Source organism: Sphaerochaeta associata (genome assembly GCF_022869165.1).
Taxonomy (GTDB): Bacteria; Spirochaetota; Spirochaetia; order Sphaerochaetales; family Sphaerochaetaceae; genus Sphaerochaeta; species Sphaerochaeta associata.
The window spans coordinates 286,361-344,031 of the sequence record NZ_CP094929.1; the positions used below are offsets into that span (position 1 = coordinate 286,361).

The 57,671-nt window shown below is 45.7% G+C and carries 59 protein-coding genes and 1 pseudogene (1 of these 60 cut by a window edge); 48 read left to right on the forward strand and 12 right to left on the reverse strand.

From position 1 onward, the window contains the following. Positions 1-181 precede the first annotated feature (181 nt). The 4 genes from MUG09_RS01325 to MUG09_RS01340 form a co-directional block, all read right to left on the reverse strand. Positions 182-709, reverse strand: coding sequence for a hypothetical protein (locus MUG09_RS01325; RefSeq protein ID WP_244772781.1), 528 nt, complete (start codon positions 707-709; stop codon positions 182-184). Continuing rightward, positions 702-1,724, reverse strand: a complete 1,023-nt coding sequence (locus MUG09_RS01330; RefSeq protein WP_244772782.1) for a radical SAM protein — start codon at positions 1,722-1,724, stop codon at positions 702-704. The genes MUG09_RS01325 and MUG09_RS01330 overlap by 8 nt, the downstream gene beginning before the upstream one ends. A 24-nt stretch (positions 1,725-1,748) precedes the next feature. After that, positions 1,749-2,066, reverse strand: a complete 318-nt coding sequence (locus MUG09_RS01335; protein ID WP_244772783.1) for a hypothetical protein — start codon at positions 2,064-2,066, stop codon at positions 1,749-1,751. A gap of 86 nt (positions 2,067-2,152) precedes the next feature. Further along, positions 2,153-2,713 (reverse strand): TetR/AcrR family transcriptional regulator C-terminal domain-containing protein, encoded by a 561-nt coding sequence (locus tag MUG09_RS01340; RefSeq protein ID WP_244772784.1) that lies wholly within the window; start codon positions 2,711-2,713, stop codon positions 2,153-2,155. Positions 2,714-3,078: 365 nt separating this feature from the next. On the opposite strand from MUG09_RS01340, the gene MUG09_RS01345 reads away from it, so the two are divergent. Further along, positions 3,079-3,861: a transglutaminase domain-containing protein gene (locus tag MUG09_RS01345; protein ID WP_244772785.1), complete on the forward strand. Its 783-nt coding sequence runs from the start codon at positions 3,079-3,081 to the stop codon at positions 3,859-3,861. 114 nt (positions 3,862-3,975) lie between these two features. Here MUG09_RS01345 and MUG09_RS01350 read toward each other — a convergent pair whose 3' ends face one another. Next, entirely contained in the window at positions 3,976-4,170 is a 195-nt protein-coding gene (locus tag MUG09_RS01350; protein ID WP_244772786.1) for a hypothetical protein, read from the reverse strand. Between the two features lie 665 nt (positions 4,171-4,835). Between MUG09_RS01350 and MUG09_RS01355 the strand changes: the two genes are divergently transcribed. From MUG09_RS01355 to MUG09_RS01370, 4 genes are read left to right on the forward strand one after another with little or no spacing between them, the layout of a single operon-like run. Continuing rightward, positions 4,836-5,189 (forward strand): hypothetical protein, encoded by a 354-nt coding sequence (locus MUG09_RS01355; protein WP_244772787.1) that lies wholly within the window; start codon positions 4,836-4,838, stop codon positions 5,187-5,189. 1 nt (position 5,190) lies between these two features. Beyond that, positions 5,191-5,433 (forward strand): hypothetical protein, encoded by a 243-nt coding sequence (locus tag MUG09_RS01360; protein ID WP_244772788.1) that lies wholly within the window; start codon positions 5,191-5,193, stop codon positions 5,431-5,433. A 12-nt stretch (positions 5,434-5,445) separates the two neighbouring features. Further along, entirely contained in the window at positions 5,446-6,096 is a 651-nt protein-coding gene (locus MUG09_RS01365) for a carbohydrate ABC transporter permease (RefSeq protein WP_244772789.1), read from the forward strand. Continuing rightward, on the forward strand, positions 6,089-6,925 hold the full coding sequence (locus MUG09_RS01370) for a carbohydrate ABC transporter permease (RefSeq protein WP_244772790.1): 837 nt from the start codon (positions 6,089-6,091) through the stop codon (positions 6,923-6,925). Before MUG09_RS01365 ends, MUG09_RS01370 begins: the two co-directional genes overlap by 8 nt. A gap of 21 nt (positions 6,926-6,946) precedes the next feature. On the opposite strand, the gene MUG09_RS01375 is transcribed toward MUG09_RS01370, so the two are convergent. Beyond that, the gene (locus MUG09_RS01375) at positions 6,947-7,675 is read right to left on the reverse strand and encodes a GntR family transcriptional regulator (RefSeq protein ID WP_244772791.1); all 729 of its coding nucleotides are present in this window, start codon (positions 7,673-7,675) and stop codon (positions 6,947-6,949) included. A 72-nt stretch (positions 7,676-7,747) separates the two neighbouring features. Here MUG09_RS01375 and MUG09_RS01380 point away from each other — a divergent pair, with 72 nt between their 5' ends. Both MUG09_RS01380 and MUG09_RS01385 read left to right on the forward strand, forming a co-directional pair. Next, the gene (locus MUG09_RS01380; RefSeq protein WP_244772792.1) at positions 7,748-8,515 is read left to right on the forward strand and encodes a BtpA/SgcQ family protein; all 768 of its coding nucleotides are present in this window, start codon (positions 7,748-7,750) and stop codon (positions 8,513-8,515) included. Beyond that, positions 8,502-9,674, forward strand: coding sequence for an MFS transporter (locus tag MUG09_RS01385; protein ID WP_244772793.1), 1,173 nt, complete (start codon positions 8,502-8,504; stop codon positions 9,672-9,674). Before MUG09_RS01380 ends, MUG09_RS01385 begins: the two co-directional genes overlap by 14 nt. Here MUG09_RS01385 and MUG09_RS01390 read toward each other — a convergent pair. After that, complete coding sequence (locus MUG09_RS01390; RefSeq protein ID WP_244772794.1) at positions 9,643-10,245, reverse strand: helix-turn-helix domain-containing protein; 603 nt, start codon at positions 10,243-10,245, stop codon at positions 9,643-9,645. The genes MUG09_RS01385 and MUG09_RS01390 overlap by 32 nt on opposite strands. Before the next feature lie 1,108 nt (positions 10,246-11,353). On the opposite strand from MUG09_RS01390, the gene MUG09_RS01395 reads away from it, so the two are divergent. From MUG09_RS01395 to MUG09_RS01530, 28 genes and pseudogenes are all read left to right on the forward strand, one after another. After that, positions 11,354-11,908: a winged helix-turn-helix transcriptional regulator gene (locus MUG09_RS01395; RefSeq protein ID WP_244772795.1), complete on the forward strand. Its 555-nt coding sequence runs from the start codon at positions 11,354-11,356 to the stop codon at positions 11,906-11,908. Positions 11,909-11,922: 14 nt separating this feature from the next. Continuing rightward, positions 11,923-13,131 (forward strand): DegT/DnrJ/EryC1/StrS family aminotransferase, encoded by a 1,209-nt coding sequence (locus MUG09_RS01400; RefSeq protein WP_244772796.1) that lies wholly within the window; start codon positions 11,923-11,925, stop codon positions 13,129-13,131. Between the two features lie 6 nt (positions 13,132-13,137). Further along, the gene (locus MUG09_RS01405; protein WP_244772797.1) at positions 13,138-13,821 is read left to right on the forward strand and encodes a sugar transferase; all 684 of its coding nucleotides are present in this window, start codon (positions 13,138-13,140) and stop codon (positions 13,819-13,821) included. 5 nt (positions 13,822-13,826) lie between these two features. Then, entirely contained in the window at positions 13,827-15,083 is a 1,257-nt protein-coding gene (locus tag MUG09_RS01410) for a glycosyltransferase (RefSeq protein WP_244772798.1), read from the forward strand. 10 nt (positions 15,084-15,093) lie between these two features. Further along, the gene (locus MUG09_RS01415; RefSeq protein WP_244772799.1) at positions 15,094-16,410 is read left to right on the forward strand and encodes a nucleotide sugar dehydrogenase; all 1,317 of its coding nucleotides are present in this window, start codon (positions 15,094-15,096) and stop codon (positions 16,408-16,410) included. Beyond that, entirely contained in the window at positions 16,410-17,486 is a 1,077-nt protein-coding gene (locus MUG09_RS01420; RefSeq protein ID WP_244772800.1) for a Gfo/Idh/MocA family protein, read from the forward strand. The genes MUG09_RS01415 and MUG09_RS01420 overlap by 1 nt, the downstream gene beginning before the upstream one ends. After that, positions 17,486-18,058, forward strand: a complete 573-nt coding sequence (locus MUG09_RS01425) for an acyltransferase (protein ID WP_244772801.1) — start codon at positions 17,486-17,488, stop codon at positions 18,056-18,058. The genes MUG09_RS01420 and MUG09_RS01425 overlap by 1 nt, the downstream gene beginning before the upstream one ends. A 2-nt stretch (positions 18,059-18,060) precedes the next feature. Continuing rightward, complete coding sequence (locus MUG09_RS01430; RefSeq protein ID WP_244772802.1) at positions 18,061-18,564, forward strand: DegT/DnrJ/EryC1/StrS family aminotransferase; 504 nt, start codon at positions 18,061-18,063, stop codon at positions 18,562-18,564. A 149-nt stretch (positions 18,565-18,713) separates the two neighbouring features. Beyond that, positions 18,714-20,177 (forward strand): IS21 family transposase, encoded by a 1,464-nt coding sequence (gene istA / locus MUG09_RS01435; protein WP_244771474.1) that lies wholly within the window; start codon positions 18,714-18,716, stop codon positions 20,175-20,177. Then, a complete protein-coding gene (istB, locus tag MUG09_RS01440; RefSeq protein WP_244771475.1) occupies positions 20,174-20,965 on the forward strand; it encodes an IS21-like element helper ATPase IstB in 792 nt (263 codons plus the stop codon). Before istA (MUG09_RS01435) ends, istB (MUG09_RS01440) begins: the two co-directional genes overlap by 4 nt. Next, positions 20,955-21,320 (forward strand): hypothetical protein, encoded by a 366-nt coding sequence (locus MUG09_RS01445; protein WP_244771476.1) that lies wholly within the window; start codon positions 20,955-20,957, stop codon positions 21,318-21,320. Before istB (MUG09_RS01440) ends, MUG09_RS01445 begins: the two co-directional genes overlap by 11 nt. A gap of 96 nt (positions 21,321-21,416) precedes the next feature. Continuing rightward, positions 21,417-22,058, forward strand: coding sequence for a DegT/DnrJ/EryC1/StrS family aminotransferase (locus MUG09_RS01450; protein ID WP_244772803.1), 642 nt, complete (start codon positions 21,417-21,419; stop codon positions 22,056-22,058). Between the two features lie 101 nt (positions 22,059-22,159). Further along, a complete protein-coding gene (locus tag MUG09_RS01455; RefSeq protein ID WP_244772804.1) occupies positions 22,160-23,380 on the forward strand; it encodes a glycosyltransferase in 1,221 nt (406 codons plus the stop codon). 45 nt (positions 23,381-23,425) lie between these two features. Beyond that, the gene (locus MUG09_RS01460; RefSeq protein ID WP_244772805.1) at positions 23,426-24,634 is read left to right on the forward strand and encodes a glycosyltransferase; all 1,209 of its coding nucleotides are present in this window, start codon (positions 23,426-23,428) and stop codon (positions 24,632-24,634) included. A gap of 74 nt (positions 24,635-24,708) precedes the next feature. Further along, positions 24,709-25,863: an O-antigen ligase family protein gene (locus MUG09_RS01465; RefSeq protein ID WP_244772806.1), complete on the forward strand. Its 1,155-nt coding sequence runs from the start codon at positions 24,709-24,711 to the stop codon at positions 25,861-25,863. A gap of 74 nt (positions 25,864-25,937) precedes the next feature. Continuing rightward, positions 25,938-26,858 carry an ATP-grasp fold amidoligase family protein gene (locus MUG09_RS01470; RefSeq protein ID WP_244772807.1) on the forward strand — a complete coding sequence of 307 codons (921 nt, stop codon included), beginning with the start codon at positions 25,938-25,940 and terminating at the stop codon, positions 26,856-26,858. 12 nt (positions 26,859-26,870) lie between these two features. After that, complete coding sequence (locus MUG09_RS01475; protein WP_244772808.1) at positions 26,871-28,319, forward strand: DUF362 domain-containing protein; 1,449 nt, start codon at positions 26,871-26,873, stop codon at positions 28,317-28,319. 14 nt (positions 28,320-28,333) lie between these two features. Continuing rightward, a complete protein-coding gene (locus MUG09_RS01480) occupies positions 28,334-29,362 on the forward strand; it encodes a glycosyltransferase family 2 protein (RefSeq protein ID WP_244772809.1) in 1,029 nt (342 codons plus the stop codon). A 9-nt stretch (positions 29,363-29,371) separates the two neighbouring features. Next, a complete protein-coding gene (locus MUG09_RS01485; RefSeq protein ID WP_244772810.1) occupies positions 29,372-29,950 on the forward strand; it encodes a glycosyltransferase family 2 protein in 579 nt (192 codons plus the stop codon). Between the two features lie 93 nt (positions 29,951-30,043). Continuing rightward, positions 30,044-31,081: a glycosyltransferase family 2 protein gene (locus MUG09_RS01490; protein ID WP_244772811.1), complete on the forward strand. Its 1,038-nt coding sequence runs from the start codon at positions 30,044-30,046 to the stop codon at positions 31,079-31,081. After that, on the forward strand, positions 31,078-32,541 hold the full coding sequence (locus MUG09_RS01495) for a lipopolysaccharide biosynthesis protein (protein ID WP_244772812.1): 1,464 nt from the start codon (positions 31,078-31,080) through the stop codon (positions 32,539-32,541). Before MUG09_RS01490 ends, MUG09_RS01495 begins: the two co-directional genes overlap by 4 nt. A gap of 52 nt (positions 32,542-32,593) precedes the next feature. Then, a complete protein-coding gene (locus MUG09_RS01500; RefSeq protein WP_244772813.1) occupies positions 32,594-33,682 on the forward strand; it encodes a DegT/DnrJ/EryC1/StrS family aminotransferase in 1,089 nt (362 codons plus the stop codon). Between the two features lie 85 nt (positions 33,683-33,767). Further along, a pseudogene (locus tag MUG09_RS01505) lies at positions 33,768-34,847 on the forward strand (acyltransferase family protein); the annotation flags it as partial. Between the two features lie 18 nt (positions 34,848-34,865). Further along, positions 34,866-35,738 (forward strand): glucose-1-phosphate thymidylyltransferase RfbA, encoded by an 873-nt coding sequence (rfbA, locus tag MUG09_RS01510; protein ID WP_244772815.1) that lies wholly within the window; start codon positions 34,866-34,868, stop codon positions 35,736-35,738. 9 nt (positions 35,739-35,747) lie between these two features. After that, positions 35,748-36,806, forward strand: a complete 1,059-nt coding sequence (gene rfbB / locus MUG09_RS01515) for a dTDP-glucose 4,6-dehydratase (protein WP_244772816.1) — start codon at positions 35,748-35,750, stop codon at positions 36,804-36,806. A gap of 15 nt (positions 36,807-36,821) precedes the next feature. Beyond that, a complete protein-coding gene (locus tag MUG09_RS01520) occupies positions 36,822-37,877 on the forward strand; it encodes an NAD/NADP-dependent octopine/nopaline dehydrogenase family protein (protein WP_244772817.1) in 1,056 nt (351 codons plus the stop codon). A 13-nt stretch (positions 37,878-37,890) separates the two neighbouring features. Further along, complete coding sequence (locus tag MUG09_RS01525; protein WP_244772818.1) at positions 37,891-39,750, forward strand: hypothetical protein; 1,860 nt, start codon at positions 37,891-37,893, stop codon at positions 39,748-39,750. Continuing rightward, complete coding sequence (locus MUG09_RS01530; RefSeq protein WP_244772819.1) at positions 39,747-40,982, forward strand: ATP-grasp domain-containing protein; 1,236 nt, start codon at positions 39,747-39,749, stop codon at positions 40,980-40,982. The genes MUG09_RS01525 and MUG09_RS01530 overlap by 4 nt, the downstream gene beginning before the upstream one ends. Positions 40,983-41,298: 316 nt before the next feature. Here MUG09_RS01530 and MUG09_RS01535 read toward each other — a convergent pair whose 3' ends face one another. The 5 genes from MUG09_RS01535 to MUG09_RS01555 all read right to left on the reverse strand — a co-directional run bounded on the left by MUG09_RS01535 (position 41,299) and on the right by MUG09_RS01555 (position 45,302). Then, positions 41,299-41,514, reverse strand: a complete 216-nt coding sequence (locus MUG09_RS01535) for a hypothetical protein (protein WP_244772820.1) — start codon at positions 41,512-41,514, stop codon at positions 41,299-41,301. Between the two features lie 100 nt (positions 41,515-41,614). Beyond that, on the reverse strand, positions 41,615-41,980 hold the full coding sequence (locus MUG09_RS01540) for a hypothetical protein (RefSeq protein WP_244771476.1): 366 nt from the start codon (positions 41,978-41,980) through the stop codon (positions 41,615-41,617). Then, positions 41,970-42,761, reverse strand: a complete 792-nt coding sequence (gene istB, locus MUG09_RS01545; RefSeq protein ID WP_244771475.1) for an IS21-like element helper ATPase IstB — start codon at positions 42,759-42,761, stop codon at positions 41,970-41,972. The genes MUG09_RS01540 and istB (MUG09_RS01545) overlap by 11 nt, the downstream gene beginning before the upstream one ends. Then, positions 42,758-44,221: an IS21 family transposase gene (istA, locus tag MUG09_RS01550; protein ID WP_244771474.1), complete on the reverse strand. Its 1,464-nt coding sequence runs from the start codon at positions 44,219-44,221 to the stop codon at positions 42,758-42,760. Before istA (MUG09_RS01550) ends, istB (MUG09_RS01545) begins: the two co-directional genes overlap by 4 nt. A 154-nt stretch (positions 44,222-44,375) precedes the next feature. After that, complete coding sequence (locus tag MUG09_RS01555) at positions 44,376-45,302, reverse strand: transposase (protein ID WP_244772821.1); 927 nt, start codon at positions 45,300-45,302, stop codon at positions 44,376-44,378. A 201-nt stretch (positions 45,303-45,503) separates the two neighbouring features. Here MUG09_RS01555 and MUG09_RS01560 point away from each other — a divergent pair, with 201 nt between their 5' ends. The 13 genes from MUG09_RS01560 to MUG09_RS01620 form a co-directional block, all read left to right on the forward strand. Beyond that, positions 45,504-45,881, forward strand: a complete 378-nt coding sequence (locus MUG09_RS01560; RefSeq protein WP_244772822.1) for a hypothetical protein — start codon at positions 45,504-45,506, stop codon at positions 45,879-45,881. Between the two features lie 760 nt (positions 45,882-46,641). Continuing rightward, positions 46,642-47,715 carry a DUF4917 family protein gene (locus MUG09_RS01565; protein WP_244772823.1) on the forward strand — a complete coding sequence of 358 codons (1,074 nt, stop codon included), beginning with the start codon at positions 46,642-46,644 and terminating at the stop codon, positions 47,713-47,715. Positions 47,716-47,850: 135 nt separating this feature from the next. After that, positions 47,851-48,168: an IS66 family insertion sequence element accessory protein TnpB gene (tnpB, locus tag MUG09_RS01570; protein ID WP_280529399.1), complete on the forward strand. Its 318-nt coding sequence runs from the start codon at positions 47,851-47,853 to the stop codon at positions 48,166-48,168. 72 nt (positions 48,169-48,240) lie between these two features. Then, the gene (locus tag MUG09_RS01575; RefSeq protein ID WP_244772825.1) at positions 48,241-49,536 is read left to right on the forward strand and encodes an IS66 family transposase; all 1,296 of its coding nucleotides are present in this window, start codon (positions 48,241-48,243) and stop codon (positions 49,534-49,536) included. 104 nt (positions 49,537-49,640) lie between these two features. Further along, complete coding sequence (locus MUG09_RS01580; protein ID WP_244772826.1) at positions 49,641-50,285, forward strand: hypothetical protein; 645 nt, start codon at positions 49,641-49,643, stop codon at positions 50,283-50,285. Positions 50,286-50,359: 74 nt separating this feature from the next. Then, positions 50,360-51,112, forward strand: a complete 753-nt coding sequence (locus tag MUG09_RS01585; protein WP_244772827.1) for a nucleotidyltransferase family protein — start codon at positions 50,360-50,362, stop codon at positions 51,110-51,112. 132 nt (positions 51,113-51,244) lie between these two features. Continuing rightward, complete coding sequence (locus MUG09_RS01590) at positions 51,245-52,429, forward strand: GHMP family kinase ATP-binding protein (RefSeq protein WP_244772828.1); 1,185 nt, start codon at positions 51,245-51,247, stop codon at positions 52,427-52,429. A 150-nt stretch (positions 52,430-52,579) separates the two neighbouring features. Continuing rightward, a complete protein-coding gene (locus MUG09_RS01595) occupies positions 52,580-53,158 on the forward strand; it encodes a hypothetical protein (protein WP_244772829.1) in 579 nt (192 codons plus the stop codon). Positions 53,159-53,543: 385 nt separating this feature from the next. Then, positions 53,544-53,777 carry a single-stranded DNA-binding protein gene (locus MUG09_RS01600; protein ID WP_244772830.1) on the forward strand — a complete coding sequence of 78 codons (234 nt, stop codon included), beginning with the start codon at positions 53,544-53,546 and terminating at the stop codon, positions 53,775-53,777. A gap of 225 nt (positions 53,778-54,002) precedes the next feature. After that, positions 54,003-54,236, forward strand: coding sequence for a single-stranded DNA-binding protein (locus MUG09_RS01605; protein WP_244772831.1), 234 nt, complete (start codon positions 54,003-54,005; stop codon positions 54,234-54,236). 285 nt (positions 54,237-54,521) lie between these two features. Continuing rightward, a complete protein-coding gene (locus MUG09_RS01610) occupies positions 54,522-56,060 on the forward strand; it encodes a YifB family Mg chelatase-like AAA ATPase (RefSeq protein ID WP_244772832.1) in 1,539 nt (512 codons plus the stop codon). Continuing rightward, positions 56,053-57,141: a DNA-processing protein DprA gene (locus MUG09_RS01615; RefSeq protein WP_244772833.1), complete on the forward strand. Its 1,089-nt coding sequence runs from the start codon at positions 56,053-56,055 to the stop codon at positions 57,139-57,141. The genes MUG09_RS01610 and MUG09_RS01615 overlap by 8 nt, the downstream gene beginning before the upstream one ends. 4 nt (positions 57,142-57,145) lie before the next feature. Further along, on the forward strand, positions 57,146-57,671 hold the 5' portion of the coding sequence (locus MUG09_RS01620; protein ID WP_244772834.1) for a transposase. The gene runs 284 nt beyond the window's last position; only the first 526 of its 810 coding nucleotides appear in the window; its start codon is at positions 57,146-57,148; the stop codon falls past the right edge of the window.

Genomic DNA, 57,671 nt, shown 5'->3' on the forward strand with positions numbered 1-57,671 from the left:
CTGAGAATGAAGAACGTGAAGCAGAAGACCCGTGGGCTGTAAAGACTATTATTTTTATAGAGGCTTCGAGCGAAAACGGTGAGTAGCAAGGCCGAGGAGGAGAAGATATCTACGATATCTGATCCGACGAGAACGTAGCTACCCGACGTTTGTGCCGAAGAAAATGAAAGAAATGGGATTTTCAGCCCACTTGAATCCACGAGACACGGGCCGACCTGATGGAGAAGAAGTCTGCATCGTAGTCGACGCCGACCCATCCTACCAATATGTTGTCGCGTGGGTCGACAATGGGAGCGTACCCGGTCAGGTATGCTCCCCAGACGGGGTCCTCCACAATGCCGCTCGCACCCACCTGTGCTGTTTGGTACACCTGCAGTTCCGCATCGTTCAATCCATCCCGGCTGCCGAAGGGAGAGAAGAATTCGCTGTCAGGACACTCTCCGTCCAGTACGTATGCCTTGTTCTGCTCGTCGATGTACCTTGCCGTGAAGATGTAGGAGGTATCGGTCTGTTTCCTGATCGCCCTCAAGACTGAATTAGTCTCGAGGTAATACAGGTAGGAGGGATCGTCGATACGTAGGGAAGAAGACTCTGAAAGCATGCGGTAGGACTCAATTTCCTGCACCAGGAACGAAGCTATACTGACTGCGATATCAGTCGCCTTGCTCTGTGTCTCTTCAATGAGAATTTTCTTTACATTCTCAAACACATAGTATGCTGGAGGTGGCGTGGTCCTCCCAAAGACGATCAGCCGAAACAGCCCAGTCCTTGCTTGCTTGGTCGCACTTGGCAGTCAGGTCATCCACCGACTCGACAGAGGCGAGGTCGGTGGAAACCGCACCGCTGGCATGGACCATCTCTCTCAATTGCTCGGGGTTGTCCAGAAGCGGGCAGGGGCGGAGAGGGTTATTGTTGAACGGTTGCCGCTCTTTGTACTGTTGGAACAACGGGCGTTTGAAGGCATCCAGAAGACTGGTCGTGTAGATGTTGCTGTCGCTGTAGTGGATGAACGCACACGGTTCGATATCGCCCTGTGCGTTGATATGCACATAGCACCTGCCGCCGGCAATGCAACCGTCGACATACTCACCGTCGTTCCAGAAGTCCATCGTAAAGATGGGTTTTGATTTCCGAAAAGAGCGTACTTGCTGGTACATGAAGGCACGTTGCCCGGCAGAAACCATAAGCGATGGTACCGCATCCCTACCTATGGGGATGTAGGTGAAGAACCAGGCAAACTTCGCCCCTAGTTCGAGCATGGAGTCGATGAATGCCTCGCTCCCGATCGTCTGTACATTCTGTGACGTGTAGCAGCAACTGATGCCGTAGAGCAGCTTGTAACGCTTGAGTATCGACATTGCCTTGATTGCCTTGGCGTAGGTTCCTTTACCCCTGCGCTCATCGGTTGCCGCCTCATCCCCCTCGATGCTGATTGCAACAGAGAGATTCTTCACCCGCAGCATCGCCGAGGCGAACGCCTCATCGATCAAGGTGCCGTTGGTGAATGCCAGGAAGCAACAGTCGGGGTGTGCTTCGCACAGGGCGATGATGTCGCTTTTGCGCATCAGCGGTTCGCCGCCGCTGAACAGGTACATAAACGTGCCAAGGTTCTTGCCTTCCTCCATCAATGCGTCAAGGATTTCATAGGAGAGATAGGTGCCCTTCTCATAGTCGGCCGCCCAGCACCCGGTGCAATGAAGGTTGCAACTTGTCGTTGGGTCCACCAGTATCGCCCAGGGAAGGTTGCACTAGTGTTCCTCCCTTAAAAGCCGTTGATCCTCCCTTCCTTTGAGCAGGGAGTTGAGAAAAAAGGTTTGAAAGAAGGTGAAGCGGACCTCGCTGTCGACGTCCTCCCAGATTGCAAGCAAGTAGCGATACCACGTATTTGAAGGGTCGCGGAGTATTGTACGGATGAAATCCCTGCCGCTCTTATAGGAATCCTTGGTATCGAGGACATCGAAGAGCTTGAGCAGTTTGGGAAGCCCTGCCTCAGGATTCTCCTGCAGGCATTTGTATGCCATGACGGCCAGGTGCTGTGCTGCTTTCTGCTTTGCTTTGTTGACCATGTTCTGTACTCCTGTATTCACCATGCTGCCGTGGTACGGACTTTTCCATGGTCAAAAGAGGACAACTGTCCCAAAATGGGACAGCCTCACTGCATTGGAGGAGGATCGAGCAGTTGTTGGATGCGAACCGACAGTACTTCTGCAACGCTGATGAGCTCGGAGAGGAACGCCTGTGGCTTCTCCGGTGGCGTGCGTCTGAGCCACAAGTACACAGCAGAAAGAAATGACTGGCTGACCATGCTTGCAGCATCGTCGGTATTGAGGATGGATTTCTGCGATGTTGCCAGGGTCCGCTTGATCAGGGGTTGGATTTGTTGGCACAGGTAATCGTAGAACGTACCGCTGCCGCTTGCATGCAAGGCATTGAGGATGAACATGCGGTTCTCATACAGGTAGGTGCAGAAAGCAAGGCTGAGCTGGGTGTGTACGGTAGTCTGCTTTGTCTCAAGCAAGGTGTCGCCGATTTCCTGGGCAAAAATCCAATTGACCAGTTGGTACTTGTCCTGGAAATGGTAGTAGAAGCTCTTGCGGTTCAGGCCGCATCGCTGACAAATCTCGGCGATGGAGATTTTCTCTATCGTCGTGGTTTGCAGCAGCTCCTTCAGCGCCGCTGCCAATGCTCGTTTGGTAATCACAGAATTAGACATGTGTCTAGTATACTCATAGAATCGAACATCGTGAAATATTCTGCATATCCCGGCTATGATTGGGTTTTTCGTGGCTGTCAAACATATGACATATCAAGATTGTAATCCCTATATTTTTCGATTGATATACCTTGCATAGTAGGGATAAAAAGATGTTAGTCTAGAATTGTGATACTAAGATGACATAAGTTACGCATAAGATTTACCTTGTAATTCTTTGAAGAAATAAGATAATTGACCAATTTGTCTTATTTTTGTGCAAGTAATAGTATCCTATTTGGAAAAATATATTTTAGTGTTGACATAAGACTGTTGTGATACTACTATGCCATAAGTTGAACGCTACCAGCAGGGAGGGCCGGCACATGCAGACAATACATTCAGCACACTATCTTCAGCCTACGGCACTGCTGGATTTCGACAACATTGCCATACGGCACCTGCTCCACCAGAGAGGGTGGGCAAACCTGGAGTCGGTCTACGATCGTGTTGAAGCCGTTTATCAGTATGTAAAAGATGAGGTGCTCTACGGCTACTGCCCTGATTTTCAAATTCCTGCTTCCAAGGTCCTGAAACAGGGTATGGGAAGCAATCTGGACAAGACCATCCTCCTGATGGCGCTGTTGCGTGCATTAGGTATCCCTTGCCGGGTGCAAGCCGACCTAATCGACAAGGTCATTCATCGCGGCCTGCTTGGCTGGCTCGCTTACAAGCTGTGTCCCCCCGATATCTACCATACTGCAATGCAGATGTTCTACAATGGTCGTTGGTTGACCATCGAAGGGTATGCGGTCGACCGTTTCTACTTAGGCGAATTGCAGGCGATGTTTCCCGACTACAGCGGGAGTTTCTACGGGTACGGCATAGCCGTGCTGAACTTCCGCAATCCTCCCACCAGGTGGGAAGGAGGACAAACCTCCATCCAGGCCAAGGCCTTTGTCTGTGAGCTTGGTCTCTTCGATGACCCTGACACACTCTTCCAAGCCCATCCTGAAATCCACAAACGCTCCCGGACAAGGCTCTACCAGAGAGTTCTCAGACCCCGTTTGAACAAGCGTATTGCAGCGCTGAGGGGAAATCGGACGCCTCTTGCAAGCGGGTTCGTTGAACCACGATTACAAGAACTTTCAGATTTGAAGAGAAGCTGAACGCTTCAGTCATTGAATAAGTAGTAATCCAAACCAGTGGGCTGTATGGCATCTATACTTCCTACATCTACTGCTTTGTCACGACAAGTGATTGGTGAACAACACTGAAGCCGGTCATGCTCTGAGGAAATCAATGCGGACCACTTCTCCAGTCTTAGGGTCCTGACGGTATACCGAAGGGCCTTCTTCGTCATAGCCGTACCATAGTAATCGGGTGTAGGACGCGATTTTGGGATTGTCCGGGAGATGAAAAATCCGGCAATAGTCAAAAGGGGCTTCCAGCTTGACGCGAACATCGTAGTGTAACATTGCAATCCTAATCCTTGTGGTCAATCGACTGCACACTCTTCCTGCAAGGAATGAAGGCGATGGAAATGAGTGGGGTTGCTTCCCTGCTCTCCAAACTCCGAAACTCTTGCATCCATAGCCGTACCGTGTCGACACGCTCACTCGTAGGGTAGCGGAAAAAGAGGTTTTACACCTGTAGGAATTTCCTTACTTCATATGCCATGAGGGAATAGGCTGACAAGGACCAGATTGTCATGGAGGGGAATCCGGGAACAGGAAAGAGAGTCGGGTTGTTTGGGGGATGCAGGTGTCCGACGAACATGAATGAGCATGCCTGCTTTATGAATCTTTCCTGTTCTATGGACCTGTTGCTTTGTTGCGACATCTGGTTCCCACGTGTGTAGAAACAGGTCATGGGTAAAAATGAAGCAAGTCATTAACTTGTAGTGACAAGAAGAAACTCTGGACGCACCCCCGTGTCTTTCCTCTGCCAAGAGCATTGAATAACCACGAGTTGAAAGGGTAAAGAAGCGTTAAAAAATTATAGAAAAAGAACATAAATGCTTTTATGGAAGTAATTGAAGGCAACCTGAAGGCCAAAACCTCCGGTTGCGCGAGTGTATGATTCCTGTTGACTTCCTCTTGGTAGGATGATGTATTGATACTACAAGTTAAAAGGAGATCTTATGAAAAAGGTACTTGGAATACTGGTATTGAGTCTTGTAGTTGTCGGCAGCCTGTTTGCCGGAGGGCAGACAGAGGCAGCTGCACAGGCGTACAAGGATACAACCGGCAAAACGGTTTCCATCGTGATTCAGGGAAGAGCGAACTATCGCAGCGCCTACAACACCACCCTGCTTGCAGGCAGCAAGGACTTTGTGGTCTGTAAATCCTATTTCTTTCATTTCCTTCGGCTCAAATGCCAGGTAGCTGCGTTCTCGTCGGCTCGGATGTCGGTGACAGCTTCTCCTCCTCGGCCTTGCTCCCCACCGTTTTTACTCGAAGCCAATCTACAAGTACTATTCTTTGGAGCCCACTAGTATGGAAAAAACAACATCGCAACGACTTTTCTCCTGGTTCGATGACCGGATCCACATTGTTTTCATCATTCCTGCCATGGCAGTATTGCTTGGCTTGGTGGTGTATCCGCTCTTCTTCAACGTAAACCTCAGCCTGCACAAGGTGAATATGCTCAACTTCACCTCCAGCAATTGGAAGTTTGTCGGACTGGACAATTTCATCAAGACGTTGGGGGACAAGACGGTCACCGATGCACTGGTCTGAACGTTTGTCTTCATGCTGGTCACCGTCACCGGCCAGCTGGTATTGGGCATGATCGGTGCCCTCACCCTGAACACCGCCCTGAAGGGCAGGGGCCTTCTGACGGTGGTCGTCCTCATTCCGATGATGATGACCCCCGTGGCGGTAGGCCTGTTCTGGCGGATGCTGCTGAACAACCAGTGGGGGATCATCAACTACTTCCTCAGCCTCTTCGGCATCGATGCAATTCCCTGGCTGAGCCAATCGACGTTCGCCTTCATATCGGTGTGCATGGTACAGATCTGGTGGGGGGTGAGCTTTGTAATGCTGGTGCTGCTCGGAGGCCTGAGTGCACTGCCTCCCGAGCCCTTTGAGGCTGCCCAGGTCGATGGGGCAGGGCGCTGGCGCTCCTTCACCCTCATCACGCTGCCGTCGCTGAGCCCGGTCATTTCGATCGTGGTCATGCTCAGGGCGATTGACGCCTTCCGTGAGTTCGACATCATCTACACCCTCACCCAAGGGGGACCCGGGGTGTCCACGCGGGTGTTCTCATTGCAGCTGTACTTGACCTCGTTCGAGAGTCAGGACTTCAGTACGGGTGCCGCCCAGGCGCTCATACTGACCACCATCACGCTCCTGCTTGCAAGCAGGTTGATCCGTTCCATGTCGGGGGAAAGCAATGGTTAATTTGGAAATCGGCAAATCACGGTACAAGCATGTGCCGGCTTATATTGTAGCTGCCTTCATTGTGTTCATGCTCGCCCTCCCTCCCTTCTGGATGATCCTCACCTCCATCAAGACAGGGCGCGATGTCTTCTCGATCCCCCCGAAGTGGCTCTTCATCCCGAGCTTGGAGAATTACAAGGTAATCTTCTCCTCCTCAGCGTTCTCCAAGGTGGTGCTCAATACCGTCATCGTAGCCTCGTTTGCAACGGTCATCACCCAGCTGTTCGGCTCCATGGCGGCCTTCAGCATCTCCCGCTACCACACCGGCGGCAAGCCGATGTTGTACGGTACGCTCATCATGCGCGTTCTGCCGCCGGTGGTCATCGCTCTTCCCCTGTTCATTATGTTTGCAAAGCTGGGGATCATCGACACCATTGAAGGCCTCATCCTGGCCTATGTGGGATTCCTGCTTCCCAATACCATCTGGCTCTTGATCTCCTTCTTCGACGGGATTCCCAAGAGCATCGAGGAGGCGGCCCGCATAGACGGGTGTTCCAACCTCTACTCCTTCTTGCACATCTCCCTGCCTCTGGCCCGGTCGGGAATGATCGTGACCAGTGTGTACAACATCACCGGAGCATGGAACCACTTCTTCTACGCCCTGATCCTGGCTCCGACCAAGACGCGGGTGCTTTCGGTGGAAGCCTCCCAGTACGTCGGTGAGTACGTGGTGCACTGGGGGCAGATCGCCGCCATCGCATCGGTGCTCATCCTCCCCCCGGCCATCCTGATTTTCATCATCCAGAAGCACCTCGTCGGTGGACTGACCTTGGGAGGTGTGAAAGGGTAGGTAAGAGGGCTGTTAAGTAAATTACTTGAAAGAGATGATCTTGATCACAAACTCGAACTTGTCGGCTCGCATCACCGTATGGGCGAACTCAAAAGGGGTGCCCCCGATCAGCGAGGTCGATTCGGTCCTGCAGCATACCGCCCCCTTCTCCAATCCGATGAGGTGTGCATCCTCACTGTTGTACTCACCGACGGTGAGGATGATGGGGCTGGGATTGGGTTCCTGCAGGAAGGCATCACGCATGTACGAGTAGATGGAGAAGTTGTCGTCCAGGGACTCCTGCAGGAGCCTGCTGCCATACTCCCACTTGATGTGGGACCACGTGATGGCGATGGGGTTGCCGTCGATGATGCGCAGGCGCTTGATGAAGACCACCTTGGAGAGTTCGGGAATCCCAAGCTTCTCCGCCACGCTGAGGTCGGCGTTCACCGTCCTGAGCTGGAGGATTTTGGAGGAGTGGGAGACCGACTTGTTGGACGTGATGCTGCCAAAGAAGGTATTGGAGGCGCTCAGGTCCTGTACGAGTTTCTTGGGGGAGACGAAGGTGCCCTTGCCTTGCTGGCGATGGATGTACGACTCGTTCTGGAGGATCTGCAGTGCTGCGATGACGGTGGTCCGGCTCACCTTGTACAGGTCGCAGAGTTCTGCTTCGGAGGGGACGGTGTCGCCGGGTTTCAGCTCATTGTTCTGAATCATTTTCTTGATTTTCTCAGCAATCTGGTACTTGAGGGGGATGGTCCCACTGGTCATATTTCGTCCTCCAACAAGTAAAAATCATACTGTAGTATCGAAAAACTGTAAATATTGAATAGGAGTAATAACATGACAACATTACAACTGAATACCGAGCGCAAGCTTTTACTCGGTGCGATCCACCTCCCTTCCTTTTTGGGGGCGGTCGATCGCAGCCGCTTTGAGGCGATCCAGGCTTATGCCTTGCGCAATGCCAGGATCTTTGCCGAGGGTGGGTTTGACGGGGTGTTCCTGCAGGATCAGACCGAGGGACCCTCTACCGCTCAGTCCATTGCGATGCTTTCAGCCCTTACCCGCTATGTGTCCAGCCAGGTCGACTCGATCGCCTTGGGTTCGCAGATGGAGTGTGATGAGGCCGAGCCCATTCTGGCTGTCGCCCATGCCAGTGCGGCTTCGTTTGTCCGCATCAAGGCGTATGTCGGGACCATGATCAAGGACCGCGGTCTTGTGCAGGGTCAGTGCCATACTGCCTACTCCTATAAGAAGACCCAGGGGATCGAGGCCCTGATCTTCGCCGATATCTTCGACCGCTGCGGCGTTCCCCTCGGTGACTTGAGCCTGGTCCAGGCTGCCAAGTTCGCCCTGCAGAAGGGTGCCGATGGTCTGGTTATTACGGGAAAGGATTATGAGCAGACCCTTGAGATGCTCTCTGAAGTGAAGAAGGCTTTCCCCCAGGCGAAGGCGATCTGCGGGGGCAGTGTGACCAAGCAGAACATACAAGAGGTGTTCAGCATCGCCGATGGCGCGATCGTGAGCTCCTCGCTGAAGAGCGATACCGACTCCGAGAGCTGGAGTGTGGTGAAGATCAAGGACCTGGTTGCCCATGCCCGAAGGTAAGAACAATTCCAGGCTCCCCTTTGCCCTGATCCTGTGCGGGGGATTCTTCTTCTTTGCCAACAACCATATGCTCACCATTGCGATTCCCCTGTATCTGGATTCGCTTGGCGCAAGCATGACCCTCATCGGCTACAGCAGTGCAGCCATGGGGGCGCTTGCCTTTGCCTTTCGGTTTGTCTGCCCGCCCTTGTTCAGGAAGGTCGGCTTTACCAGGATCCTCTTTGCTTCCCACACCTTTCTCTGCCTTATCACAGCCCTCCTGCTCATTGCTGACCATCCTGTGCAGGTGTTCCTGATACGGACCGTATATGGCATTCCTCTTGCCCTGTTTCCAATCTACTACCTGCTACTTGTACGTAAGGTTTCCAAGAGCAGCTCCCAGCTTGTCTCCTATACCAGCATTGCCGGCTATGCAATGCCGCTCTCCTTGGCTGTTTCACCCTTCATTGCCGAGTTCCTTGTCACCCGCTACTCCTTCTCTGCCGCCTATGGCGCTGCCTTTGCAGTAAGCGTTCTCAGCTTGGTCTGCATGCTTGCAGGCTCGGCCCTGGTTCATAGCAACCGTGAGCTCGAAGCACTGCCTACGCAAGAAAGAACCAAGGCCGGCCTGCCGGTCAGGTACCCCATCCTCTGCTATGTCTACCTCGGCATTGTCGATATCATCGTCCTTGGTTTTCTGCCGTTGTATGCGGTGACAGTGGGTCACTCGTTCTCGTGGTACTTTCTGCTCTTCGCTTCTGCGATGGTTCTCAGTCAGAGCCTGCTGCGTTCAAGAAAGGTGCTTGAACACAGCAAGGCATACCTGCGTATCGGCTATGGTGCGTTGGTTCTCTGTTTGCTGGTCATCACCCTCCCCAAGATCGGCTTGGTGCTTTCCGCTGTGTGTTTCGGCCTTGGTTTCAGTCTCGTAGAGACGGTGACCAATGCCGTCGTGATCGGTTCAATGACCAGCGAAAAGGAGACTTCCTTGATCAACTACCAGCAGATTTCCATCAGCATCGGCAGAACCCTTGCACCCTTCCTCTTCGGCCTTGCCATCGACTCCTTTGGGTACAACCTCTCCTTCCTCGTGGCAGGCTTGTTGGGGTTTGTCATGGTTGCCTTGGTTGGAAGAGACAAGCAAGCACCTAACACCCAATATATGAAAACGCCCGTTTAACAAACTCAGTCAAGCTGATCTCATACGCATCACAGTATGAGTACAGCGTCGTTACCGTAGGATAGTTCTCATAGCGCACACCTTCGCGCATGCAGAGGGTGTGCACATTGAAGGGCGTAAGCTTCTCCAGCGTTCGCAAAGAGAACCCGCACTCAATCCGATAGGAGCGCAACGCCATGGAGATATGCCTTGGTTGAAGATCGATGATCTGGTTCAGATGCTCTGCTAAAGAGCCGTCCTGATTCCTAATTCTTGACTCTTGAGGGTTGAGGGTTGAGGGTTGAGGGTTGAGGGTTGAGGGTTGAGGGTTGAGGGTTGAGGGTTGAGGGTTGAGGGTTGAGGGTTGAGGGTTATAGCCGCGCGAACCAACCTCTGCCAAGGCCAGATAGGAGAAAACGTTGAACCTGAGAGCATGGCAGAGTCGTAGGATGGTGTCCAGCTTTGGTGTCCAATCGCTATTGGTTGTAATGGCCAGCAGCCACCTGGGATTCGCGTTGGTTCGCGCGGCTAATTCTTCCAGGCTTACGTTCCTGGTTTCCATGATGGTTACGAGTGCTTGTTGAAAATGCATTGAGGTTACCTCCGAGGTTAGTTGTTAGCTCCTAAGGAGGAAAGGATCAGTGTTTGCTTCAGCAAAAAGAGGAAATGATTTTCTTTGTAATGGTGGTCTGCAAATCTTAGTTCTTGTATTTTCTTCGGCACAAATGTCGGGTAGCTGCGTTCTCGTCGGATCAGATACACGGAGTATCCTCTCCTCCTTGGCCTTGCTACTCACCATTTTTACTCGAAGCCAATGTGCAAGTACTAATATTTACTGCCCACTGGGAAACGTAGAGCCAAGCTATGACACAGTTGTTGTCTAGGGTTTTGAGATGCTGGATAAACCAGATGGCTTGCTTGCGTGCTTTTTGCTGTATCGTGTAATTCTGACGGTACTTACTTGGTGGTTTTTGTGTGCTGAGAGGGTTGTTTTGTCGTGCTCGGCTGTAGGAAATTCCTTACTTGTTTTCTGGTAGAAGGGCTAATTTCTTTACTGATAGACATACTATGTTGTCTATGAATTGTTACATTTTTTGCATAGTTGTAATGAAAATCGTGCGTTTTCTGTTGAAGCAAATCAGAAGCAGTGCTACTATGTCATTCAAAGCCGGGGTGGTTTGCTCAATCTTCTGTCATACTCGTAACTATTACCTTGGTTGCAGGTTTTCTTTTGTAACACACAGCGCTTCTTGTTCTGCTGTGGTTGCAGGAAGAATATACATCGCGTTTGTTTCGGCAGCCGGTGTGTAGCGCAAGGCTTCTTCTGCGATGCATTCCTTCTGGTCTGCTATGGCGAAGCTTTGTCTGCAAGGCCTGCGGTGAAATACACATTATCAAGTAATTTCTTCCACCTTCATTTCAAAGTGAATCCCTTTGAAAATGGGGTGTTTCATAGATAATGTTCAGAAAATGAACATTGTATACATTTTATAGCACTCATATATTGCCTTCGAGCGGAAACGATGCGTAGCAAGGCTGAGGAGGAGAAGATACTTGGTGTATCTGATCCGACGAGAAACGCGGCTACCCGGCGTTTATGCCGAAGAACATATACGTAGTAGTCTTTTACAGAACACAAGAACATAGGGGGCAGTAAAGACTGGTAAATAATAGTCTTTATAGCCCACAAAAAAAAGAATATGTTAACAGAACATACATCCAAGGAATTTTCCATTCTTTCTTACATTGATCAGAACTCAGATGCAACTCAACGTCAGTTGTCTGAGCATGTTGGTGTGTCCTTGGGTACGATTAATATTCTCGTTAAGCGCCTGGTTAAGAAGGGTCTCTTGAAGATAGAGCGTATGCAGCCCAATTCCATTCGCTACTTCCTCACTCCCAGTGGACTTGCGAATAAGTTGGAGAGGACGTATGGGTATATAGTGAGGATGTATAGGGAGCTGCTGGTTTACCAGCAGCAGATAGCTGTTGCGGTGAGTATAATCCAGAAAGCAAACCCAAGAAAGAAGGTTTGCTTTTACGGGCCGAATGATGAGATTTCCCAATTGATCGAGGCAGTCCTCGATACAACCGAGTTGCCAGCTGAACTATATAAAGAGCACTCACTGAGTACTTTCACACAAATGTTTTCACCTTCTGATATCGTGCTTCTTGTTTGGAATATGGAGGATGAAACCGCGCTCAAGGAGCGAGGATTCATTTGCGAGAACCTTCTCTCTGTTTTGCATGTCTAGTAAGGAATATATACATGGAATTACATAAGCCCATTCCTTTTTCTCCTCCTGATATTACCCAAGAAGAGATTGATGAAGTTGTTGATGCCTTGAGGTCGGGGTGGATTACCACTGGACCTAAGACAAAGCTCTTTGAGAAGCATCTTGCAGCATTCTGCAATACGAGTACTGTGTGTTGTTTAAACTCAGCTACTGCAGCGCTTGAATTGGCTCTGATTCTCATGGGTATCGGCCCAGGTGATGAAGTCATCACCAGCGCCTATACCTATACAGCTTCGTGCAGTCCTATTATTCACGTAGGGGCTACTCCGGTTCTTGTCGATGTTGCTCCTGATTCCTTCCTCCTGGATTATGATGCGGTAGGAAGAGCCATTACCAAGAAAACGAAGGCTGTTATTCCGGTAGATCTCGGTGGTGTCATGTGTGACTATGATCGGCTCTATCAGGTATTGGAAGAAAAGAAGTCTCTGTATACTCCCAATTCACCGGTTCAGGCTGCGTTTGATAGAGTTATGGTTCTTGCTGATAGTGCTCATGCTATTGGTGCTACGTATAAGGGAAAAAAGGCTGGAGAAGTCGCTGACTTCACAGCCTTTTCTTTTCATGCGGTGAAGAACCTCACTACTGCTGAAGGTGGTGCCCTCACTTGGATAGACCGAACGGGGTTGGACAATCCTGCTCTCTACCATGAACTTCAGTTGCTCTCGCTCCATGGTCAAAGCAAGGATGCCTTAGCCAAGACCAAGTTCGGCGCTTGGGAGTATGACATTGTTGGGCCTTATTACAAGTGCAATATGACTGACATTATGGCTGCTCTTGGATTAGTGCAGCTAAAAAGGTATCCAGAGATTCTGAAGAGAAGAAGACAGATTATAGAGATGTATGACGAAGGTCTGAAGGATTTGCCTGTTACTTCTCTTGTTCACTATACAGACACCTATGAATCGAGTGGACATCTCTATTTGATGAGGATCGATGGATATTCGGAACAGCAGAGGAATGCGTTTATAGCAAAAATGGCAGAAGCCAATATTGCTACCAACGTGCACTATAAGCCTCTTCCTATGCACTCTGCATACAAGAAGCTTGGCTTCAAGATAGAAGACTTCCCAAACACCTACAAGCAATTTCAGAATGAAGTGACACTGCCGTTGCATACGTGTTTGAAGGATGAAGAGATTAGGTATCTATTGCAGACTATTAGAAGCTTGCTTACTAGGTGATGCTGTATGTTGGTTAAGCGATGGGACAAGCTTCCCATAGACATGCAGAATGATGCGGTAAGGCCGTATTATGAAATCCTTAGAAAGAAAGCTGTTTCTTTACTGGTAAAGAGACTTTTCGACATTGTCATGTCGATTGTCTTGTTGGTAGTACTTTCTCCAGTCTTTTTGATTGTTTCACTGTTCATAAAAGCTGATTCCAAAGGACCTGTGTTTTATAGGCAGGAACGTGTCACTCAATATGGAAAGAGATTCAAGATCTTTAAGTTCCGTACCATGGTAGTGAATGCTGATAAAATTGGTTCTCTTGTTACCATCAATAATGATCCCAGGGTAACCAAAATTGGGAAAAAGTTGAGGAAGTATCGGCTGGATGAGATTCCACAGTTGCTCAACATCTTTACCGGTGATATGACCTTCGTCGGAACTAGGCCTGAAGTACCTAAGTACGTAGCCTGTTACACTGATGAGATGAAAGCTACCTTGCTGCTTCCAGCAGGCGTGACATCAAAGGCGAGTATTGAATACAAGAACGAAGAGAAGATCCTGAAAGAAGCAGAGAATACTGATGAGGTGTATGTAGAGAGGATATTGGGGGAGAAGATGAGGATTAATATTGAATCAATTAGATCCTTTTCTTTTTTTTCGGATATGGTCTTGTTGCTTCGAACTTGTTTGGCGGTACTGTAAGCATAATGAATATTTGGATTGTATGTGAAGGTGAACCTTTACCAATTAATGGTTTAAATGGAAGATTGATGCGAGGTGGCATGTTTGCCACTCAGTTAGCTCTATTGGACTATCGTGTTACTTGGTGGAGTTCAACCTTCTTACATTATGAAAAGAAGTATATTTCAGATGAACTACAAACTATATTAGTAAATCCGACTTTAAAACTGAAACTTTTACATTCACCTAATGGGTATAATAAAAATATTTCTTTCAAACGTATCAGATACTCCAAAGACTTAGGTAGGGAGTTTCGGAAACAAAGCAGGAAAGAAGATAGACCTGATATTATCTATTGTTCTTGGCCACTGATAGATTTTGCATATGAGGCTATAAAATTTGGGCATGAATTCAATATTCCGGTAGTTATTGATATACGTGATTTTTGGCCAGATATCTTCATACAACCCTTTCCTAAGAGGTTGCAGCCTATTGTAAAACTTGGAATTAGTTGCTTTCTACGAAGAAAAGTCTCCTATGTTATGAAATCTGCTACATCTGTAGTGGGTGTTATTCCAAAGGCTTTGGATTTTGCCAAATCATATGGAAGAGTACTACAAGAACAAGACCATGTTGTGCATTTGGCATATGATAATACCCCAGTTTTGACAGAAGAGTCTTCCGCAGCAAATTTTCTCTGGGAAAACTATGGACTTCAGAAGAACAAATGTATTGTTAGCTATATCGGTTCGATAAGTAATCGAATTGGTGATTTTGACACTCTTATTGAGGCTGCTAAGAAATGCGAAGACCCGTCAGTAATTTTTGTTTTCTGTGGTACTGGCAATTATTTTGCTGAATTGACTGAGAGATGTAAAGATCTCAAGAATGTAATAATACCGGGATACCGAAATAGAGCAGAAATCCAGGCATTGCTGAAACTTTCTACTTTTGGCTTGTTGGCATATCGGAATACCGATGATTTCATCGATTCTCTTCCTAACAAGTTTGGTGAGTATTTGTCCCAAGGATTAATAATTCTTACCTCTTTAAGAGGTGCCTCAAGACAAATCTTAGAGAAAGAAAATTGTGGGACGTATTATCAGGATGCTTCATCTTTACTAGAATGTATTACACGAATTCATTATTCAACTCTTGAAAAGGAACAGATGACTCAGAATGCACTTAATTTATTTCATCGTGAGTTTGATGCTTCTCAAGTATATTCTGATTTCTATAAATTCTTAGAAGCAACAGCATATGTTGCTAAAAATAAAGGTTGAGCTACACATCATGAACAAATCTGATTTATTGGGAAGAATCAAAGAAAGAAAAATAAGCATTGGAGTCATCGGCCTCGGTTACGTCGGTCTCCCCCTAGCCGTTGAGAAAGCCAAAGCAGGATTCAAGACCACCGGCTTCGATGTCCAGCAGAAGAAAGTCGCCATGGTGAACCAAGGCATCAACTATATCGGCGATGTGGTGCAGGAAGACCTTGCTGCGTTGGTGAAATCAGGAATGCTTCGAGCCACCAGCGACTTCTCTTTTGTCGGTGAGTGTGATTTTATTGCTATCTGCGTTCCTACTCCTTTGGACGAGCACCAGCAACCGGATATCTCCTATGTTAGGGATTCTGTCATTGAGATATCCAAGTACCTTAAAAAAGATTCAATCGTTGTTCTGGAATCAACTACATATCCCGGTACCACCGAGGAATTGGTAAAGCCTTTGCTGGAGAAAGGTTCCGGGCTTGTCTGCGGTGAGGATTTTTACCTTGGATTCTCTCCTGAGCGTGTCGATCCGGGCAATCTCATCTACAAGACAAAGAACACCCCCAAAGTGGTCGGAGGCATCGGCAAGGATGCAACCGAAGTTATAGCTGCGGTCTATCGAGCAGTTCTATCTAGTGATGTCTACGAAGTTTCCAGCCCTGCGATAGCAGAGATGGAGAAGATACTGGAGAACACCTATCGGAACGTGAACATCGGACTGGTGAACGAGCTGGCAAAGCTGTGCCATGAGATGGGCATCAGCATCTGGGAAGTCATCGATGCAGCGAAGACCAAGCCCTACGGGTTCCAGGCTTTCTATCCCGGTCCGGGACTTGGGGGGCACTGCATCCCCCTTGATCCTTACTATCTCTCCTGGAAAGCGAGGGAGTACGGATTTCATACGTCGATGATAGAGAGCTCGATGATGATCAACGACCGCATGCCTGAATACACGGTAGAGCGTGCCTCCAAGATTCTGAACAGGTTCAGGAAAGCCCTCAACGGATCGAAGGTGCTGGTACTCGGTGTGGCCTACAAGCAGGACATAGACGACTACCGCGAGAGTCCTGCACTCAAGGTAATCGAGATACTGGAGGGGCAAGGGGCGGAAGTGTCCTACTACGACCCCTGGGTTGCTGAGTACCGATACAAGGGAAGGGCGGTGCAAGGTCTACAGGAGCTGACGATAGAGACTCTGGAAGGTTCCGATCTGGTAATGGTCACTGCCGCGCACAGCAATGTGGACTACGGCTTCGTACAGCAGCATGCCAAGGCAATCTTCGATACCAAGAATGTGATGAAGGCAATCAAGAACCGCGATAACATAGAGGTGCTGTGATGAGATATGCATTGATCGGCTGCGGGAGAATCTCCCCGAACCATCTGGCCGCAGCCCAAGCAAACAAACTTGAGATAGTTGGACTGTGCGACATCGATGCAGCCATGCTTGAAGACAAGATTCTTAAGTTCAAACTGGATACCGCCAAGGTTGCACAATACCATGACTACCTCCTGATGCTTGACGAACAAAAGCCCAAGCTGGTCTCCATCTGCACCGAGAGCGGCAAGCATGCCGCCATTGCCCTGGAGTGCATCAGACGAGGCATCAACATCATCGTGGAGAAACCGATTGCCCTCTCCATCGAGGATGCAGATGCAATAATTGAGGAAGCAAGAAAACATAACGTCAAGGTCTGTGCATGCCACCAGAACCGTTTCAACAAGTCGGTGGTGAAGATCCGCGAGGCGGTGGACCAGCGGCGCTTCGGCCGCCTGTTCTACGGGACGGCCCACATCCGCTGGAACCGGGGTCATGAATATTACGATCGTGCTTCTTGGCGTGGTACCTGGGAGCAGGACGGAGGTGCATTGATGAACCAGTGCATCCACAACATAGACCTTTTGAGGTGGATGATGGGAAACGAGGTGACCGAGGTATTCGCCTATACCGACAAGCTCAACCATCCCTACATCGAGGCAGAAGACCTGGGTATCGCACTCATCCGGTTCGCCAACGGCTCCTACGGCATCATCGAAGGAACCACGGACATCTATCCCAAGAACCTGGAGGAAACGCTCTACCTGTTCGGCGAGAAGGGCACGGTGAAGGCCGGGGGCCAGTCGGTGAACATCATCGAGGAGTGGCGCTTCGCCGATATGCTCGACGACGCCGATGAGGTGAAGGCCACCTATCACGAGAATCCGCCGAACGTGTACGGCTTCGGCCACACCCCCTTGTTCGCGGATGTAATCGATGCAATTAGGACTGATCGGCAGCCGAAGGTGACGGCTGAAGACGGCAAACGTGCTCTCGAGCTGGTATTGGCCATCTACAAGTCGGCAGCTGAAGGCAGGCCGGTGAAGTTTCCCCTGACCAAGTGTGCTACCACCGATTTTAACGGGAGGTTCTCCTGATGGACGAACGGTATGTGCATCCCTCATCCTATGTGGATGATAATGTGACCATAGGCAAAGGGACAAAGATCTGGCATTTCTGCCACATCCAAAGCGGCGCTGCAATCGGTGAAAACTGTTCCTTGGGGCAGATCGTGAATGTCTCCAACAATGTGACAATCGGTAACGGCTGCAAGATCCAGAATAATGTTTCGTTGTATGAAGGTGTGACACTGGAGAACCATGTGTTCTGCGGCCCCTCCTGTGTGTTCACCAACGATCTTACTCCCAGGGCGAAATACCCCAAGGGGAGGGCGGGCTACCTGAAGACTCTCGTAAGGGAAGGTGCTTCCATTGGAGCCAACGCCACTATTGTTTGCGGCATAACCATCGGAAGGTGGGCCCTCATTGGAAGCGGGGCGGTGGTGACCAGGGATGTCCCCGACCATGCCCTGATGGTGGGGGTTCCCGCTAGGCAGAAAGGCTGGGCCTGCGAGTGCGGCTCAATCCTGGACGGGGATCTTCACTGCAAGAGCTGCAACAGGCATTATGAACAGAAGGAAAGCGGTCTTGTTGAAAGGAAGAGGGACTGAACATGGAATTTCGTGATCTGAAGAAGCAGTACCAGGTACTCAAGGAAAGGATGGACAAGGCCGTCATCGAAGTGATAACCGATTGCAACTTCATCAGCGGCAGGCAGGTGAAGGAGCTGGAGGACAAGCTTGCGTCCTATGTGGGAGTGAAGCACTGCATCACTTGCGGCAACGGGACAGACGCCCTGACGATGATGCTGATGGCCTGGGGTATCGGGCCCGGTGACGCGGTCTTCGTCCCCGACTTCACTTTCTTTGCCACCGGCGAGGTCGTTTCCTTCGAGGGCGCGACGCCGGTGTTCGTCGATGTCGATCTCGATACCTTCAACATGGATCCCGTAAGTCTTGAGCAGGCCGTTCTTGCCGTCAAGACTGAGGGGAAGCTGAACCCGAAGGTTGTGATTCCCGTCGACCTGTTCGGCCTCCCTGCCGATTATGACCGCATCAATGGGATTGCACACAGGTACGGCATGAAGGTGCTTGAGGATGTGTGTAGCGTAAACTAAAAATCCCTAGAAAGATCACTTCATCTTCCTTGGTCTGATCACGGGAAATTCCCGGGATTGTTCAAAGGGACAGTTGAGAAGCTGCCCTTTGGAAAGTAACCTTTGATGTAGAAACAAATACATTAAAGGAGAAAGGAGAAGTGCTCAACATGTCCCAAATCAATTGTATCAGAGATTTGAGGAAAGAGGGATACTCAGTGGCAAGGATTGCCAGGGAAGTATCGGTCGATGAGAAGACGGCGAGGAAGTACCTCTGCATGGAAGACTTCTCACCGAAGCCGCCTCAAAAGAAGGAGGGGTTGCCCAGCAAGCTGGACCCCTACAAGCCGCAGATAGACGGATGGCTTTCCAACGATGAAAAGGAGAATTCGAAACAGCGCCATACCGCCCAGCGCGTCTATGACAGGTTGGTGGAGCTGCATCCGGAATTCGGTTGCTCCTACCCAACGGTATCGCGGTATGTGAGGAAAACACGTGCACAACGCTCGAGTTACAGGGCCTGCCAGGAGCTGGTATGGCATCCGGGTGAGGCCCAGGGGGACTTCGGCGAGGCGGACTGCTATGAAAGAGGCGTCAAGCAGCGCAAGCATTATCTTGTCTGCGTGTTTCCGAATTCAAATGCGGATTTTCCCCAGATGTTCAACGGAGAGACCAGCGAATGCATCTGCCAGGGCTTTCAGGACGTCTTTGAGTTCATCGGCGGAGTCTTCCCCCTGGTTGTGATAGACAATGCCACCGGAGCAGGTCGTCGCATCGGGCAGGAGATACGGGAAGCGAAGCTCTTCGCCCAATTCAGGGCTCACTACGGCTTCTCCATACGATTCTGCAGTCCGGGTAGTGGATGGGAAAAGGGGTGCGTCGAGAATAAAATCGGCACGGTCCGCAGGAACCGGTTCGTTCCCCTGCCCGAGTTCGACGACCTGCAGCAATACAACAAGGGCTTGCTGGAGCAGGCGACGAGCTTTCAGGGAAATACCCATTACAAGAAGAACACAATCATAGGCGAGCTTTTCGAACAGGACCGCGAGGCACTGCTGCCGCTGCCCCGACACCGTTTTGATGTCTGTCGGTATGTGTACGCCAAGGCCGACGGGTACGGGAAGGTGGAGATTGACGGCAACCACCATTACTCAACCCGTCCCGAATACCGGGGAAGCGAAGTGCTGGTGGGCATCCGGGCCCACACCGTCGACATCTATGACGAGAAGCGCAAGATCCTGGTGAGCCACGTCCGCAAATTCGGCAAGGAGCGGTCCGACAGCGTCGACCCAAGAACCTCCATGGCCGTACTCATGAGAAATGTGGGAGCGTGGCCCAACAGCGGTGTGAGGGAGATGGTGTCCTCCCCCGTACGCGATTATCTCGATGCGCTGGACAGGGAATCGCTGAAGGATGCCCTGCGAACGATGAACCTGCTGAGCGAGCGCTACAGCTTCGAAAGAGCACTTGATGCGTTCGACCTGGTGCTGAGGAACCCCGGCAACGCCCCGTTCAGCGATGCAATGGTGTTTGCGGCGAGGATGGCGGAGTTCGGGGACCAAACCGACCTGGACGCCGGTCCCGACCTTTCGTTGTACGACCAGCTTCTGGAACAACGGAGGGTGCAGCCATGATGATGACTTCAACCATCCGCATCCAACGTAGGGAAGAGATATCGGACATGTGCCGGAAACTGTTCCTTTCCCAACAACTGGTAGCGTTGTGCCAGCAGGCAACGCCGAGGCAGGAAGAGTTCCTGCATGACGTGCTGTCAATGGAGGTGGAGAGCCGGGAACGCTCAAAACGCTCCAGGCTGCTCAACCGGGCCCGGTTTCCCATGCCCAAGAGCATGGAAGGCTACGACTATTCTCATGTGCGCCTGCCGCCTTCCATTACCAGGGTGGAACTGGAAGGCTGCGAATTCATTGGCAGGAAGACCAACCTGGTCTGCTATGGACCGGTGGGAACCGGGAAAACGCATATGGCCATAGCACTGGGGATGAAGGCCTGCGAGATGGGCCTTGCAGCCCGGTTCTATACGGTGACCGAGCTGGTGCTGAAACTGGCCGAGGCACGGAAGAACGGAGTCTTGGAACGCTTGGTGTCGGACATACGCAGACTGGATCTGCTCATTCTTGATGAGTGGGGGTACGTACCGGTGGACAAGGAGGGGTCCCAGCTCCTGTTCCGCATCATCAGCGACAGCTACGAGAGCAAAAGCCTCATTCTTACGACGAACCTCGAGTTTTCCAAGTGGGGTGGCATCTTCACCGACCAGCAGATGGCTGCAGCAATGATCGACAGGCTCATCCACCATGGGCACCTGCTTGTGTTCGAGGGGCAGAGCTACCGGATGGAGCATGCATTGATGCGGAAGACCGCATCCGAGCGGTCGAAAGGGGGTGACGAACATGGTCGTTGACAAACAATACTTGCGTGAATTGCGTTCGTGTTACCGATACGACGGTACAAAATTCACCGAGGAGCTCGAGCAGATCATATTGGACCGGTTGGGGATAGAACCCAGCCCGCATGAATACTCGGAACAGGACCTGCATGAGCAGGCCAGAAAGATAGTAATGCAGTACCAAAGCCCTGAAGGAAGGCTTCGACTGTTGTACGGCTTGGACAAGATCGAGAACGAGATGGCTTACCTGGGCAACAAGCTTGCCTACCTGAAAGGTAAAATTGCACATCAGCTGCATGGGGAAACGGATCCAAACGTGATCTTTGTGATTGAGGATGAATATGAGGATGTCCCTGATTACAAGCCATAGTTTCTGGATATCTGCATAGATTCCTGTGCAGATGATAAAACCCGGGAATTTCCCGTGATTAGACACGGGATTCCCTGGTGATTAGACCAAGGATTTTTGCTTGACAAAACACAGGATGCAGCTCAGGGATTTGGAGGAGTGTACAAAGGCCGGAGGGCAGGATCGCTCGGCGATGCTGCAACCACCTCATTCTTCCCTGCAAAGCCATTGGGATGCTATGGTGATGGTGGGGCAATTTTTACCAATGACGATCAAGAAGCTGAGTACTTGCGCTCGATAGCGGTACACGGAAAGGGATCCTTTAAGTACGACAACGTACGAATTGGATGGAATTCACGTCTTGATACCATGCAGGCTGCTATTTTGCTAGTTAAGTTTGATGCCTTTACCGATTATGAGCTGGAAGATGTGAACAAGGTTGCATCATGGTATACCCAAGCTCTTGAGGACAAGGTGAAGACTCCTGTTGTCCCGGATGGATACTACTCAAGTTGGGCACAGTACACCATCCAGGTTGGAAATGAAGAAGAGCGAAATACCTTGCAGCAGAAACTTAAGAATCAAGGGATTCCCACCATGGTGTATTATCCCAAGCCGATGCATGGGCAGACGGCCTACAAGGATCTGAAGCAGTATGTAGAGTGTCCGGTTACCGAAAGGTTGTGTAAGATGGTGGTCTCGTTACCATTGGATCCTTATATTAGAGAGGATAGGTTTTCAGTTGTAAGTTCAATTTGATGATTTACGTTTTCATCATGATTATTAAACAAAATTGAATTTGGGTGAAAGTAAGTCATGGAGACGAATTGTTAATGAGTAGTAACTGTGTTCTAGTCACTATGGAGTATCCATTTTGCAAAGGAGAGTCATTCCTTGAAAATGAGATTAAGTATTTATCTGAATCTTTTGATAGGGTTTATATATTTGCGCTTTCTGCTCATGGGAAGCAAACGAGAGAAACTCCTCATAATGTGATTCCTGTTCCACTCAAGAATAACGCTTCTAAAACGCGTTATATTCATTATACTCTACGTGGGATTCTCCCATTTGGAAGAATCGGAATGAAAGAGATGTTACCTGCTGCAACACTGAAGTCGTTCTTGGCGTCGTTGTATGCGAGGGGGAGAGTTCATACTAGCTATAAGAAAATCATTTCTATCCTTGATCTTGATTTCAACAAAGAGTCCCCGACCTTTGTTGCTTTTTATAGCTATTGGTTTATGGACCAGGCCTTATTGGCATGTCTCTTAGGAGAAAGGTACCGGACACAATTTCTTATAAAAATCATTTCCCGAGCTCATGGGTATGATCTATATGAGTCGCGTAATAAAATAAATAGTATACCTTTTCGTGAATTAGTTTTTAAGAAAATTGATGCAGTATATCCTTGTTCAAAGGATGGAGCTGATTATTTAATACAGAAATACCCTAAGTGGAAAGAGAAAGTCAAGGTTGCTTATTTAGGGACAATTGATTATGGGATGCAAATAATCCAAAACAAACAAGATCAAGTTTTTCATATTGTTACTTGTTCTAATCTCATTCCACTTAAGAGAATTCACCTTGTTGCTGAAGCACTTGCAACGCTTAAAAGTCGGCAAATTGAAAATATTCATTGGACTTGTATTGGTGATGGGCCAGAAATGCCGCGAATAGTCTCTATTATACATGATAATAACATTTCAAATCAGATTAGTATAAAAGGTAGATTAGCAAACAAAGAAGTTATTGACTTTTATAAGTCTCATTACTGTGATTTGTTTATTAATGTAAGTACTTCTGAAGGATTGCCAGTGTCAATAATGGAAGCCCAATCATTTGGCATCCCGGTGATTGCTACTGATGTTGGAGGGACTCGAGAAATAGTTGACAATTCTTGTGGTACTCTTTTATCTCAAGATATTTCAAGCGGAGAGCTTGCAACAATAATCGAGAATTACTATTCATTAAATGAAGAGTCATTACAGGAATATCGAAGAAATGCAAGGCACAACTGGGAGAAGCTATTTAATGCAGATATTAACTATAAGAAATTTATCCTCGAAATTTGTGGCAAGTAAGACCTTCTGTACTTTACAAAAGGTAATCCTTCAATTGAGAATTAAATGAATATAGGATTGTATATTACTGCTTTAGGGCCAGGCGGGGCAGAAAGAGTTGTCAGTAGGTTGTCAAGCATTCTACATGAGCATGGCCATAATGTATTTGTAATCATATCTGATACAAGAAAAATTGCTTACCCGGTTGGGGGGGCTCTTGTTGATTTGAATCTTCAATCAAGCAACTCAGTTTTTCGAAAACTGGGCATACTTTGGAAACGCGTATCAAAGCTGAAGAAGATAAAAAAGGAGTATGATCTCGAATCGGTAATCAGCTTTTTAGATGGGGCAAATATTGTCAATGTACTGGCTCGAGTAAACAAATCTCACGCATTTGTTTCCATTCGGAATCATCATAGTTCTGAGATTAGTTACTATGAGAAACGAATTCAATTCCTTCATAAACTGCTAATGGGCAATATTTATAGAAGAGCTGCAGGTGTTATTTGTGTTTCCAAGCTTATCGCATCCGATATACATAAGAACTATAACGTACCTCAAAATTTGATTTCAGTATTGTATAATCCATACAATACTGATGAGATTCTGAGATTTAGTCGATTCCCTACCGACCAATCATTTAAAAATTTTAAAAGCACCAAAACTAAACTGTTATGTAGTACAGGTCGGCTACAGCATCAAAAAGGGTTTTGGCATTTATTAAAGATTTTCAGTTTGCTCAATCCTGAACAAGAAAAACTGGGTCTTGTAATCATCGGAGATGGAGAACAGCAGAAAGAGTTATTAGGATTAGCAAAATCTCTTCGTATTGAAAACTCAGTTTTCTTCGCAGGGTATCAAAAAAATCCATTTCCCATTATTGCACAATGCGATTTATACATTTTGACCTCATTATTTGAAGGATTTCCAAATGCGATGGTCGAAGCAATGTGCTTAGGGCTACCAATTATAGCTGCTGATTGTCAGAGTGGACCACGAGAAATTCTTGCTCCTGAATTGGAGATTGAATTAGATTCTGTTATCGAGCCACTTTATGGATCATATGGCTTGTTGATGCCTCCACTATCAAGTAATGAAGATTGGTTGACGCAGATTGATCCTATCGAAAGAAAATGGGCTGCAGAAATCATGAAATGGAATAAGGATTCTGATAAGCTTTCCTCTTATGCGAATAAAAGTGTTGAGCGTGCTCGCGAGTTCTCTGAAGAGTCTTGTTATCAGCGGTTGGTAGAAATAGTTTTAAGTAATAAGTAGTAGGTCACTAAGTGATTAAGTCTTCCCAAACCAGTAAAAATAGAAAATTTTCAAATAGATTATATGATTTTGTAATGATATTGTTCCTTGTTTTTTTTATTGCATTTGCGAATGTAAGGCCTGCATATGTGATTATTGAAATTGTTTTTATTGGAGTATTTCTCATACGAGCGTTTACGAGAAACATGAGGCTTGAATTTTATGCTTATTGGAGTATTGCTTATCTACTGGTTGGATTGGTTTCAGCGATATTCTCGAGTTATATTACAGTCTCTTTTCAGATGCTAATTTCAACTATTCAAGTACTTGTTGTTACAAACCTATTATTACCTTATATTCGAGACAATGAAAGAAATTGTGATTTATTTCAAATAGGGATTATCCTTGCGATTGCATCTTTAGGTATACGCTTAATTGTGACAACTCCTTTTTCTAGTTTAGGGCTCATGAGGGCAGGTTCATCAATTGGATATAATGCAAATGAATTTGGATTCATTTTCGCTTATGGGACAACTGTTCTTTCATATCTATTCCTAGAAAATAGAAAAAAAATTTACCTCCCCATTATTGTTGTATTTTCCATTTTATGCTTGTTGTCTGGGTCGAGAACTGCTTTAGCAGTGATGCTGATATCATTTTCAATTCAAATCATCGGACATTATACCCAGCAAGGTGATATATTAAAATTCATTAAGGGAATATTCTTTCTTGGAGTAATTTTAATATTACTTATTATCCTAATTACTCAAAATGAGGTGCTATACGATATTCTTGGAAGAAGAGTAGTAACATTTTTTGAATCCTTAACAGGTAGAGAAACTAGCGAAGGGAGCACACTCATCAGGTTATCGATGATAAGTGATGCATTAGATTTGTTTGTAAAAAAGCCGCTTCTAGGGTCAGGTCTGAATACTTTTAGGATATATAGTGGTTATGGAACATATTCACATAACAACTATACTGAACTTCTTGTATCTATTGGATTAGTTGGAATATTTATCTATTATTCTCTTTTCATTTGGCTTTTAATAAAAGTAATAAGGCTATATAAAACAACTAAAGAGGGAAAATATATTTGTGTAGTAGCTTTAGTTTTTGCAGCATTGATTGGAGATTTGGGTACTGTCTCATATTATAGTGAATCTTTGTATGTAATATGGCTTTTTTTTGTGTCTTTGATTGATAGAAAAAGCATTAACAGTAGGAAAATGCTAGGCGTCTCCTACTAGGGCGAAGCGATTCCGAGTTTCTATAATGTATTCAATTATATATCTATTTTCTATAACGGGGTTCATAGTTCATTATGAATTTTAAAACGTTTAAAAGAATCCGTAAAGGTATTGAGAATCCTTCATTGATTTGTTTATTCTTGTTGGATAAGAGACTGTCAAGGGTTTTGTCAGATAAGGCCCAAATATCTCTTCTTTATAGATTTCGAATAGGAAGAAAGCCCAATCTCAGTAATCCAATTACTTTCAATGAAAAACTCCAATGGCTCAAGCTACATGATCGAAACCCGCAGTATACCAATTTAGTAGATAAATATACGGTCCGTGAGCATATTAGAAATACCATCGGTGATAAATATCTAGTCCCTTTGCTTGGAGTATATGATTCAGTGGATGAGATTGATTATGCCAAATTGCCAAATCAGTTTGTATTAAAACCAACCCATACTTCGGGAAATGTTATTATTTGTAGAGACAAGGATGCTCTTGATATTAAGGTAACTAATAAAACACTGAAAGAATGGATGAAACGAGAGTATTTCTGGTATCAGAGAGAATGGCCTTATAAAAATATAAAGCCAAGAATTATTTGTGAGGAATTGCTTGTTGATGACACACAAGTAGATTTGATGGATTATAAAATACTTTGTTTTAATGGAGAGCCTAAATGTCTATTCGTCTGCTTAGATCGAAGAAGTCCAAGTGGATTGAAAGTTGATTTCTATGATTTGAATTGGACCCCTCTTCCTTTTGAGCGGCATTATCCAAGAAGTGGAAAGTTCATTGAAAAGCCAGAGTGTTTTGAAGAATTATTGGAATTGTCAAAGATTTTGTCGAGAGGAATTTCGTTTGTAAGAGTCGATTTCTATATTGTAAATAAGCAAATTAAATTTGGCGAACTGACTTTTTACCCTGGATCTGGTCTAGAAGAATTTACTCCTGAAGAATATGACAAAACTCTTGGAAATTGGCTAGATCTATCCAAAGAAAAATAGGAGATACGAATATTGAAAGAGGATGTTTATATTGGAGAAACTGATTTGATACAGTATCCCCAAAGTCAATATTATTCACCAGCTATTCAATATCCAGAATACTGTTATAGAGACGTAACATTGGAGAAAAATGAAGTATATGATACTATTCGGCAAGGATTCTTTGAATTAGGTTATGATTGTGAAAATTATGGGAAACCGAATTGGAATCCATTGGGGACGATTATTCAGAAAGGTGACACTGTATTAATTAAGCCAAATTGGGTGTTTCATAAAAACGTTGAACCTATAAGTCATGATATGGACTGTATGGTAACCCATCCATCAATTCTCAGGGTTGTAATTGATTATGTGTTAATTGCACTTGGGGGTACAGGAAGGGTCATTATTGGAGATTCTCCTATACAACTTTGTGATCTGAAAGAATTAATGGAAGTTCATGGATACAATCGATTATGGGATTTTTATAAAGAGAGAAATATTAGTTTAGAGATTGTAGATTTCCGAGGTGTAATCGCAAGAATTGAGAAGGACCGAACTTTCACTGGAGAAGTAGATGATAATTTGGGTATACTGGTTAAGCTAAATGAAATGTCTGCATTTCATGAGAAGGCACATGCTGATAATTTCCGAATAACAAATTATCCTCCGGCAGAACTTCGCAAACATCATACACAATCAGTTCACGAGTACAATATTCATCCATTCGTCCTTGAAGCGAATGTAATAATCAATCTTCCAAAGCCGAAAGCTCATAGAAAGGCTGGTATCACGGCTTGTATGAAGAATTTTGTTGGCATAAATTCAAGGAAAGAATGTCTTCCTCATCATACAAAATATTCAATTGATGAAGGTGGTGATGAGTACTATAGAAGAAGTTATTTAAGATCTATATCATCAGACCTAAGAGATATTTATTTAACTCTAGCATATAATAAAAATAGATATACAAAATTTTTAAGCTTCTACACAAGTATCATAGATAAGTTGGGAAGGATTCTTTCAAGAGATAATTATTCAGAAGGTAGTTGGTATGGTAATGATACAATTTGGAGAACCATAATCGATTTAAATCTAATACTAAAGTATTCTAATAAACTCGGGAAGATTCAGAATCAGCCGCAGCGAAGAGTTCTAAATATTTGTGATATGATTATAGTTGGAGAGAAAGAGGGGCCTATGGAACCTTCTCCTAAACCTATTGGCTTGATTCTGTTAGGAAATGATAGTCTCCTTTGTGATATTGTTATCAGCAAGATTTTCGGTTGTAATTATAAAAAGATTAAGTACATCGATTATTTGATAAAGTTGGATGGAGCTCCGGATATTTCTAAACTGAATATCATGTATAATCAATCCAATATTTCATATGAAGAATTTTTATCACCAATAGAATGGCAGATTGAGTTTTCTGCTGGTTGGAATAATTTTTTATCTACAAGATCTAAGCTTATATACTAATTTGAAGAGATATTATGAAATTTAGCCTACTAATACCTGTTTATAATGTAGAGAATTATCTGAGAGATTGTTTAGACTCGGTTATTTCACAGGTATTTGATGATTTTGAGGTAATCTGTGTTGATGATGGTTCTACAGATTCTTCGGGTAAGATTTGTGACGAGTACAAAGCTCAATATCCTGAGAGGATATCAGTAATTCATAAAGTTAATGAAGGCTTGGTTAGTGCAAGACGGATTGGACTAAAAAATGCTATTGGTGAATATGTTTGTTTTTTGGATTCTGATGATTTCATTGTCCCATATTTTTTTGAAGTATTATTTCAAGAAATTCAGAGCTGCAATCCTGATATTGTGATATTTGGATATAATAGAGTAGATTTGTTTGGGAAATTTGTTGAAGAGGTTTCTCCTCCGCTAACTGGAGGTAGATATACTTTACAAGAAATGAGTAAAATAAGAGACATTGTAGTATCATCTGATAAGTTGAATAATTTGTGTTTTAAATGTATTAAGTCAGAAATAGTTGATATCGATACTGACTATACAAAATATTACTCAATCAGAAATGGTGAGGATTTGATTCAAAGCCTTCCAATATTTGATAAAGCAACCACGATATCTGTTATTAAGGATTGTTTATATTTATATAGGTCAAGCCCTAATAGTATGACTAATTCAAGAATTAGTATTAATAATATTAATTCATGGTTGGCAATGTATTCTGTTCTGTGTGAGTATGCTGAGAGATGGGGATATCCAGAGAGTGTTTATCGTCAAAGATTTGGCATTATTTTGAAGAGTATTTTTTCAAGTCTGATAATAAATAGATATGCAGACGCTATTCATAAAAAGAGTGAACAAAATGAATTGCTAAATAGGTTGATGGAGAATGATTTCCAGACTGCCTTACAATTATTTCGACCAAAAAAGTTATCAATAGAACAATTTTATAAATACATCCTAATTCCCAAGTCGCGTTTAATTGCAAGGATTTCTCTTGTTGTTTTGGGAGATTGTTATAGGTGGTTGAAAAAGTATTGATTTATGGGGATGCAACCAAAATTGAGTAAATATTTATTTTCTGTAATTCTACCAGTCTATAATGCGCAAAAATATCTTTGTTCTTGTTTGGACTCACTACTATCTCAATCATTTTCCAATTATGAGATTATTGCAGTCAATGATGGATCAACAGATGGTTCAAAAAAAATTCTTGATGATTATACTAAAAAAGATGCTCGTATAAGGGTGATAGATAAACTAAATCAAGGCCCATTATTAGCAAGAGTTGATGCTATTCGCTTGGCGGATTCAGAGTATTGCGTTTTTGTAGATTCTGATGATTGTGTCTCGCCTGATTTTTTCAGTACTCTTTTTAATGAGCTTTGTAGTAAAAGGCATGATATTTATATATATAACTATGAATTAATTTCTATTGATAATACTATTATTGAAAAAGCTGATACATTGTTTATTGATCAGTCAATCTTCTATGGAGAAAGTAAAAAGGAATTATATAAAAAAGTCCTTGAAGCAAAACTAAATTCTCTATGCATTAAAGCGATAAAAACCAAATTGCTAACCATCGGTACCACGTACAACGTCCACAACTTCCACAGGAATCGCTGAAAGGGGCCTCCAGGGCCTGATTTCGGGAGAACCGGTACCGTGTACCTTGTCCACAAAATCCACAGCAACGATAACAATTTTAAGGACTTTTAGATGACAGACATGCACATAAATGAGCAAAATCTTACTGAACAAGTGATAAAAGAAAATTGGCAAAGCCCAGATATCCAAGTTAGTATTGTTTGTACTGCTTATAATCACGAACCGTTTATCAGAGATGCTATAGAAGGATTTCTATCTCAAAAAACCAATTTTGCATTTGAGATAATTATTCATGATGATGCATCTACAGATGAAACTCCAAATATCATCATGGAGTATTATCCACGCTTCCCGGGTATTATAATCCCAATTCTTCAAAAAGAAAATCAATACTCAAAAGGGACTAGAATTTTCTCAACATTTCTCAACCCAATAATTAGAGGAAAATACATAGCACATTGTGAAGGGGATGATTATTGGATTGATCCAGAAAAGTTACAGAAACAGTTTGATGCTTTAGAGGAAAACCAAACCTGTGATATCTGTTTTCATCCAGCAAAAGCATTGTACCCAAATGGTACTTCAAGAATTATGTGTCTACACAGCAAATCCAAAAAAAAAATATTCTCTATAGGTGATGTGATTCTCGGTGGAGGTGGATTTATGCCAACCGCTTCTCTGTTTTATAGAAAGGAAATAAGAACTTCTGTTGATGCGTTTTTTGAAAAATATGGGAAATTTCCTGTTGGGGATGTAATGCTACAATTCCTTGCATCTAGAAGGGGGGGAGCCTTATACCTACCTATGATTGGATCAGTTTATCGTGTAAGGTCACTAGGAAGCTGGTCTTCCAGAATGATGAATGATTCAAACTTTGCAAAAGAAGTTCAGAAGAAAAGTATATTATGGAATGAAAAACTCAACGAATTCACTAGTTATGAATATAATTATTACTTTAGAAAAAAAATTACTAGGATTCTTTTAAGCTACGTTACAAACCCATATATGGAGAAAGATGAAAGAATATATTTTTTACAAAATTATTCAAGCTATTTAGATAAAACGTTAAAAATTAGATGTAAAATATTATTCCTTTTAAGATACTTGAAAAAATTCGCCAAACAGAGTTTTTCTAGATATGCAAGATGAACAAGAATCCCAATTCCATAAATAACTCAATTATTGGCGGCTTGCTCTGGAAACTTCTCGAACGCTTCGGCACCCAAGGCCTCCAATTCATCATCCAAATCATTCTTGCTCGCCTCCTTCTTCCTTCTGACTACGGAATACTAGCTTTAGTAGTTATTTTCATTACTATTGCAAACGTTTTTGTTCAGAGTGGGTTGAGTACCTCACTCATTCAGAAGAAAGTTGTCGATCAAGTTGATTATTCTTCTGTATTTTATGTCAGTCTTGGAATAGCAGGAATTCTTTATATAATACTTTTTCTCGTAGCCCCATTTATTGGAGCATTCTACGAGAATGACAGTTTGGCTCTAGTTCTTCGAGTTCTTGCATTAACTCTCTTCCCTGGAGCCTTCAATTCTATTCAAAATGCGATTGTCTCCAGAACAATGCAATTTAAACGGTTATTTTACAGTAGTGTAGGAGCTGGTATAGTTTCAGGTATCATTGGAATATATCTCGCATATCATGGTTTTGGGATATGGGCACTTGTATGGCAGCAACTAATTAATCAAATAAATATTACCTTGATACTTTGGTTTACTGTCAAATGGAGACCAACACTTCAGTTCTCTTTGGAACGAGTAAAAGTATTATTCTCCTTTGGGTGGAAACTTCTTGTTTCTTCCCTAATAGACACTACCTACCGTGATCTTAGAAGCTTAATAATTGGAAAAGTATATACTCCCGCAATGTTGGGCTACTACAATAGAGGTCAACAATTTCCTCAATTAATTATTAGCAATATCAATGGCTCAATCCAATCAGTCATGCTCCCGGCATTAGCAGCACAGCAAGACTATGCAGATCGAGTCAAGTCCATGATGCGTCGCTCCATTGTAACAAGTTGCTTTATCGTGTTTCCTATGATGGTAGGCCTCGCTGTTGTTGCTGAACCCTTAGTATTGCTACTTCTCACCGAGAAGTGGTTGCCTTCAGTTCCCTTTATACAGATTTTTTGTTTTTCCTACGCTTTGTGGCCAATACATACTGCTAACCTTCAAGCCATCAACGCAATGGGCAGAAGTGATATCTTCCTAAAGCTAGAGATCATCAAGAAGATCCTAGGACTAAGTATTCTTGCAGTTGCTCTTCCCTTTGGCGTGTACGTATTAGCACTGAGTGGGGTAATGAGTGGAATCATTTCATCCTTCATCAATGCATATCCCAATAAGAAACTCTTAAATTATGGTTATGGTGAACAAATCAAAGACATTTTGCCTTCTTTGTTCCTTTCTCTCGTTATGGGGGTAATTGTCTACCTGCTATTGTTCCTAGGGTTATCTCCACTCATTACCATGCTTCTACAGATAGGTGTTGGGACCATTGTCTATGTGGGGCTTGCTCTTCTGTTTAAGTTAGAATGCTTTACCTACCTTGTACAAACACTTTTATCATTAGTTAAGGGTAAACATAACTCTTAATCCTAATAGCAAACATTCGGTTTTCTGTTTCTGATATTTCCCGGAGGCGCTCATGTCCATACTTGTCACTCGCTCCTCTCTTCCTCCTTTTAATGAATACATTGAAGAATTGCGCTCAGTATGGGATACCCATTGGTTAACCAATATGGGATCCAAGCATAAGGAATTAGAAGCTTCCCTCTCTTCCTTTCTTGGTGCTGACTTTCTTTCACTTTTTACTAATGGGCACCTTGCTCTTGAAATGGTCTTGCAAGCATTGGGTCTTTCTGGTGAAGTTATAACCACTCCTTTCAGTTTTGCCTCTACCACCCATGCAATTGTTCGTAATGGATTGACTCCAGTCTTTTGTGACATAAAACCATCAGACTACACCCTCGACCCTTCCTTACTTGAATCATTCATTACGGATAAAACCTCTGCAATTCTCCCCGTCCATGTATACGGGAATATCTGTGATGTTGATGCAATTCAGAAGATTGCTGACAAGTATCATCTACGAGTTATCTATGACGCTGCCCATGCCTTTGCTGAAACCTATAAGGGCAAGGGTATTGGTTCCTTCGGGGATGCTTCCATGTTCAGCTTTCATGCCACCAAGGTGTTCAATACTATTGAAGGCGGTGCTATAGCTACTTCTGGTGTTGAACTTAAGAAGAAACTAGAAATGATCAAGAACTTTGGAATTAGTGGTCCTGAAGATGTTATAGCTGTGGGTGGTAATGCCAAGATGAATGAGTTCCAGGCAGCTATGGGGCTCTGCAATCTTCGGCATTTGAATGAAGAAATTGAGAAACGAAAGCAGATTGTAGAACGATATCGTAATAACTTGGGTCGAATAGCAGGGATTAAACTTAATTCAATTCCAGTTGATGTAACTGAGAACTACGCTTATTTCCCTGTGGTCTTTGATCAGTATCGATATACCAGAGACCAGGTATTCGAAAAGCTTAAAGAACATGAAATCTATGCTCGCAAGTACTTCTATCCAACCATCAATACCTTTGCATGTTATAGAGACAAGTATGATGCTGCAGAGACTCCTGTAGCTCAGTATATTGCTGAACGTGTTCTTACACTTCCTCTCTATGCAGACCTTTCCTTGGATGACGTAGATAGAATCTGCTCTATTATTACGAGGTGAATAGTTGTATGATAAGCAATTGTAGCCATCTGAAGGGGGGCTTCATCCTGACCCCACAAAGGAAAGAGACTCAAATCTAGAGCTCTTTCGAATTGTTTCAATGCTGGGAATCATTGCTCATCATTACGTGGTGAATTCCGGTCTTACTTCACCTAATAGCCCCTTATGGCAAAATGTCTTGTCTGGACCATCACTCTTTCTTCTCGTGCTTGGAGCCTGGGGGAAGATAGGGATCAACTGCTTTGTTCTCATTACTGGTTACTTCATGTGTCAGTCACACATAACAGCTAGGAAGTTCATCAAACTCTTGGCAGAAGTGATGTTTTACAACATAGTGTTCTACCTCGTCTTCTTGTTGTCAGGCTATGAAGCCTTCTCCCTCAAAGCTCTTATCAAGGCCTTGATGCCGATAACAAGCATAGCTCAGAACTTCACTGGAACATATTTAGTCTTCTTCCTGTGCATCCCGTTTCTGAATATCCTGGTGCACAACATGACAGAAATGCAGCATGCCAGACTTTTATTGTTAAGCAGTTTTATGTACATCTTTTTCGGAACCGTGAAGCTGCTACCAGTAACGATGAACTACGTGTCCTGGTACATAGTGCTTTTTTTCATTGCTTCTTACATTAGGCTCTATCCAAAGAAGCTTTTTGATAGTACTCGTTTCTGGGGTTGGATGACATCGATAACAGTATTGCTTAGTGCTGCATCAGTTGTAGCTTGTGCTTGGATGGGAACTAAGATAGGACGTAACGCTCCATTCTTCTTTGTATCTGATTCCAATACTTTCTTAGCTGTTGCTACCGGTTTGAGTTCGTTTCTGTGGTTTAAGAATCTGAAGATTAGAAGCCGCTTCATCAACATAGTCGCATCTACATGCTTCGGAGTCCTGATGATTCATGCAAACAGTGACACGATGCGTCAATGGCTCTGGCGTGACACTTTGAATAACGTTGGTATGTATGGAAAGCCAATGATGGTTTATCATGCAATTGGCTCTATCGTGGGAATCTTCACTGTCTGCTGTCTTATTGATCTTCTCAGAATTCGCTTCATCGAGAAGCCTTTTCTAAAGTTCTGGGATACGTGTTGGGATGGGATTAATAAATCCTTCACAAGTTTTGAGACCAAGTTCAGTACGAAGTTGAAAATACAAGGCTGAAACCAAGGGAGAGAAAACATGAAAGGAATCATTCTTGCCGGCGGGAAGGGAACTAGGTTGTTCCCTATGACAAAAGCGGTTTCAAAGCAGCTCCTTCCAATCTACGACAAACCCCTTATATACTATCCGCTTTCAGTGCTGATGCTCGCAAGCATCCAAGAGATTCTCATCATCTCAACACCTGATGACACTCCGGTGTATCAGAGGTTGTTGGGAGATGGGGCAGAGATTGGATTAAGAATTTCTTTCAAAGTACAAGAAACTCCCCGAGGCTTGGCTGATGCCTTCATCCTTGGGGAGTCTTTTATTGGGAATGATTCCGTATGCCTGATTCTCGGTGACAATGTGTTTTATGGACAGGACCTTACTAAAGTACTTAATAAAGCGAAGAGTAGGAGTAGTGGAGCTACCATCTTCGGTTACCCCGTCCACGATCCCCGTTCTTTCGGTGTTGTAGCCTTTGATGAGAACCAGAAGGTAATCTCAATCGAGGAAAAGCCTCAGCATCCCAAGTCCAAGTATGCAGTACCAGGTTTGTATTTCTATGACAATCGCGTAATCGAGATCGCCAAGCAGGTAAAGCCTTCAGCCCGTGGAGAGATAGAAATCACGTCAGTCAATAATGCCTATCTCGAAATGGGGGAGCTCCATGTAGAGCTGCTCGGACGTGGCATGGCATGGCTAGATACGGGTACTCCCGAGGGTATGCTCAAGGCGGCCGAGTATGTGGAAGCGGTACAATCGAGGCAGGGTTTCTATATCTCCTGCATTGAAGAGATAGCCTGGAGACGTGGGTTCATTACCACTGAACAACTAAAGAAGATTGGGGAGAGCTTAAGGATGACCGACTACGGCCAATACATTCTTTCCCTGGTTGATGAGTCTGTGTAGGAGGACTGAGTGAACACCAATCCAAGAACCATCCTGATAACCGGTGGCGCCGGTTTCATTGGAAGTAACTTTATTGCATATCTTTTGAAGTATCATTCCGCCGATACTATAGTGAATCTTGATGTTCTTACCTATGCAGGCAATCTTGAAAACCTGAAAGAGGTGGAGGACAATCCTCGTTATTCGTTTGTAAAAGGAGACATCAGGGACAGGGAGCTGGTTCATAGCCTTTTTGTTGAGCATCACTTCACCCATGTGGTGAACTTTGCTGCAGAGAGCCATGTGGACCGAAGTATTGTTGATCCCGAGCTGTTTCTTACTACCAACATCATAGGAACAGAGGTTCTGTTGGATGAAGCAAAGAAGAGTTGGAAGCTGCATCCCGATGACAAGTACAACAAAGACTTTCAGGAAGGGGTGAGATTTCATCAGGTATCCACCGATGAGGTGTATGGAGCACTTGGTAAGGAGGGCCTCTTCACTGAGACCCTGCCATTGCTTCCGAACAGCCCGTATTCCGCTTCCAAGGCAAGTGCTGACTTGATTGTCCGAGCATACCATGAGACCTATGGCCTTCCAGTGACCATTTCTCGCTGCTCGAATAACTATGGCCCATTCCAGTTTCCGGAAAAGCTTATCCCCTTGATGATTAACAACTGCCTCAAGGACAAGAGTCTTCCTGTCTATGGAGATGGGATGCAGATCAGGGACTGGCTACATGTTATCGACCATTGTTCAGCGATCGATACAATCTTGGATAAGGGAACGATTGGAGAAATCTACAACATTGGTGGCAATAATGAGAAGGCAAACATTGAGATAGTAAAGCTCATCATCAAGACAGTTGGGAAGTCAGAGGATTTGATTACCTATGTGAAAGATCGTCCCGGGCATGACCGTAGGTATGCAATCGACAATACGAAGATTACCAGCCAGCTGGGATGGAAGCCTTCCTACACTTTCGAACAGGGAATGGAAGAAACCATCCAATGGTATCTTGATAACCAGCAGTGGATTGAAAGAGTGGTGAGTGGGGATTATCAGAGGTATTATGAGAGGATGTATTAAAACTAAGGGACTGAAATGAAAGTAGGAATAATTGGCGGTGGAAATGGGGGGCTTGCTCTGGCAAGTCTCCTGTATAAAAGGGGAAATGAGATAAATCTATGGAACAGATCAATAAGCAGGATTGCTCCGATTATTGAGCAGGATAATTCAATTATTGCAATAAATGGTGAAGAGAAAAGTTATGTGAAACTTAATAAAGTTTCAGATAATTTATCACTTATTGTTAATGATGTAGAAGTCATTTTTATAGTTACGACCAGCTCTGCCCATGAGGAATTAGGAAAGATTTTGCCACCTTACGTTCCACCGAATGTACCAATCTTATTGATGCCAGGGAGAACCTATGGTTGCGTTGCATATCTAGAGAATGCAGAAGAATTATTTCCGAATAATAAAAATATTTGTCTTGAAGCTCAAACACTTTTACATGCTTGTAGAGCAGAAGGAAATAAGGTTACAATTTACGGAACTAAAAAAGAAGTCACGTATTCTGGGGTTAACCAAGTTTCAGATGATACCATAATGAAACTAAAAAAATTATTACCAGAGTTGCATTATTCTCCAAATTACTTGGACATTGCGCTTAATAATGTGGGTGCATTTTTTCATCCAATCCCAACTCTATTAAATGCTGGAGTGATTGAAGGAAGGCTCTTTTTTAAGTATTACTCCACAGGTATTAGTAAGCATGTTGCTGCCTATATCCAGCGTATGGATGATGAGAAAGGTGAATTATGCAAATTTCTTGGTGTTTATCATTGTTCATTGGTGGATTGGTTAAAAATTGAGTATTGTGCAGAAGGAGAAGATTTATACACATGTCTGCAAAGTGTATCTGCATACAAGGAGATTGATGCCCCAAATACCCTAAATCATAGATATGTTTATGATGATTTACTGACTGGCTTAATCCCAATTCTAAATACTGCAAAATATTTTAGAGTTGCTGTGCCAACTATTGAGACATTTATACATTTTGCTTGTGATTTTATGGATGTGGATTATCTTGCTAATGGTAGGAATTTCCCAAAAATGCTTCAAGCAAAATTCTCAACTTCTATTTTTGTATGATAAGGAATATACTGTGATACATGCAACAGATGTTTTCGGTTTAGTTAAAACATCAATAGATGTTCATACCCTTGGGATGGTAACCTGTCAATCAATACTCAAATCATGTGGATTTTCGGTTGTGCTTGCAGATGTTGTGATTGAGAGAGTTATTGAAAAAATTGAGAGAGATGAAAATAGAGAAATTTTCACTGAGTGGATTAAAAGGAATCACATTGATCATATCAGTTTTAGTTATCGTCTTGATCCAACAACAGGATTTTCAATATTTTCTGAATTCTATATGACTTTACGTAAAGCACAACTACTCAAAGAACAAGGAGGTCCGATTAAGATAATTTCTTTTGCAGGTCTGTCTGAAACATGCATGCTAATACGTGAAAGATTTGGGGATAGAATTAAATATTTCAAAGGTGAGGAATCTCCATTGGAGTTGATTTGCGAACTCGGAATACCTGAAACACTCTTTCCTTCAGGATTACGTGTTGAATCGATTTATGATAAGAAACGTGATGAGTTTGCTACCAGTATCCTCACTTCTGATGAGTATCTTGTTACACCACATCCATCAGCATTGAACTATCAAGGATATGGGACATTTAGGGATACGATGTTGAATAGAATTATAAGCAGGAAGAAAGTTGATAACTTACCAATCTTGCGCACTCATATTGGCCCATATCTTGATAACCGATTTGAGGCACTGAAGTTATACAAAGAATGGGTTAGAACGATTGCTAAGTCAGGATACCTTGATGTCTTGTCTATTGGAACTTCACAATTGTCACAAAGTATGTTTGAAGAGAATTGGAACACAAATTTGAATGGGGGAGGTGTCCCAATTAATTCACGCGAAGAATTTTTTGAAATTGCTCAATTGGCAAGCCCGATGTTAGTTCGGTCTTACGCTGGGACAAATAATCTTTTGAAGATGGCTAAGATTCATGAACAGTATCTAAATATTGCATGGCATGCGTTTTCTTTTTGGTGGTTTAATATTCTTGATGGAAGAGGACCCCTAAAGCTTGAGGAAAATTTAATCCATACATTTCAAGCTCTTCAGTATGCTGCAGAGACTGGGAAACCTGTTGAAGCAAACGTTTCACATCATTTCGCCTTTAGGGGTTCTGACGATCTCACATATATAATTACTAATTATCTTACTGCTGTAGCATGTAAAAATGCAGGGATTAAGACATATATTGTACAAAATATGTTAAATACTCCACGATTTACTTGGGGTGTACAAGATATTGCCAAATCAAGAGCAATGATGTCTATCACAAGAAAATTGGAAGATAGAAACTTTAAGGTAATATTCGAAACCCGTGCTGGACTTTCTCTGTTCTCATCGGATATTGATAAAGCTAAAAAACAATTGGTTGCTACGACTTTGCTAATGGATGATTTAGCAAAGGCTCCAAAATTTAATCCCGATATCATCCATGTAGTTAATTATTCGGAAGGTAAGTTTTTAGCGGATCCTGATGTTGTTATTGAAAGTATCAAGTTAACTCTCCATTCATTAAAATCATATCAAACATTTAAAAAGAAAGAAGGGAGCTTAGTTTCTAGAGATGAGAAAGAATGGATAGAGAACAAAGAATTTGAACTAGTTAGCGAAGCTAATAGTGTTATTACTGCTATGGAGCAAAGCATTCCCAATTTATACTCTCCTGAGGGATTTAATATTGCTTTCAAACAAGGATGGTTTCCTGTACCCCATCTATGGGTTGGAAGAGATGAGTATAGTAATGCAGTTAATTGGGATGTCCAGTATATTAATGGTGGATATTACTTGGTTAATGAACTAGGAAAACCATTGTCAGCGGTAGAACGAACTAATAAAATCAGATACGGTGGGACAGTATGAAAGCAATTGTATTAGCAGGTGGAAATGATCAAATTGCGCTATTAAAATTGTTGCGTGAAAGGGATATCTACACGATTTTAATTGATTTTAATAAAGAACCGATTGCAAAACCTTTTGCAGACAAGCATTTTGAAGTAAGTACGATGGACTACAGTGCAGTTGTATCAATCGCCAAATCTGAGAAAGTTGATTTTATATTAACTGTATGCACAGACCAAGCATTGTTAATTGCTGCAAAGGCATCAGAACAGTTAGGATTATATTTTCCAATTAGCTTTAAAATGGCACAGAACCTTACAAATAAGAAATGGATGAAGCAAGTACTTACTGAAGCGCAGCTTCCTACTGCAAAATATTCGGTCTCTAGTGATGTGAAAAACCTTGAGCTAGATAGATTGTCATTTCCTCTTGTTTTTAAACCAGTTGATAGCAATAGTTCAAAAGGTGTAATTAAAGCAAAATCAATGGAGGATGTACATGCGGCTTTTACATATGCAAAATCTTTCAGTCGATCTGGTGTTGTCATTTGTGAGGAATTCATAAGCGGAGAGGAGATTTCAATAGATGCATTTATTGTTAAGTCAAGAGCTCATCTATTGTTGGTTTCTAAATCAGAAAAACTGCAGGGTATTGAGAGACGGGATTTCCCGATACATCGGAGTATTGCTCCTTACTCCTTGAGTAATAAACTAGAAATTATGCTTGTTGATATTTTACAGAAAATTGCTGATGCATTTTGCATCATAGATTCTCCTTTATTGGTACAAGCAATTGTCAATGAGGATGGAATTAATATAATTGAGTTGAGTGCAAGGACAGGGGGGGGGTCGAAATACGCCTTAATTGAAGAAATAACTGGTTTTAATGTGATACAAGGGTTTCTGAAAATAATTTTCCATGAAAATCTTTCTATCAGGTTGATACAAAATCCTAGAAATTATGTGATGCAATATATCTATACAATTCCTGGGATGTATTTGGGTCAGGAGGGATTTGATTACTGTTTGGAAAAAAAAATTATCGACAATGTTTTCTTCTATAAGAAAGAAGGAACACATATTTCTGGTAACACTAACAGTAGCGATCGTATTGCAGGTGTATTGTTTTCAGGAAAAACTACAAGCGAATTGAATGAAAAAATTGCCCAATTTGACAATTCTATTAAAATTCTGAATGATTCACAAGCTGATATTTTTATACATGGGCTGCCTCTGCTAGGCGAAGAGTCGTAAATGTCTGAAAATTTAATGTCTTTGTGAATAGGCTATCTTGAAGATTGGAAGCCAATACTGATAATAAAGAAAGGGTATAGATTTACAAGAAAAATATTTGGTAGTAATATCAGAAATCTGGGTTATGAGGCTCTTGCAAAATGAGGATTCATTGAGAATTTGAATCCATCCGACGACACTAATACCATTGATTAAGAGGAGCGATCCGTCCAATCAAGGGCTTCAAACGAGTAAATACGCCCGGTCCATCGATAATCGAGTGCAAGAAGACACACCTACCCCACGATAGGAGAATGCGTCATTGCTCTTTGTGGTGTTACGCAGTTTTCTGGATGCCCGGCAGGATGCAGTACTGCAGTATCTTGATTGCAGCAAGGCACAGCACGCCGGTCATCAGGCAGTGGGAGACCTTCTCCGTCCCCCTGACCATGATCTTCGGCGGAATAAGCCAATCCTTCAGGTGGGAGTTGGACCTCTCCACGGTCGAACGGATCCTGAACCGCTGCTTTTCAGAGGGGGTGTGTTTTGTCAAGCAAAAATCCTTGGTCTAATCACCAGGGAATCCCGTGTCTAATCACGGGAAATTCCCGGGTTTTATCATCTGCACAGGAATCTATGCAGATATCCAGAAACTATGGCTTGTAATCAGGGACATCCTCATATTCATCCTCAATCACAAAGATCACGTTTGGATCCGTTTCCCCATGCAGCTGATGTGCAATTTTACCTTTCAGGTAGGCAAGCTTGTTGCCCAGGTAAGCCATCTCGTTCTCGATCTTGTCCAAGCCGTACAACAGTCGAAGCCTTCCTTCAGGGCTTTGGTACTGCATTACTATCTTTCTGGCCTGCTCATGCAGGTCCTGTTCCGAGTATTCATGCGGGCTGGGTTCTATCCCCAACCGGTCCAATATGATCTGCTCGAGCTCCTCGGTGAATTTTGTACCGTCGTATCGGTAACACGAACGCAATTCACGCAAGTATTGTTTGTCAACGACCATGTTCGTCACCCCCTTTCGACCGCTCGGATGCGGTCTTCCGCATCAATGCATGCTCCATCCGGTAGCTCTGCCCCTCGAACACAAGCAGGTGCCCATGGTGGATGAGCCTGTCGATCATTGCTGCAGCCATCTGCTGGTCGGTGAAGATGCCACCCCACTTGGAAAACTCGAGGTTCGTCGTAAGAATGAGGCTTTTGCTCTCGTAGCTGTCGCTGATGATGCGGAACAGGAGCTGGGACCCCTCCTTGTCCACCGGTACGTACCCCCACTCATCAAGAATGAGCAGATCCAGTCTGCGTATGTCCGACACCAAGCGTTCCAAGACTCCGTTCTTCCGTGCCTCGGCCAGTTTCAGCACCAGCTCGGTCACCGTATAGAACCGGGCTGCAAGGCCCATCTCGCAGGCCTTCATCCCCAGTGCTATGGCCATATGCGTTTTCCCGGTTCCCACCGGTCCATAGCAGACCAGGTTGGTCTTCCTGCCAATGAATTCGCAGCCTTCCAGTTCCACCCTGGTAATGGAAGGCGGCAGGCGCACATGAGAATAGTCGTAGCCTTCCATGCTCTTGGGCATGGGAAACCGGGCCCGGTTGAGCAGCCTGGAGCGTTTTGAGCGTTCCCGGCTCTCCACCTCCATTGACAGCACGTCATGCAGGAACTCTTCCTGCCTCGGCGTTGCCTGCTGGCACAACGCTACCAGTTGTTGGGAAAGGAACAGTTTCCGGCACATGTCCGATATCTCTTCCCTACGTTGGATGCGGATGGTTGAAGTCATCATCATGGCTGCACCCTCCGTTGTTCCAGAAGCTGGTCGTACAACGAAAGGTCGGGACCGGCGTCCAGGTCGGTTTGGTCCCCGAACTCCGCCATCCTCGCCGCAAACACCATTGCATCGCTGAACGGGGCGTTGCCGGGGTTCCTCAGCACCAGGTCGAACGCATCAAGTGCTCTTTCGAAGCTGTAGCGCTCGCTCAGCAGGTTCATCGTTCGCAGGGCATCCTTCAGCGATTCCCTGTCCAGCGCATCGAGATAATCGCGTACGGGGGAGGACACCATCTCCCTCACACCGCTGTTGGGCCACGCTCCCACATTTCTCATGAGTACGGCCATGGAGGTTCTTGGGTCGACGCTGTCGGACCGCTCCTTGCCGAATTTGCGGACGTGGCTCACCAGGATCTTGCGCTTCTCGTCATAGATGTCGACGGTGTGGGCCCGGATGCCCACCAGCACTTCGCTTCCCCGGTATTCGGGACGGGTTGAGTAATGGTGGTTGCCGTCAATCTCCACCTTCCCGTACCCGTCGGCCTTGGCGTACACATACCGACAGACATCAAAACGGTGTCGGGGCAGCGGCAGCAGTGCCTCGCGGTCCTGTTCGAAAAGCTCGCCTATGATTGTGTTCTTCTTGTAATGGGTATTTCCCTGAAAGCTCGTCGCCTGCTCCAGCAAGCCCTTGTTGTATTGCTGCAGGTCGTCGAACTCGGGCAGGGGAACGAACCGGTTCCTGCGGACCGTGCCGATTTTATTCTCGACGCACCCCTTTTCCCATCCACTACCCGGACTGCAGAATCGTATGGAGAAGCCGTAGTGAGCCCTGAATTGGGCGAAGAGCTTCGCTTCCCGTATCTCCTGCCCGATGCGACGACCTGCTCCGGTGGCATTGTCTATCACAACCAGGGGGAAGACTCCGCCGATGAACTCAAAGACGTCCTGAAAGCCCTGGCAGATGCATTCGCTGGTCTCTCCGTTGAACATCTGGGGAAAATCCGCATTTGAATTCGGAAACACGCAGACAAGATAATGCTTGCGCTGCTTGACGCCTCTTTCATAGCAGTCCGCCTCGCCGAAGTCCCCCTGGGCCTCACCCGGATGCCATACCAGCTCCTGGCAGGCCCTGTAACTCGAGCGTTGTGCACGTGTTTTCCTCACATACCGCGATACCGTTGGGTAGGAGCAACCGAATTCCGGATGCAGCTCCACCAACCTGTCATAGACGCGCTGGGCGGTATGGCGCTGTTTCGAATTCTCCTTTTCATCGTTGGAAAGCCATCCGTCTATCTGCGGCTTGTAGGGGTCCAGCTTGCTGGGCAACCCCTCCTTCTTTTGAGGCGGCTTCGGTGAGAAGTCTTCCATGCAGAGGTACTTCCTCGCCGTCTTCTCATCGACCGATACTTCCCTGGCAATCCTTGCCACTGAGTATCCCTCTTTCCTCAAATCTCTGATACAATTGATTTGGGACATGTTGAGCACTTCTCCTTTCTCCTTTAATGTATTTGTTTCTACATCAAAGGTTACTTTCCAAAGGGCAGCTTCTCAACTGTCCCTTTGAACAATCCCGGGAATTTCCCGTGATCAGACCAAGGAAGATGAAGTGATCTTTCTAGGGATTTTTAGTTTACGCTACACAGGGGGAGAGGACCCGTTGCTGCTTGCGCCGCTTGTTCGGGTCGATGATGGGCACCCTGCCGTTTCCGATGATGAAGTCCTTGATGGGCTTTGCGTCGTAGGCGCTGTCCATCAGCGAGTACAGGTGTTTGATCCGCTGCCCGGTCATCCGCTCCAAGGGAATCGCCGCTTGGCTGTCATGTACGTTGGCACCCGTGACGATGGTGCTGACGGGAATGCCGCTGTCGGTGACATCCAGGTGAAGCTTGTAGCCCTTCCAATAGTTGCGGTTGCCCTGGCTGTTGCGCTTGCATCCCCAGCTGCACTGGGAGTTCAATTCCTCGACTGCCTGTTCGGCAGTCTGGCCAAGTTGCTTCTGCAGAACGTTTTGCTTCTTGGTTTTCGACTCAGAGCCTTTCTTGGGCCTGCCGGGTTTCCCCCTCGGGATCACTTCCTTCTTCTTGTTCACGGCCTTCTCGCGCGCCTCGATGGCTGTGGAGTCCCGGCTGACATGACCCACGATGCGGCCGTCCAGATAGGAGCTTACCAAGGGGCCCAGCGCCTTCTCCATGAGTCTTTGGCGTGCATGGGATGCAAATTTCCTGCTGAAGGTGGCCTCACTCGGTACGGAGGTGAACCCGCAGACCTGCCGCAGCGACGGATCGCTGAGCAGGCGGTTGCGAAGCGAGGTGACGGTGGGAATCTTGAAAAACTGCTTGGCCAGGGCCGAACGGATCATCGCCGTCTCATCATAGCCCTTGCGTCCGAGCAGGCTTTCCTTGCGTTCGCATGCAGGCATAAATTCCTCTATCACCTGCAGCATCTGGATGAACATACGATGTTCGGCGGTCACATATCCTTCGAAAACCTCTTGGATGTCGAAAGAAATTCCGAATACCATCTGGCAACCGCCGAGGATTTCTGCTATGCTTTTCATGGACCTGCTCTCCTTCTAATTGTTTGTAGTTAATCATATTATAAAGGATTGTCAGGTCCATTTCTATACAAATCTTCAAATTACATGCTTGTTTTCATCTAGGCTGGGCTTCTGAAGCTGCCTCAGGCAGCCCGGAAGCATGGAAATGTCAGGCTTTTGCTATTTTGCAAGAGCCTCGTTTAATAAAGTTATAATTAAGTCGTGGAGCTTAAAATGGAATGTATTATACCGGAAGTATTGATTATGAGCATGTTCGATACTGCCAAGGACAGCCTTACTATTGATGTTTCAAAATTCCAAAAAGCATTCTACCATTTAAAGAAAAAGCCAGAATTCAAAGATATTATGAGAGAAATTAGATTCCGTGGTTCTCCCGCAAGCCCTTATTCTGAAGACCTTGATGAGGCATTGTCAAATCTTCAATATATCCATGTCTTAAGCAGGAAGAACCCGGATCTGGTGGAGTACATGAAGGCCGAGAAGTTTACTGAAACATGGAAAAAGTTAAATAGTAAATATGATACTGCTATTCAAAGCCTAATTAGTGAAATAGGCAAAAAAATCGTAACCTCTCTATGAATTTTGAAGATTTTAAAACACATATTGAGATTTATTGTAATGAGAATCTACCAACAAAGCATGAGATAAAACCTTCATCAAAAATCATACATGATACAACTTGGGGGACGAATCTATACAGACCTCATGAGGTCTCAATAATTAATACACAGCTGTTTCAACGATTGCGTCATGTAAGCCAAATGGGATTTGCGAATTACGTTTATCCTTCAGCACGTCATTCAAGATTCGAGCATAGTCTTGGTGTTGCGATTCTTGTGGAGAGAATGTGTAAGCACATTAATTAATGATTTCCCAAATTCCAACACTATATACGCCTAAGAAGGGTTCTTCCTTGGCCTCCCACGTTTCCTTTTCGGTGCATTAGGGTCCACTACCTTCTTGGGTCTTCCCCTTTTCTTTTTGGCAGGCTTCTCCATCTTGGGAAGCAGGCCGAGCCTTAGTAGGGTTTCCTCGGTTGCTCTCGTAGTTCTGACGTACTCCCATAACCATCGGTACCAGTTAAAACGTCCACAAATTCCACAGGAATCGCTAATTGGGGCCTCCAGGGCCTGATTTCGGGAGAACCGGTACCGTGTACCCTGTCCACAAAATCCACAACAACTTCTATTTTACGAGGTTCCTTACCAGACCATGCAGTGTCATCTCTCAGAAAGTCAACCAAATCGGACTCAGATCTCTAATAAATGTTTAGTACAGGCCGGCTGGAAAGGTTTTTTAAATAATCAGTGAGCTGATGTAAAATGGAGGAAGAAGGTAAATGGCTAAGAAAGTAATACTAGATGGCGAGTATTTTGATGATTACTTAAAAGTAATTGATAAATTGAAAAGACGTGCTGACAAAGATTCTTCTCCATTTCATCTGCTACTAGGTAATGGTTTTAGCATTGCATATGATAAAGAGATTTTTTCATATAATGCCCTTTTTAAAGAGATGGAAAGAGGTAAAAACCCTGATCTAGTCAAATTATTCAAGGTTACTAATACTTCGAATTTTGAGATAGTGATGCAGCAACTTGATACTTTAATAAAGTTGGGGGAGAGTTTTGGAGCAAATGATGACTTCTTGGAAGAATTGAGAAAAATACGAACTCAGCTAAAACTAGAATTAATTAATACGATAGACCGATTACATCCTGAATGCGTTTTTGACATTCCTGAAGGATCAATACAAAAATGTGGTGATTTTTTAAAACCATATTCTTCTAAGCCAAATTCAATAATTTCAACTAATTACGATTTATTACTTTATTGGGTATTAATGAGATACAATGGGCTTTCGTCCATCGCTAATGATGGCTTTTCATATCCCTATGAAGAACGGATGAATGAGGATGATTTTATTCGTTCTAACGATACATTGGTTTGGGGTGGGATGACCGATGAGCAAACTGTATTTTATCTTCATGGAGCTCTTCATTTGTTTGATGATAATAGTGATATAATCAAAGAAAAATATAGAGATGGTCAGTATATTAAGCAAGAAATTGAGAAAAGAATCAATAATAATCAATATCCTATTTTCGTGACAGAAGGGGATGGTGACCAGAAATTGCAACATATCATGCATAATGGTTATCTATCAAACTGTTATACACATCTAAAACAAATCAAAGGTAGTCTAATTACTTTAGGATTTAGCTTTGGTGAGTCAGATAGACATATTCTTAAAGCATTGAATGAAGCGGCTAGAGGTGATGTGAGAAATAGATTGAATAGTGTATATGTGGGAGTATTTTCTGCTGAAGATAAAGAAAGAATCGAAAAAATCAGGGGGCAATGTTTTTTCAAGGTAAATACATTCGATGCAAGAACTGTCCCTCTTTGGAAATGATTCGTCGAACTATCGGTACCAGTTACAACGTAAGCGGACTATAAATCGCTCTGCCAAGTCTGCATGAAACCCTCTATTCTATGCCCATGAAGGAGGCAATAGATGGAGATCAACCTTGAGGCTTAATATTTTTTCATTAAACCCGGCATAACAGACATGAGGAAAGGGTCACCCAGCCTGGCATACATCGTTCAGAACGAGATGAAGCTCGAACCCTTTTCCAAGGCGGTCTTCCTGTTCTGCGGCGGAACCAAGCGAACAATCAAAGCGATCGTTTGGGACCGTAACGGCTGGATTGAGATCATCAAGCGGCTTGAATGCGGCTCGGCATTCAAATGGCCAAACACGGAAGAAGAAGCTTTGCAGATTGAAATCTCCGACATTCTGTTGTTGCTCAAGGGCTATGATGTCTTCAGGCGGTTCCCGGTTCTCAGCCCGAGGTATGTAGGCTAAAATGATGGCCCAAAAGACAATAATTCTTCCAGAATAGTTGAGTAAAACCTCGTTTTGTGCTATCATTACTCCATGAAAGACAAGAAGTTAAGGAAAGAAGATCTAGTAAAAATGCAGCCGGATGAACTGGCTGCGCTGGTGCTCAACCTTACTTCAATTGTCCAGACACAGAACGAGGAAATAGCAGAGCTCAAGGAGCTGGTCAAGCTCAAGACAGCCGAGCGCTACTGCCCCTCATCCGAACAGATAGGCTGGTTGTTCCAGGAGCTGGAGATTCTCGACACAGTGCTCTCCAGTCAGCCCGAGCCGGATCAGACCACCGAGGTCGCAGCCCACAGCCGAAAGGTCAGGGAGAGAGTCAATGCCTGCAGCGCCCCCGCCGATGCACCAATATGCGATGTGTTCCATACGGAAGGCGCCGCAGACACCATCGTAGGCAAGGACGGCATCGTCCTGACCAGGGTCGAGGACAAGATCATCGACAAGCTGGCGATGATTCCGCGCAAGATGGTAGTCGAACGCCATCACTACCCCCAGTACAAGGCCTTGGATGTGGATGCGGGCAAGGACGGCAAAAAAGTCCTGCTGCCTGCCAAGACATCGGCACTCGGGGCGTCCCCGAGCCTGGTGGCCGGCGTGGTGGTGAGCAAGTTCGACGACCACCTGCCCCTGTACCGGCAGGAGGAAATCTTCCGCAGGGAAGGCTACTTCCTCTCGAGGCAGAAGCTGGCCTCCTGGGTGATAACCTACTACGAGCAGCTGCTGCCCTTCATAGATTACCTGAAGAAACGGATCTACCGCTCGGCATTCATAAGCAAGGATGAGACCAGGGTGTCAGTGCTGAATGTGAAGGGCCCTTCGGGCAAGGTATCGAAAAACGGATTCATGTATATCACCATAGGCGACACCTACGACGTACAGACACGCAAGACCCACAGTCTCGTGCTGCTGGACTACATCCAGGGGCGTTCACGTGAGGTGCTGTTCGAGGATATGGGCAAGTACGGCTATACGTTCCACCTGATGACCGACGGACTGAAAGGCTATCTCTCCTACGACAAGCATTGCGTCTGCTGGGTCCATGCAGTACGCCAGCTGAAAAAGATACTCAAGCTCAACAAGCACGACATACACGCGCTGGCCATCCTCAAGGAAGCGGCCAAGCTTTATGACATCGATGAGCAGTACAGGAAGATGCTCCGTTGCGGGGAAATCCCTGTTGGACAGTTCCTTGCCACCAGGAATGTGAGAGGTAAGATGTTTTTACCGGAGTGCGGTAGGGATGTTTTGCTCTCTCACGGTAATGATGTTTTTCACCAGTGCGGTAATGATGTTTTTCTTGACTACGGTAAGAAGGTTTTTCAATAACAGCCAATCCCTGCCAGTAAACCGGCTAATAATTTAAGCCAAGCATTGGCGACTCCTAGTATAGTGATAGGTAGCAATACATTATCACCAGAAGGAGGCCGCCAATGGCAACGTTGCTGAAGCAGGTAGAAGTAATGAACACAATCATCGAACTGAAACGGCAGGGCATAGCCCAATCGGACATCGCGAAAGTGCTGCGGAACATGAATCTCAAGCCACCGTCAGCGCCTACGATCCGCAAGTACTACACCAAGGATGATGCCCCATCGGCAAGCCAGTTGGCAAGTCCCTACCAGAAGGAAAAAGCCTTCGACGATCCGATGTGCAGGGAAATCATCATCAGCACCCTGCAAGCCAACTGCAACAACAAGCAGCTGCGGATAAGCTCGTTGTACGACCTGCTGGAAGAGATGCTGGTGGATACGGGAAAGATGCAATCCCTGCCCGGCAACCAGCAGACGCTTCGCAATTATTGCGCACACCTGAGAAAAACCGAACAGGTCACGAGCCCTCCCGTCGAGGCAAGGCTCTGCAATTACATCGAGTCGCCTCCCCCTGGAGTGCAGATCCAGCTAGACTACGGCGTCCAGGAAATCAACGGGGGGGAGCATGTGCACTTCCTCTGCATCAGGATGCGTTACAGCCGGCTCTTGTTCGTTCGGGCCCAGGACCATCGGTTCAACTATCGGTACCAGGTACAACGTCCACAAATTCCACAGGAATCGCTGAAAGGGGCTTCCAGGGCCTGATTTCGGGAGAACCGGTACCGTGTACCCTGTCCACAAATTCAACAATAAACTCTTTTTAACGAGGTTTCTTATTCATGATCTGCCTCATCCTCGCAGCCGGCTATGCAACCCGGCTTTATCCTTTGACCGAGAACTTTCCCAAGCCCCTCTTGGATGTACAGGGAAGGACCGTCCTTGACTGGCTCCTCTCTGATGTCGATCGCATCGAAGGGATCGGGAAGTATGTGGTTGTCTCCAACCACAAGTTCTATGATCACTTCACTGCTTGGAAAGAGAGCTGTTCTCTCTCCCATCCTGTCGTCGTTCTCGATGACGGCTCTACCGACAACCCCAACAGGCTTGGTGCGGTGAAGGACATTCTCTTCGCCATAGAAGAGCAGGAAATCGACGAGGACCTGCTCGTCCTGGCAGGGGACAACCTCCTCGACTTCTCCCTCTCCGGTTTCGTCCCCTTCTTTAGAGAGAAGCAGGCCACGTGCATCATGCGCCACTATGAACCGTCCTTGGCTGCACTGCAGAGAACAGGGGTGGCAACCATTGATTCTTCGGACAAGGTGTTGTTGATGGAGGAGAAACCCAAGGAGCCCAAGAGCAACTGGGCAGTCCCTCCCTTCTATGTCTACAAGAGGGAGGACCTTCCTCTTATACGCAAGGCCATAGAATCAGGGTGCAACACCGACGCCCCCGGCTCCTTCATAGCATGGCTGTGCAGCCATACTCCGGTCTATGCCTATCCCATGCCTGGAAAGCGCTGGGACATAGGAAACCTGCAAAGCTACGAGCAGGTCAAACAGGAGTTCGACGGCTCCCGTCTTCCCAAGCAATAACGTTGATTCATCTGCAACGCCCGGTTTTGGTGATACAAGACCGGGCGTTGTTATTTGTAATGGATTATGCCACTTTTTTGTACCATCGGCCTTTAGTCTGTAGTATCATGCAGGAATAAGGAATCACTTCACATGCCGCAGACATTGGAAAAACACTTCAAGACACTGTACCCCTGGGCTGAAAGCTCTGACATTCATACCTCCTATGCTCCTTACCGGGTCTGTCCCCTTGGAGCCCACATCGATCACCAATACGGCATCATCACCGGCTTTGCTTTGGACAAGGGCGTAACCCTCCGATTCCTTCTCTCCACCGATGGTGCGGTGAACCTCGACAGCCTGAACTTTCCCGAGCATGTTTCCTTCGATCTGGGAAACATCGGGGAGAAGCAGGGAAACTGGGGGGACTATGCAAAGGGTGCAGCCTTTGCCTTATCCCAGAAGTACCAGCTGAGAAACGGTATCAAGGGCGTGGTGAGGGGAACCCTCCCGGTGGGAGGGCTCTCCTCCTCTGCTGCAGTGGTTCTCTGCTACCTCAACGCTCTCTGTCTTGCAAACGATATTACCCTTACTCCTTCCGAGTTGATCAAGACAGCCTTGTTTGCAGAGAACGGGTATGTGGGAATCAACGTGGGCAAGCTTGATCAGTCGTGCGAGGTGTTGTGCAAAAAGCAGCACCTCCTCGCCCTTGATACCAAGGACGATTCCTATACACTCATTCCCGCCCCGGACACCCTGGGCAGGTTTGAGATAGCAATCTTCTACTCAGGTGTCTCCCGTGTCCTGGGTAGTGGATACAACACCAGGGTGGATGAGGCCAAGAGTGCTGCATACAGCCTCAAGGCTCTCTCGGGTATGGAGTACGGCTTGTACAAGGATACAAGGCTCAGGGATGTCCCTCCCTTGGTGTATGAAGAGTACAGGGACAGGCTTCCTGAAGTATTTGCCAAGAGGGCACAGCACTACTATACGGAGATGGACAGGGTAGAGAAGGGTATAGAGGCATGGAAGAGGGGAGACCTGAGGGAGTTCGGAAAGCTTGTGTTTGCCTCAGGGTACAGTTCCATCCATGCATGGGAGACGGGCTCTCCCGAGCTCAGGGCCATCTATGAGATAACAGAGCATGTGCAGGGTATCTATGGATGCAGGTTCAGTGGAGCAGGCTTCAAGGGATGCTGCATGGCTCTTGTAGATCCTGCTTGTAAGAAAGAGATAGAGGAACAAGTAACAAGAGAATACCTACAGCAGTTCCCCCAATACAAGGACTTGTTCTCCGTCCATTTCTGCAGTACTGATGATGGGGTGAGGGTGGAGTGAGGAGAACGGTTTTTACTATCTATTGACGGCTGAAATACAAAAAAGATTTACCTATGTGGAATGGTTTTCATGCATCTTTTAGAAGAAAATGATTTTATGGGGCCGAATGGAGTGGAAGAATAAGCTTTGTTGTTTAAGGAGGAAAGAAGGATGGGCTATAAATATTGGGATTATTATTTAGTTTTAGAGAATGATCTTATAGATACGTCTCGTTATGTCGAGTTCAACAAAACGAATATGAATACATATTCCATAGAGTTCGCAAGAATTATATTAACTGCCTGTGCTGAAATAGATATGGTTTTCAAGGAAGTTTGCCGCCAGCTGACAAATACAGTTTGTAGGAATATTTCGAATTACAGAGAAATCATTCTCACTCATAGGCCAGGATTCAATTTTCGTGAAAGAAAAATTTCATACACTCAAGAGGTTGTAAAACCGTTTGAAATTTGGAGTACTCAACATGGAAATAATCCAGAATGGTGGAGATCTTACAATTCAATCAAGCATGAGCGCTCAGGGAATTTTGATCGAGCATCATTGAAAAATGCGTTAGCATCACTTGCTGGATTACAAATAGTGTTGTTTGAATTATACAAGTTTACAGAAGGAGGTGATGAATTGTTATTTGAATACAGACAAATCCCCAAGTTGATTCTACCGGAAGGAAGAGGAACCAGAATGGATGGAACAGGTATATATATTCGTTACCCAAACGATTTGAATTAAATAATTTCACCACGATATAAATAAGCGGACTATAAATCGCTATTTATGAGCAGTCTCTCTGTCTATAGACTGAAGGCAAAACCAAAGACGGAGACGCTGCAATGCACCGCACCATGTATACAATGAAAGAAAAATTGGCCCATTTGGATAAGGCCAAGGCCGCCATGAAACCATCGGTACCAGTTAAGAAATCCACATTGTCCACAGGAATCGCTGAAAGGGGTCTCCAGGGCCTGATTTCGAGAAAACCGGTACCGTGTACCCTGTCCGCAAAATCCACAGAAATAGGTTTGAATTTTTTGTTTTCTCGTATAATATCAATATTAATAACAATAACAAAATTATAAAACAGAATCAGTACTATCTATGATGGAGGTATCGCCTTATGGGAGACATGAATTCCTTGTTGAAGACTGCGATCGATGAAACCAAGCACGTTCGGGAAGGGGAGATCTTTTTGGTAAAGGATCTGTTCAAGGGATATGAGTGGAACCGCATTCCCAAACGGGACCGGCTCATGCTGGGTTCCCTGTTCCTCAGCTATATCGGCACCCAAGACTGCAAGGTGACAGTTGCCGATAAGGGAGCTTCGGGACAGCAGAGATACCTGAAGCAGTGACTAAAAGGATGAACTATCGGTACCAGTTAAGAAATCCACATCGTCCACAGGAATCGCAGAACAGGGCTTCCAGGGCCTGATTTCGAGAAAACCGGTACCGTGTACCCTGTCCACAAAATCCGCAGAATTGTTGGCGATTTTTTTATTTTCTCGTATAATATCAATATTAATAACAATAACGATATAATAAAACAAAATTAGTTCTATCTATGATGGAGGTATCGTATGGGAGACATGAATTCCTTGTTGAAGACTGCGATCGATGAAACCCAGCAGGTTCGGGAAGGGGAGATCTTTTTTGTAAAGGATCTGTTCAAGGGATATGAGTGGAACCGAATTCCCAAACGGGACCGGCTCATGCTGGGTTCTCTGTTCCTCAGCTATATCGGCACCCAAGACTGCAAGGTGACAGTTGCCGATAAGGGAGCTTCGGGACAGCAGAGATACCTGAAGCAGTGACTAAAAGGATTGCAGGTTAGGTGCCTGGGCTTTTACGGTAGGGATATCTTTCTCTCTTACGACAACAATCTTTTCTGGACTATTGCAGACAGTATTACTCATGAAATCACCAACAATCAGATATCCGTCACATGGCACCACGTGAAAATCATTACCCTGCCAATGATAGGAGTCTACAGCTTTGACATCAATGGCCCATTCATGCAGGTTTTCTACATTTCTTTCTTGATTGTTGAAGCAACTTCTCCTTTGTTCTTCCTTTGGTAGGTAGATAGGAGGATTGTTATGGCCTCAGTGATCAGGAGCTTGGGAATTACAGGCATCAGCGGGTACCCGCTTTCAGTGGAAGTGGCGATCATCGCAGGCCTTCAGACAACCACCATCGTCGGGTTGGGGGACAGTGCCGTCAAGGAGGCCAAGGACAGGATGGAAGCCTGCACCGAAGAGATGGGATATGCCTACCCGACCAGGAAAGTCGTGGTCAACCTCAGTCCCAGCGACATCAAGAAGCGGGGTGCATACCTCGATCTTCCCATGCTCATCGGCATGCTTGTGGAATCGGGGCAAGTCAAGCCAAGGAAGAAGGGGTGGGATGAAATTGCGTTTGTCGGAGGCATCAGCACCACTGGCTCTCTCGTCGGGTTCGACGGAGTGCTGCCCATGGCCATCCAAGCCCGCAAGCTTGGTTGGAATCACCTGATCGTCCCCCTCGATTGTGCCGATGAAGCCTCACTGGTAACAGGACTTTCCATCATCGCCTGCAGCACCGTCTCCCAGGTTGTCGCCTATCTGGAAGAACGGCTGCATATTCCCGATCACCAGCGCAGCCCTCTCGCCAATGAGAACAAGGGCCGGGGAAAGGACGGCGACTACAGCGACGTCGTCGGCCATGAGGAGATTCTCCCCTACCTTGCGGCAGCGGTGGCAGGCAACCACAATCTCCTGCTGGTAGGAGTTCCCGGTTGCGGCAAGTCACTGATGGCAAAGCTGCTTCCCACCATCCTCCCTCCCATGAGCGAAGAGGAAATCCTGGAGGTCTCCTCCATCTACAGCATCGCAGGGGAGCTTGACGGCCATGAGCTGAAGAGTACACGACCCTTTCGTTCGCCCCACTACAACATGTCCTCCCACGCCCTCATCGGCGGCGGTCCCTATGCAAAACCCGGGGAGGTTACCCTTGCCCATCGGGGTATTCTTTTTCTGGACGAGCTTCCCGAGTTCGGAAGAAAGACCCTTGAATCACTGCGACTGCCGCTTGAGGACAAGAAGGTGACCATCAGCCGCGTCAGCCAGACCAACCGATACCCCTCCGACTTCATGCTCGTCGCCGCGATGAATCCCTGCCCCTGCGGGTATGCAGGGACCAGTAAGTGCGAATGCACGCCTTATACCATCAAGACCTACCGTCAACGCATATCAGGGCCCATCCTCGACCGCATCGACATGCAGAAGTACGTAGGACGGGTGGATTTCAGCGACGGTCACCTCATGAGCGGAACCATCAGCTCGGCCTCCCTACGCAATACCGTGATGCTGACGCGTGAGCGCCAGCGTCATCGGTTCCGAAAGGCAGGTGAGGGAATAACCACGAATTCGGAGATGAACAGCACCCAGATGCGCAAGTACTGCATTCTCGACGACGAATGTGCAGCCCTCTTGCAGAAGACGTATGAACGAGACAGCCTTTCGGTTCGTGCCCGCTACAAGACGATCAAGCTTGCAAGGACGTTCGCCGACATTGATGCAAGCGAGCGCATCCAGAAAACACACCTCCTGAAGGCCCTCTTTTCCCGCGACCTGGAACGGGAGATGCGCCATGCATGACACTACGCTTTATTGGATCTGGCTCAGTGAACTGGCCGGACTCTCCTTGAAAAAGAAACGAACACTCCTTGCCGCCCTCGGCAACCCCGAACAGATATTCAGAGCAAGTGCAACGACGGTTGACGATGTATTGCATGGCTCCGGCTCTTCATCGTCTGTCGCCGAGGGGGCAAAGGGTTTTTCTCTCGAATCCAGCTGGAAAGCACGAAACTTGGAAATTGCTGAAACGATACTGGCAAACAATGAGAAATCCTCCATCATGGTGCTCGATGCAACCTCGCCATACTACCGCCATATCTATGAAGCCGATGAGAAAGCTCCACTTGTTCTCTACTACCGCGGAAGGCTATGCGATCCCTCCATCCCCGTGGTTGGAGTCGTCGGTTCACGGGCCTGTACCTCTTATGGACGTCTGGTGACCAAGGCCGCGGTATCGGATCTGGTAGGTGAGGGCAGCATTGTTGCCTCGGGTCTCTCTTTCGGTATCGACGCTCTCGCGCACGAAACCACCCTTGCCTGTGGTGGTATTACGTATGCATTTCTTCCCTGCGGCCTGCACAAGGCCCAGCCGGCCTCGCATGCCGATCTGATGGAACGCATCGCCGATACCGGGGCTGTCATCACCCCCTATGCCTATGGCAGGGAGGCATTGCGCTTCCGCTTCATCGGGCGAAACGACCTGCTCGCCTCCTGGTGCAACACCCTCCTTGTTATTGAAGCAGGAATGAAGAGCGGCAGCATGCATACCGCGCGCAGTGCCCTCTCCAAGGCCAAGCAGGTTCTTGCAGTTCCCAACAGCCTGCTTGAACCCAAGAGCAGCGGTACAAACCTGCTGTTGAGTGAAGGGGCCCATGCCTACCTCAACGACCGGCTTGTAGTGAATGATTCTTTTGTTCAGACGTGCTCAGGTGAAGAGGTGGTGGCCAAAGCCCTTGCTTCACGGCCCCTTTCAACCACGGAATTGGAAGCCTGGGTGCAGATCGGTGACGGACCGGTCATGGAGTGCCTGGCATCGATGGAACTTGCCGGAAAAGTCTCGTTTCTCAGTGACGGCAAATGGCACCTGGTCGGAGGCCTCTGAACATATGCCCAGACGCAAGAGAAATGCAGAGCCGCATACCCTCCAGCATGTCATCCAGCGGGGTAACAACCGCACCTACATCTATGAGGACAACCGTGACAAGAAGGAGTTTCTCTCCCTCCTTGGTACTGCTCTCACCCTCTATGAAGCGACGCTGTTGCAGTACGTACTCATGGATAATCACTACCATCTACTGCTCAAGGTGGGGGAGAAACCCCTCTCTTCCCTGGTATGGTTTCTGAACCGCAGCTATACGCTGTATTACAATCAGCGATACCACCGAATTGGAACCATCTATGGCGGACGGTACAAGAGCTACCTGATCACCGAGGACCAGAAGCTCTACAGCATCGTCCGCTACATCGTGCAGAATCCGGTCAAGGCGGGTTTGGTCGACTCTCCCGGTAAGTATCGGTACAGCGGCCATGCCGCCGTTCTGAAGCGGGAAGACGGTCTTGTTGATCGAGCAATGCTCCTTGGGTATTTCTCCCCTGATGCAAAGCTGGCCTTGTCTCGGTACCGCCAGTGCA

Coding starts and splice junctions, on each gene's coding strand:
- MUG09_RS01415 (WP_244772799.1), top strand. CDS start 15,094: ATGAACAAATCTGATTTATTGGGAAGAATCAAAGAAAGAAAAATAAGC.
- MUG09_RS01465 (WP_244772806.1), top strand. CDS start 24,709: ATGATATTGTTCCTTGTTTTTTTTATTGCATTTGCGAATGTAAGGCCT.
- MUG09_RS01575 (WP_244772825.1), top strand. CDS start 48,241: ATGAAAGACAAGAAGTTAAGGAAAGAAGATCTAGTAAAAATGCAGCCG.
- MUG09_RS01350 (WP_244772786.1), bottom strand. CDS start 4,170: ATGTTACACTACGATGTTCGCGTCAAGCTGGAAGCCCCTTTTGACTAT.
- MUG09_RS01365 (WP_244772789.1), top strand. CDS start 5,446: ATGCTGGTCACCGTCACCGGCCAGCTGGTATTGGGCATGATCGGTGCC.
- MUG09_RS01490 (WP_244772811.1), top strand. CDS start 30,044: ATGACAGACATGCACATAAATGAGCAAAATCTTACTGAACAAGTGATA.
- MUG09_RS01600 (WP_244772830.1), top strand. CDS start 53,544: ATGGGAGACATGAATTCCTTGTTGAAGACTGCGATCGATGAAACCAAG.
- MUG09_RS01375 (WP_244772791.1), bottom strand. CDS start 7,675: ATGACCAGTGGGACCATCCCCCTCAAGTACCAGATTGCTGAGAAAATC.
- MUG09_RS01380 (WP_244772792.1), top strand. CDS start 7,748: ATGACAACATTACAACTGAATACCGAGCGCAAGCTTTTACTCGGTGCG.
- MUG09_RS01400 (WP_244772796.1), top strand. CDS start 11,923: ATGGAATTACATAAGCCCATTCCTTTTTCTCCTCCTGATATTACCCAA.
- istB (WP_244771475.1), bottom strand. CDS start 42,761: ATGATGATGACTTCAACCATCCGCATCCAACGTAGGGAAGAGATATCG.
- MUG09_RS01420 (WP_244772800.1), top strand. CDS start 16,410: ATGAGATATGCATTGATCGGCTGCGGGAGAATCTCCCCGAACCATCTG.
- MUG09_RS01590 (WP_244772828.1), top strand. CDS start 51,245: ATGCCGCAGACATTGGAAAAACACTTCAAGACACTGTACCCCTGGGCT.
- MUG09_RS01335 (WP_244772783.1), bottom strand. CDS start 2,066: ATGGTCAACAAAGCAAAGCAGAAAGCAGCACAGCACCTGGCCGTCATG.
- MUG09_RS01405 (WP_244772797.1), top strand. CDS start 13,138: ATGTTGGTTAAGCGATGGGACAAGCTTCCCATAGACATGCAGAATGAT.
- istA (WP_244771474.1), top strand. CDS start 18,714: ATGTCCCAAATCAATTGTATCAGAGATTTGAGGAAAGAGGGATACTCA.
- MUG09_RS01390 (WP_244772794.1), bottom strand. CDS start 10,245: ATGCATTTTCAACAAGCACTCGTAACCATCATGGAAACCAGGAACGTA.
- MUG09_RS01540 (WP_244771476.1), bottom strand. CDS start 41,980: ATGGTCGTTGACAAACAATACTTGCGTGAATTGCGTTCGTGTTACCGA.
- MUG09_RS01370 (WP_244772790.1), top strand. CDS start 6,089: ATGGTTAATTTGGAAATCGGCAAATCACGGTACAAGCATGTGCCGGCT.
- MUG09_RS01355 (WP_244772787.1), top strand. CDS start 4,836: ATGAAAAAGGTACTTGGAATACTGGTATTGAGTCTTGTAGTTGTCGGC.
- MUG09_RS01595 (WP_244772829.1), top strand. CDS start 52,580: ATGGGCTATAAATATTGGGATTATTATTTAGTTTTAGAGAATGATCTT.
- MUG09_RS01445 (WP_244771476.1), top strand. CDS start 20,955: ATGGTCGTTGACAAACAATACTTGCGTGAATTGCGTTCGTGTTACCGA.
- MUG09_RS01495 (WP_244772812.1), top strand. CDS start 31,078: ATGAACAAGAATCCCAATTCCATAAATAACTCAATTATTGGCGGCTTG.
- rfbA (WP_244772815.1), top strand. CDS start 34,866: ATGAAAGGAATCATTCTTGCCGGCGGGAAGGGAACTAGGTTGTTCCCT.
- MUG09_RS01610 (WP_244772832.1), top strand. CDS start 54,522: ATGGCCTCAGTGATCAGGAGCTTGGGAATTACAGGCATCAGCGGGTAC.
- MUG09_RS01500 (WP_244772813.1), top strand. CDS start 32,594: ATGTCCATACTTGTCACTCGCTCCTCTCTTCCTCCTTTTAATGAATAC.
- MUG09_RS01455 (WP_244772804.1), top strand. CDS start 22,160: ATGGAGTATCCATTTTGCAAAGGAGAGTCATTCCTTGAAAATGAGATT.
- MUG09_RS01410 (WP_244772798.1), top strand. CDS start 13,827: ATGAATATTTGGATTGTATGTGAAGGTGAACCTTTACCAATTAATGGT.
- MUG09_RS01565 (WP_244772823.1), top strand. CDS start 46,642: ATGGCTAAGAAAGTAATACTAGATGGCGAGTATTTTGATGATTACTTA.
- MUG09_RS01580 (WP_244772826.1), top strand. CDS start 49,641: ATGGCAACGTTGCTGAAGCAGGTAGAAGTAATGAACACAATCATCGAA.
- MUG09_RS01340 (WP_244772784.1), bottom strand. CDS start 2,713: ATGTCTAATTCTGTGATTACCAAACGAGCATTGGCAGCGGCGCTGAAG.
- istA (WP_244771474.1), bottom strand. CDS start 44,221: ATGTCCCAAATCAATTGTATCAGAGATTTGAGGAAAGAGGGATACTCA.
- MUG09_RS01605 (WP_244772831.1), top strand. CDS start 54,003: ATGGGAGACATGAATTCCTTGTTGAAGACTGCGATCGATGAAACCCAG.
- MUG09_RS01480 (WP_244772809.1), top strand. CDS start 28,334: ATGAAATTTAGCCTACTAATACCTGTTTATAATGTAGAGAATTATCTG.
- MUG09_RS01345 (WP_244772785.1), top strand. CDS start 3,079: ATGCAGACAATACATTCAGCACACTATCTTCAGCCTACGGCACTGCTG.
- MUG09_RS01385 (WP_244772793.1), top strand. CDS start 8,502: ATGCCCGAAGGTAAGAACAATTCCAGGCTCCCCTTTGCCCTGATCCTG.
- istB (WP_244771475.1), top strand. CDS start 20,174: ATGATGATGACTTCAACCATCCGCATCCAACGTAGGGAAGAGATATCG.
- MUG09_RS01585 (WP_244772827.1), top strand. CDS start 50,360: ATGATCTGCCTCATCCTCGCAGCCGGCTATGCAACCCGGCTTTATCCT.
- MUG09_RS01555 (WP_244772821.1), bottom strand. CDS start 45,302: ATGAAAAGCATAGCAGAAATCCTCGGCGGTTGCCAGATGGTATTCGGA.
- MUG09_RS01460 (WP_244772805.1), top strand. CDS start 23,426: ATGAATATAGGATTGTATATTACTGCTTTAGGGCCAGGCGGGGCAGAA.
- MUG09_RS01470 (WP_244772807.1), top strand. CDS start 25,938: ATGAATTTTAAAACGTTTAAAAGAATCCGTAAAGGTATTGAGAATCCT.
- MUG09_RS01430 (WP_244772802.1), top strand. CDS start 18,061: ATGGAATTTCGTGATCTGAAGAAGCAGTACCAGGTACTCAAGGAAAGG.
- MUG09_RS01530 (WP_244772819.1), top strand. CDS start 39,747: ATGAAAGCAATTGTATTAGCAGGTGGAAATGATCAAATTGCGCTATTA.
- MUG09_RS01520 (WP_244772817.1), top strand. CDS start 36,822: ATGAAAGTAGGAATAATTGGCGGTGGAAATGGGGGGCTTGCTCTGGCA.
- MUG09_RS01360 (WP_244772788.1), top strand. CDS start 5,191: ATGGAAAAAACAACATCGCAACGACTTTTCTCCTGGTTCGATGACCGG.
- MUG09_RS01395 (WP_244772795.1), top strand. CDS start 11,354: ATGTTAACAGAACATACATCCAAGGAATTTTCCATTCTTTCTTACATT.
- MUG09_RS01425 (WP_244772801.1), top strand. CDS start 17,486: ATGGACGAACGGTATGTGCATCCCTCATCCTATGTGGATGATAATGTG.
- MUG09_RS01485 (WP_244772810.1), top strand. CDS start 29,372: ATGCAACCAAAATTGAGTAAATATTTATTTTCTGTAATTCTACCAGTC.
- MUG09_RS01615 (WP_244772833.1), top strand. CDS start 56,053: ATGCATGACACTACGCTTTATTGGATCTGGCTCAGTGAACTGGCCGGA.